The following is a 56,110-nucleotide window of genomic DNA, read 5'->3' on the forward strand; positions in this document are numbered from 1 at the left end:
CCGCAACAGCCGGCGGGTCAGCCAACTCATCCTGTCGCTCGATGCCGGGGTGAGCGCGCGACATCTGTCGTTCCTCGAATCCGGGCGGGCGATGCCAAGCCGGGACATGGTGATGAACCTGGCCGAAGCCCTTGCCTTGCCGCTGTCCGCCCGCAATCATCTCTTGAATGCCGCCGGCTTTGCCTCGGCCTATCCGGCATCGCCCTTGAGTTCGGAGGCGATCGCGCCATTCCGGGCGATCCTGAAAACGATGATGGACAATCACGCGCCCTTCCCGGCGCTGCTCTGTGATCGGCACTGGAACGTGCTGGAAGCCAGCCCATCCGCTGCCGCCATGCTGAGCCCGTTTCTGGAAGGCTGGTCCGGGCCGCCCAATGTGTTCCGCCTCACCGCCTGCCACCCCAAGGCCCCGGAATTCATCGCCAATCTGCCCGAGGTGCTGCACGAAAGCCTGGAGCGGCTGGCGCTGGAGCAAGGCCTGGCCGGGGATGATCCGGTGCTGGCCGATCTGATCGCCGTCACCCGCGCAGCCGCAGCCCGGCATCCCTATCGGCCGGCGTCCCGCACCCGCTCGCCGGTGCTGCCCGTCAGTTATCGCGGGATCGGCGGGTTGATGAGCTTTCTGTCTGTCGTGGCCCAGTGCGGGACGAGCGAGGACGTGACAGTGCGCGATCTGCGGCTGGAACTGCTGTTTCCGGCGGATGATGCAACGCGGGCGGCCTTTCACCCCTAGCCCGTCACGCCGGCGAAAGCCCGGTTGACGAGATGCGGATCACGCACTTGCCCTCGATGCGCCCTTCTCCCATCGCCGCAAACGCCGAACGGACGTCGGAAAGCGGCACCTCAAGTCCGATATGCGGCTTCATGTGCACGGCCCGCGCATCAATCTCGCGCATGTGGCGCACCCCGGCGGCCGGGTCTTGCCGGCCCTGTTCGCCCGCCCGCACGCCGATCAGGGCGATTTCCTTCAGCAACAGGCGGTTCAAAGGCACGCTCTCCCCGCGTCCGCCAACAAAGCCGATGATGGCATAACGCCCGCCGCGCCTGAGGCACTTCACCAGTGGCATCACCAGCGGCCCGGCAATCGGATCGAACACCAGATCAATATCCCGCACCGGTATCTGCGGGTGCTCGCGATCGATCAGATATGTCTCGTGCGCGCCGGCTTCGCGCGCCAGCTGCAGCCGGGCTTCCGACGATGCCACCGCCACCACCTGCGCACCCATGTGCGCGGCCAGTTGCACCGCCGCCCGGCCCATGCCGCCGCCAGCGCCCGTCACCAGCACGCGTTCCCCGGCTTGCAGCCGCCCGCGCTCCACCAGCCCGACCCAGGCGGTGAGCGCACCCACGGTGAAGGCGGCGGCTTCGGCCATCGTCAGGCCCTGGGGCACCGGCCGCAGGCCCCGCGCCGGCACGGTGATGCGCTGTGCCATCAGGCCGTTGCGGGCGCCCAGCATCACCGCCTGGCCCAGCATGGCTTCCGCGCCCGGCCCGGCCGCAATCACGGTGCCGGTGCCTTCGGTGCCGGGGATGAAGGGCAGCTCCGGTTTGAACTGATAGCCGCCTTGCAGCATCAGATAATCGGGAAAGTTCAGGCTGGCATGGCTCACCGCCACCAGCACCTCACCTGGTCCCGGTGCGGGCGGTTCGGGCCATTCCTCATGAAGCGCCAGGCCCGACAGATCGGGGGACAGGGTGGAGCAAACGGCAGCACGCATGGGTCAGGCCCCGGTCCTCAAGCAATGAACTGCGGCGGGCGTCGTTCCATGAAGGCGGCAGCGCCCTCGGCGAAATCGGCGCCCGAAAACGCGGCGGCAAAGACGGCCAGGGTTTCGCCATCATCGGCGCTCTGCCCGTCCAGCACACGACGCACGAAATCCTTGGCCGCCCTGGTGCTGTGGCGGGAGGCGGCAACGATCGCATCCTTGATGCAGGAAGGCCCGCCGGCCAGCAGCTCGACGAGGCCGATCCGATAGGCCTCATCGGCATCGATCAGCGCCGCTGAAAACAGCAATCGCTTGGCCTGACCTGGCCCGATCAGATCCACCAGCAGCTTCACATCGTGCAGGGGATAGACAATGCCCAGCTTGCCCGGCGTGATGCCAAAGCGGGCCGAATGGGTCGCGATCCTGATGTCGCACGCCAGCGCGAGGCCACAGCCGCCGCCGACGGCATCGCCCTCCACCCAGGCGATGGTGGGCAGCGCAAAGCGGGTCAATTCATGCTGCGCGCGGTTGATGGCTGCCTGGTTCGCCGCCAGCCAGTCGCGATCATGGCTGTTGGCCAACAGCTCGGCAATATCGGCACCGGCGCAGAACGCGCCGCCCGGCTGCGCCGCCTGCACCACCAGCAGGCGCAGTTCCGGCCGTTGCGCGGCTTGCGCCAACAGGCCTGGCACCATTTCCCACATCGCCAGCGTGAGGGCGTTGCGCTTGTCGGCCCGGTCGATCAGCAGCCGGGTGATCGGTCCGTCATGTTCCAATCGCAACGTCATGCCCTGTCCCCTCCCAGCTCCGGCACCGGTCCGGGTGCCCATGCCTGCCCGGCAAAGCGGATCGCCGGGGCGATATGGTGGCCCCTGATCAGGCCACGTTCTGCCACGTTCGGCTGGGCCAGCGCTTCGACAAAGTCCAGCACCGGCGCGTAGGCGACGTCAAGTTCGGACATGAAGCCATCCCACGCATCGCGGCTGCGGGTACGGAATGTCTCGCGCAAAAAGGCGATCAGCGGCGCCTGGGCCGGGCCGGCATCGGCCTCGGCCAGCGCGATGAGATCGGGCCGACCCAGCGCGGTGAGCAGGCTGCGGGCGAACTTGATCTCGCGTCCGCCCAGCACGACGTGGCGGCCATCGGCCGTTTCATACACATTATAGAAGGCCGCGCCGCCCAGCGATCGCTGGTTGCTGGAATTCGGGCTTGGTCCGCCCGCCAGCGCACTGCCGGCGATGTGCGCAGTCCAGGGCAACAGACTGTCGAACATGGCGATATCGAGATAGTCGCCCTGCCCGGTCTGTTCGCGACCGATCAGCGCCATCAGGATGCCGGCCAGCCCGGTCAGCCCGGCGGCGACATCGGCCGCCGGCACACCGGGCACGGCGGGCGTGCCATCCGGGCCATCATTCACGCACAACACGCCGGCCAGCGCCTGTACCGCCATGTCGTGCGCCGGATGATGGGCCAGCGTGCCCTGCTGGCCAAAGGCCGAGATGGAACAATAGACGATGCGCGGGTTGAGCGCGCGCACGGCTTCCCAGTCAAACCCCAGGCGAGCCATCACGCCGGGGCGAAAGCCTTCGATGAACACATCGCTGCGCTGGATCAGTTCAGTCAGCGCCGCCTTGCCGGCTTCGCTTTTCAGATCGAGCACCACGCTGGTCTTGCCGCGATTGAGATTGGCAAACCAGATGCTGTGGCCATCGGCAAAGGGGCCCTGGCTGCGCGCCGGATCGCCGGCCGCAGGCTCCACCTTGATCACCTCGGCACCCTGATCGGCCATCATCAGGCTGAGCATCGGACCAGGCAGGAACTGGCTGAGATCAACCACCCTGATGCCCGACAACTTGCCCATGTCCGCCGCCTCCGCTCCAACCTCGCCCGCACCAAGTCAGCCGGCCGACAGCAAGTCAACGCTGCCAATAGTGCGGAGGGGGTGGCGGGCCGCAGCCAGCGGCAGCGATCCGCAGGCGATTGCGCGCGCCGCACGCTTTTCACGTTTTCATCACGAAATTACGACGCCCAGTGAGCGCGCGCACCATAGGTTTGATCAGGCAAGGGGTTGATGGCGAGTCGGCCCCAGCCTGCCTTGAAAATGGCGCGTGCCCGCGTCCTTTCGAGGCAGAAGATGCAGCGAATGGCAGCGAGGTGGCGACCCTCACCTGTGCCGCCTTCCTGCATCAGGCATGCAGCCGGTTCCGGCGTGTGCAGCGCAATTTGCCGGCCAATACCGCGGCGGTTGCTGGCGGTTGGCGGGGAAAGCAAGATGCGCCGCGCAATTCCATTGCCGGGCCGGGCTGAAGCCGGACCAGTCGGGGCCTCAGTTCCGCCAGCCCGAATTGACCCTTCGGGCCGCCGAACTGGGGCCTCGCCCTCCAAAGCGCACTGGGCGCGCATGGGCATCACACGATCAGATTGGTCAGGCCGGACCGCCGCGCCGCTGTCGCCCTGTCGGGTGGCTGGGGCGCCAGGATTCGAACCTGGGAATGCCGGTACCAAAAACCGGTGCCTTACCGCTTGGCGACGCCCCAACAGCCGGCCGTGGCCAGCAAGGGCTGCCGGTTAGGCAATCCGCGTGCGTTTGCCAAGCCCCAAGTTGATTTGACAGGCGCAGCCGCGCGCACCAGCATCATGGCCATGAACAACGCGATCCGCCTGTCCGAAAAATGGTTTGTCCGCGCGCTGTGGCTGATCGCGCTGGCCTTTGCCTTCTTCCTGATCGGCCTTGGCAATGCCGTGGTGGGCGATCTGCCGCAGGTGGAAGCCGATATCAGCATCGAACAGTTCATGGACAAGCCGGCGGGCGATGTGCAGCAGCAACAGGATCAGGCCAGGGCAAGGCGACTTGAAGCCGAATCCGCCCTGGACCAGGCCGAACTGAAGCGCACGGGCGCCCAGAAAGAATATGAGGCAGCGCGCGCCACCTTCGACAATTGGGTAGCCACCCGCCAGGCCACCGGCCGGGCCGATCAGGATGCCGAGCTGAAGAGCCGCACGGCGGCGCTTGATGCCTTGAAGGCCACGGAAACCGCCGCCACCCGCGCCAGCGAAGCCGAGCGCCAGAAGCTGCTCGACGCACAACAGGCCGAACAGCGCGCGGAAGCCGCCATGATCCCGTTCCGCGACGCCGCCCAGGCCCGGTTCGATGCCGCAATCGAGGCATCGGAACTCAGGGTGTTCCTCTATCGCCTCGCCCTCACCCTGCCGCTGCTGGCCATTGCCGGCTGGCTGTTTGCCAGGGCGCGCAAGGGGCGCTGGTGGCCATTCGTGTGGGGCTTCATCTTCTTTGCCCTGTTCGCCTTCTTCGTGGAACTGGTGCCCTATCTGCCCAGCTATGGCGGCTATGTGCGCTATTCGGTGGGCATCATCATCACGATGATCGTAGGGCGCTGGGCCATCATCGAGCTGGGCAAATATCTGGAACGGCAGAAACTGGCCGAAGCCCAGCCCGAAACCATGCGCCGGCAGGATCTGGCCTATGATCAGGCGCTGGCGCGATTGGCCAAGGGCGTCTGCCCCGGCTGCGAGCGACCGGTGGACCTGAAGAACCCTGACATTGATTTCTGCCCACACTGCGGGATCGGGCTGTTCGAACGCTGCGGCAATTGCAGTGCGCGCAAGGGCACATTCTCACCCTTCTGCCACAAGTGCGGCGCAAAGGCGGAGCCGGCCTAAGCCCGGGCCAGCAGCCGTTTCGCCTGTTCGACGTGGAGGATTTCGACCATCTGGCCATCCAGCGTCGCCACACCGCGGCCGGTGGCCAGCGCGGCTTCATAGGCGGCGATCATGGCACGGGCATGGGCGATCTCGTCGGCGGACGGTGAAAACACCGCGTTGCACGGATCGACCTGGCTGGGGTGAATCAGCGTCTTGCCATCAAAGCCCAGCAGCTTGCCCTGTTCGGCTTCGGCCCTGAATGCGGCCTCGTTGCGAAATTCGGTGCAGACCCCATCGAAACAGGCAATGCCGGCGGCGCGGGCGGCGATGACGATGGCTGAAAGGCTGTAGAGGAGCGGCGTGCGGCCCGGATCGCTGCCGCACTGCAGCGCCTTGGCCAGATCCGCCATGCCGGCAACCAGCCCGGCAATGCCCGTCGTGGCGGCGATGGCGGGCGCATTGATCACGCCGGCCGGCGTCTCGATCATCGCCAGCACCGGCCGGCCGCCGGACTGCGCCACCACCTGGGCGGCCTCGGCCGGCGTATCCACCTTGGGCACCACGATGCCGGCAAAGCCTTCAGCCTGCCCGGCGGCGATGTCGTCCGCATGCCAGGGCGTGCCGATCCCGTTGACGCGCAGGAACAGCGTGCGTGTGCCCCATCCGCCTTCCTGCGCCGCGGCCACGGCCGCAGCGCGGGCATCGGCCTTGGCCTCAGGCTGCACCGCATCCTCCAGATCAAGGATGACAGCATCACAGGCCAGGGTACGCGCCTTGGCAACGGCGCTGGCGCGGTTGGCGGGCAGATAAAGCGGTGAGCGCAGGCGGGTCATGTCCATGCCGGCAACGCTGCCAGCCCGGCGGCGGCGTTGCAACTCAATCGTCGGCCCAACCCGAGAGCTGCCCGCGCAGCTTGGTCAGCGCCGCCTTCTTGATCTGGCAGATGCGCGCCGCGCCGACACCGAGCACCTGGCCGATTTCCTCCAGGTTCAGTTCCTCGACGAAATAGAGTTGCAGTACCTGCGCTTCGCGTTCGGGCAGCGTGGCAATCGCCTGCGCGATGGCCGTGCGGCGGCGATCCTGTTCCAGGCAGTCGTGAGCATCAGGATCGCCACTGGCAAACCATTCGCTGTGATCGGAATAGACATCGTCGAGGCTTTCCGTTTGCGCGGCATGGGTCTGGGCGTTGGCGGCGCGATATTCGGCCAGGGGCAGCGCCAGCGCGGCGGCCATTTCCTCGTCGGTGGCGGTGCGGCCCAGCTGGCCTTCAAGGCGGCTGCGCACCTGCCCCCATTCGCGCTTGCGGCGCATGGCGGAGCGCACCAGCGTGGCCCCCTTGCGCAACTGATCGATCATCGCGCCGCGCACCCGCACGCTGGCATAGGTGGCAAAGGCGGCGTGGCCGCGATCTTCAAAGCTTCTCGCAGCCTCGATCAGCGCGACCATGCCAATCTGCACAAGATCTTCCACATCAATGGCAGACGAGACCCGCGCATGCACATGCCAGGCGATACGGCGCACCAGTTGCAGATGACTGGAAATCAGCCGTTCGGGATCAACCTGCGCCAGGCGCGCCGGGGCATAAAGGGCAGGATCAAGGCCAAGGCGGGCGTCCATCAGGCGTCTCCAGTTGGGGCGCGTTGAGGCTGGGCTGCGCCGATCACGGCCAGCACCTCCACGTCGCGGTCATCGGGAATGTCGGGGAAAGCGAGCACGGGCACGCCCGGCAGCCGGGCGCGCAGCAACTGCCACAGCGGGCGGCGCACCTGCGGCACGGTGACGATGGCAAAACGCCGGCCTTCGTTCATGGGCGCGCGGGTGGCCACGGCCACCGCTTCGGCGACGCGGGTGACCAGCGCCGGATCGAACGGATGCGCAGCGCCGGGATTGGCGCGCACCGCCTGCACCAGCAAGGTTTCGAGGCCCGGATCGAGCGCCACGGCCGCCAGCGCCGCCTTCACGCCGGCCAATTCCTGCACCATTGCCGCGCCCAGGGCGGGGCGGATCAGTTCGACCAGTTCGGCCGGCTCCTGCGATTTGGGCGCCATCTGCACCAGCGCATTGGCGATGGAGCGCAGATCGCGGATCGAAATCCCTTCCTCCAGCAACCGCTGCAGCACCTGTGTCACCACTGCAACGCTGAGCAATTTCGGCGTGAGCGCGCCCGCCAGGGCCGGTGTCGCTTCGGCCAGCGTATCCAGCAGCGCCTGCACCTCGTCCTGGCCAAGCAGGCGATGCGCGTGCGCCATCAGCAGCTGATTGAGGTGCGTGCCGACCACGGCGGCGGGATCGACGACCGTATAGCCTGCTGCTTCCGCCAGATCAGTTTCAGCCGGATCGATCCAGCGCGCCGGGATACCAAAGGCCGGATCAAGCGTTTCGCGGCCGGGAATGGGTGTGGAAATCGGGCCGGCCTCGATGGCCAGCACATCATCGGGCCAGGCATCATCTTCGCCGACCACGACGCCGGCCAGGGTGATGCGATAACGGAACGGCGGCAGCGCCAGATCATCGCGCACCCGCACCTGCGGCAGCACGAAGCCCAGATTCTTCGACAATTGCCGGCGCACGGCGGTGATGCGGGCCATCAGCGGGCTCCCACGCGCATCATCGACCATCGGCACCAGGCCAAAGCCGATCTCGATACTGGCCGGCGCACTATCGGCCACATCGGCCCAATCGATCCGGGCATCGTCGGCGGCGGCTTCGGCGGCAGCCGTTTCGGCCGGGGTTTCGATGACGGGCTTCTTCTTCAGGGCCAGCCACAGGGCAAAGCCTGCTGCCGGCGCGATGATCAACAGCGGCATGCCGGGCAGCAGGCCCAGCAGCGAGAGGATGATGCCCACCGGCAGCCACGGCGCTGTCTGCCCCAATTGCAGGCCGACCTGGCCGGCAAGATCGGTTTCCTTGCCAACGCGTGTCACCACCATGGCGGCCGCGATCGACAACAGCAGCGCCGGCACCTGCGCGACCAGGCCATCCCCCACCGCCAGCAGCAGATAGGTGGTGGCGGCATCCGCCAGCGTGAGATCGTGGGAGACGGTGCCGAGGATCAGGCCGCCGATGATGTTGATGGCCAGGATCAGCACGCCGGCCACGGCATCGCCCTTCACGAACTTGGACGAACCATCCATGGCGCCGTGAAAATCGGCTTCGGTGGTGACTTCCAGCCGGCGGGCGCGGGCTTCGTCCGCCGTGATCTGGCCGGCGTTCAGATCGGCATCGATGGCCATCTGCTTGCCGGGCAACGCATCCAGGGTGAAGCGCGCCGCGACTTCGGAAACGCGGCCGGCGCCCTTGGTGATCACCACCAGGTTGATGATCATCAGCACGGCAAAGACGAACAGGCCGACAACATAATCGCCGCCAACGAGGAAGGTGCCGAACGCCTCGATCACATGGCCGGCCGCCGCCGTGCCTTCATGGCCATGCACCAGCACGACGCGGGTGGAGGCGACGTTTAGCGCCAGCCGCAGCAGCGTCGCGTAGAGCAGCACGGTTGGAAAGGCGGAGAAATCCAGCGGCTGGCGGATGTTGATGGCGACCATCAGCACGATCAGCGCGACAGCGATATTGGTGACGAAAAACAGATCCAGCAGGAAGGTGGGCAGCGGCACCACCATCAGCGCGACCAGAATCAGGATCGCTGCCGGCATCAGCGTGGTGCGCGCGCTCCATGTGCGGGGATCGAGCGCCAATGCGTTCATGCCATTGCCGCCAGAACGAGATAGGCCATGCGGGCGCGGACCGCCGTCAGCGCCGGATCGGGCCCCGGCAAGGCGTTGCCGCCGGTCGGCAGACTGTTGCCGGCGGTAACCAGCAGGGCGCCGCCCATGTGCCGGTTGATGCGGCTGGCGACGAGATCATGCACTTCGGCCAGACTGCGGGCGCTGCCGTCCTTGTGATAGAAGGTCGAGCGATTGGCTGCTGCTGCGGCCGGCAACAGGCTGGCAGCGGCCATGCCGGGGGCCGCTGCCATCGTCTTCAGAAACTTGATGGCGCCGCCGGCCCCGAAAAAGGCCGCCAGATACAGGTCTGCCGATCCAGCCGCGCGGCCCAGGGCGCCCTCGAGGCGGGCGGCATTGTCGCGCGTGAACTCGCCGGCCATGGTGGCGGCGGCTTCGGCATTGTGGCGCAGCGACAGGATGGTCTGCCTGACCGCACCGCTGGCGCCGTGCTTCAGTGCATCGGCGGCCCAGCCCAGGCCGTGCTTTTCGCCATGGCGGGCAACAGTGGCGAGCCAGGTCGCATCGGTGAACTGGAACAGGCCGGTGGCCGACGAAGTGGCGGCGCGGGCGTTCGGATTGAGGCCGGATTCAGCGCGGGCGTTGGCCAGCAGATAGGTGAAATCAACCCCGGTGCGGTTGGCCGCGCTGCGCACCGCATCGAGCACATCGGGCGGGCCGGCAGGGCGATGGAAGGATATGGCCTGGGTCATGCCCACAATCCAAGCAAGGCGCGTGCCAGCATGGCCCCGCCATTTGCGCCAATCCGGATGCTTCCCCCCATCCCCCCCTCCCTCGCCATGGTTCAGGCCCAGCGACCGTTGCTGCCGTAGGTGACCGGATCGGGCCGGGGGATGACCGGGCCGGGGCGCAGCGCAGCAAGGCGCTTTTCAACGCTGATCATCTTGGCCCGGCTTTTCAGGATTGCTTCGCTGTTCAGATCGCGGGCCTGTTCCAGCTGCGGGCGCGGCGGCGGCGCACCGCCGGCAATGGCGGCCGACAGCTCTGCCAGCGCCCTGGCCTTGGCTTCGCTGGCCGCCAGGATGGCATCGGCATCTTCGGCATCCAGCGCGGCCAGCTCGCTCTGGATCGCGGCAACCAGGGCCTGGGCCAGATCGTCGGCTGCACTCATGGCCGGATGCGATCCAGTTTCAGCATGGCATCGGCGATCCGCAGCGGATCAACCGTGTAGCGCCCGGCCTGGATCTGGGCCTTCAGCTCCGCCACGCGCGCGGCGTTGACTGGCGGCGCCTTGGCCAGATCGGCCACCACGGAAGAGCTGCCGGGACGAAACGCCGTAGGCTCGTTGGGGGCAGCGGCGCGGCGCAGGCTGCGCGATGGGTCGGCTGCCGTGGTCTCGGTCGCTGGCTGGCGCTGGCCAATCGGGCCGCGGATCGGGCCGCCACCACCTGAAATACCGTCAATCATCATCTGGTCCTTTCCGTCCCTGCAAAGGGCGCAACGCACTTAACGGCCGTTCACCATGGGGCTTTAATCGCCATGCTCACCGTGTGTTTCAGCGCGCGAGCACGACCTTGCCGCCCTCCTCGATGCGGCCGGTGAAGCGCCGGCCGGCCGGGCCCTTCAGCGCCACGCGGTTGCCATCGGCGTCGCGTTCGGCTTCGGCCTCGATGCTCACTGCCCAGCCCTGGCCGCCGGCTTCGACCAGCACCCGCTCGCCGCGCCGGATCGCGGGACGCGCGCGGGCCTGCGGCTGAAAACCCGGGGTAAATGGCTGATCGATGGGCACATAGAGCGTCCACGCCGGGCTGGCGCAGTCGGCGCGCACCACATCGGCGCGCGCCCAGCTCAACGCCGGCGCCAGACAGGCCGGCACGACCAGGCGCGGATCGACCCGTGCGTTGGCGCCGCCGGCAAAGCGCTGCACCTGGGCTTTCAGGGCCGCGACATCGTGCAGGCCCGGAGCCAAGGCTTGCGCTGGCACCGGTCGCGCCGCGATGAGGGCGCCCAGGCCAGCGATGGCCAGGATGATGTGGCGAACAGCGGATGATTTAAGCCTGGCGCGCATGGGCCGTTGTTTCCTGTGCTGGATGGCATGTTCCCCGCGCAGTCCCCCGAGCGGTGCACCATCCGTCCAGCAAGAAGCGCGCCAACCGCCGACCCCCTCTTGCGGTGCGCCTTTCGCCGGCCTGGGGCCGGCAAGCCCTTGCCGCTCCCCCCGGCAAGCCCTTGCCGCCCCAGGCCGCCCCAATTCCAGCCCCCAATCCCGTCTTTCCGTGGTGAACCGCGCTTTGGCACGCTTGTTGCTGAGCCATGGGCATGACGATGCTTGATAGCGCCCTTGGTCTCTCTGCCGACGCCCTCAAACTCAGGGCGCAGCGGCTGGACGTGATTGCCGGCAACATCGCCAATGCCAGCACCCCCGGCTACAAGGCGCGTGATCTGGATGCGGATGGTGCGCTCGCCCGGCTGCAGGCGGCGCGCAGTGGTGGCTTTGGGGCGCTGATGTCCGAACAATTGGGCAGTGATCTGCAATATCGTAGCGCATTGGTGCCCAGCATGGACGGCAACACGGTGGAAATGGCCACCGAACAGGCCGCCTTTGCCGAAAACGCCGTGAAGTACCGCGCCTCGCTCGGCTTTCTCACCAGTCGCATCCAGACCATCATGATGGCGCTGAAGGGGGGTGAGTGATGAAGCCCATAAACGCCTCGGGCCTGAGCACTTTTGACATCTCTGGCCGTGCCATGGCCGCTCAGCTGGTGCGGATGAACGCGATTGCCTCCAACCTGGCCAATGCCGGCACCATCGCCGGCAGCGAACAGGGCGCCTATCGCGCGCTCAAACCCGTGTTCAGCGCCACTTTTGATGGCCCGGCCGCGACGGTGGATGTCGCCCGCATGGCCCGCACCGGCAGCCCCGAAAGGAAGCTCGACCCAAATCATCCGCTGGCAGACGCCACGGGCCATGTGTGGGCCGCTGCGGTCGATCCCAACCAGGAGATGGTGGAAATGGTCGAGACCGCGCGCGCCTATGCCAACAATGTCGAAGTGATGAGCACGGCCCGCGGCCTGATGCTCGAAACCCTGAGGATCGGCAAATGAACAGCGTTGATTCCACCGCAACTGTAGCCGGCGTCCCCGCCGCACAGCCGCCCACCGCCAGGGTGCCGAAATCGACGCTGGATCAAGGCGATTTCCTGCGCCTGCTCACGGCCCAGTTGCAGAACCAGGATCCGACCAAGCCGGTCGATAATTTCCAATATGTCCAGCAGATGGCGATGTTTGCCCAGATCGAGGGCGGCAGTGAAACCAACGCCAAGCTGGATGCCGTGGTCGACCGGCTCGACCAGCTGATTGCCCGCATTTCCCCGCCCGAAGCAGCAAACTGAAGGGACCCGTCGCATGGCTTTCTACACCGCATTTTCCGGCCTCACCGGCGCGCAGACCGAGATGGCGACCATCGCCAACAATATCGCCAACGTCAGCACCAGCGGCTTCAAGCGCAGCCGCGTGGCCTTTGGCGACATCATCTCCACCTCGGCGCTGCAGAACCCCAACCGCATCGTCGGTTCCGGCACCACGGTGCGCGCCATCACCCAGCAGTTCCAGCAAGGGCCGACCGAAACCAGCACCAGCGCGCTGGACATGGCGCTGGCCGGGCCGGGCTTTTTCGTGGTCAAATCCGGCGCTGGCGGCGTGCAGACGCACTTCACACGCGCCGGCAGTTTCGGTGTGACCCCCGATCGCTTTGTGGTCGACAATCAGGGCCGCACCCTGCAATTATTTCCGACCACGCCCGATGGCGCGCTGCAATCGACCACCCTGTCGAGCACGGTGCCGGCCCGCCTGCCGCTCAACAGCGGCGCGCCGCAGGCCACCACCGAAATCCGCATCACCGCCAATCTGCCCGCCGATGCCGCGATCATCGCCAACCGGCCGATCTACACGCCGCAGAACCCCTATGTGTTTGATCGCAACGATCCGGCCACCTTCAACAACAGCACATCGGAAACCGTGTTCGACAGCCTGGGCAATCCGCTGGCCGCCACCATCTATTATGTGAAGGACAGCGTGCCCAGCCTTGGCGATCCGTTCCACCGCTGGACCGCACGCGTTTTTGTCGGCAACCAGGAACTGAGTGTCGCTGGCAACCCGGCCCTGCCGATGGAGTTCGATGTCAACGGCAATCTCACCAATCCCACCACGCCGTTTGCTTTTGATGCCTTCACCCCTGATACCGGCGCTGGCGCCATGGCCATCGCCATCGATCACGGCAGCGCCACCGTGCAGCAGGCCGGCCCGTTCAGCGTCGCCCTGATCGAACAGGATGGCGTGGCATCCGGCCAGCTGGAAAGCGTTTCTGTCGAACCCGATGGCCTGGTTCGCGCCAGCTTCTCGAATGGCGAAGTGCAGGTGCTGGGCAAGGTGGCGCTGGCCAATTTCTCCAACCCGCAAGGCCTGAAGCAGACCGGCGATGCCAGCTGGGTGGTCACCCCGCAATCGGGCGAGCCGCTGATGGGTGAAGGCGGCCGCAACGGCATCGGCACCATCCTTTCCGGCAATATCGAACGATCAAACGTCGATCTCACCACCGAACTGGTCAATCTGATCGCCGCCCAGCGCAATTTCCAGGCCAGCGCCAAGGCGGTCGAGACCGACAACCAGTTGCTGCAAACCATCATCAACCTGCGGAACTGAGGCGGGCCGAACGATGGACCGGCTGATCTACACCGCATTGACCGGAATGAACGCCCGCGGGCGCGAGTCGGTGGTGACCGCCAACAACCTGGCCAATGCCAGCGTGCCGGGCTTCCGCCGCGATATCGTCGCGCAGGAAGGCCGCTATCTCGATGCCGTGCGCATGGCCGACGGCGCGTGGGAAGCCCGCGCGCAGGTGGGTTCGCCCAGTCTCGCCACGCCAGCGGTGCCGGGCAAGGTGCAGGCCACCGGGCGCGGATTGGATGTGGCGCTGTCGGCCCGGGCCTGGCTGGCGGTGCAGGGTCCGGTGATCGGCGGCGAGGTGAAGGAAGGTTATACGCGGCGCGGTGATCTGTCGGTCTCGGCCACCGGCCTGCTCACCAACGGTGATGGCCGGGTATTACTGGGAGCGAACAATGCGCCCATCTCCGTGCCGCCGGGCGCGGCGCTCACCATCGCCTTTGATGGCCGGATAAGCGCCCTGTTGCCCGATGGGCCAACCGAGGTGGGGCAGCTGAAAATGGTGGACGGCAGCGGGCTCACCGGGCGTGACAAGGCCGGCGATGGCCTCTTCCTGCCGGAAGAACCCCTGACCCGCGATCCATCCGCGCGCCTGGAAAGCGGCGCGCTGGAAAGCGCCAACGTCACCGCCACCGAGGCGCTGGTGGAACTGGTGGAAGAACAGCGCGGCTTTGAAGTGAATGCCCGGCTGATCCGGCTGGCGCAGGACATGGACGAACAGGGCGCACGGTTGATGAGACTTGATGGCTGAGGAGGGAAAGCATGACGACCGCCTTGCAGATTGCCCGTTCGGGGCTGGATGCGCTCGACCAGCGCATGAAGACGATTTCGAACAACCTCGCCAACGTTTCCACCACCGGCTTCAAGAAGGACCGGGCCAGCTTTGCCAGCCTGATGTACCAGGATGATCGCAACCCCGGCGCGGCGAGCGGGGCCGACACGCAATATGCCACCGGGCTGGGCACCGGCACCGGCGTGCGCGTGGTGGGCACCGAACGCATGCACAGCCAGGGCACGCTGCAGACCACCGACAATGCGCTGGATCTGGCCATCGATGGTGCCGGTTTCTTTGCCGTGCAGCTGGCCGATGGCACGGTTGGCTATACCCGCGATGGCGGCTTCAAGCTTTCGGCCAATGGCGAAATGGTCACCGCGTCTGGCCTGCGGCTGGCGCAGCCGCTGACCATCCCCGATGGCGCCAGCCAGATCACCATTTCGCCCGATGGCATCGTCACCGCCGCCGTGGCCGGCCAGGCCGCGCCGGTGGAAGTGGGGCAGTTGCAGCTCACCCGCTTCCTCAACCCCGCCGGGCTGATGCCAGTGGGAGACAATCTCTATCGCGAAACCGCCGGTTCGGGGCCGCCCACGCTGGGCGTCGCAGGGCAGGCCGGGATGGGCAATATCCGCCAGGGCATGCTGGAAGGATCGAACGTGTCCACCGTGCAGGAACTGGTCGACATGATCGAGACGCAGCGCGCCTATGAGATCAACGCCAAGGTGATCAACGCGGCCGACGAGATGAGCCGCTATGTGGTGCAGAATGTCTGAGCGGCAATCGGCGCAGCTTTCGCTGGCCTGCTGGCTGCTGGCATCGGCCATCCTGTTCGTTCTGGCGCAGCCGGCGTTTGCGGCCAAGAAGCTGCGGCCGATCCCGCCGGCCGTGGTGGCGGCGCCGGTGCTGCTTGCCATCCCCACCGGCAGCCTGTTCAACGCCCAATATTTCAGCGGCCTCGTCACCGATCGGCGGGCGCGGCGGGTGGGCGATCTCATCACCATCCGCCTGGTGGAACGCACCCGCGCCAGCAAATCCGCCAGTGCTGAATCCGGCCGCGAGAGCGACAATGCGCTGCGGTTTCCGCCGGCCATTCCGTTCGCCGACACGCTGAATCGCGCCACCCAGGGCGGCGCGACGCAAAGCTTCAGCGGCAGCGGCTCCGCCGAGCAGAACAACGAATTGTTTGGCGAGATCACCGTTACCGTCGCCGAAGTGCTGCCCGGCGGCGTGCTGCGCATTGCCGGCGAAAAGCGGCTGATGCTCAATCGCGGCGAAGAGCATCTGAAATTGACGGGCCTCGTGCGCATCGATGATCTGGGCTTCGACAATGTCGTGCCCTCCACCCGCGTTGCCGATGCCCGCATCCGCTTTGGCGGCACTGGTCAGGTGGCCGACAACAGCCGCCAGGGCTGGCTGGCGCGCTTCTTTGCCAGGATTTCCCCACTGTGATCCGCTGGCTTGCCCTTCTGTTGCTGATGCTCGCCAACGCACCGGCCAGCGCCGAGCGGGTGAAGGACATCGCGCGCTTTTCCGGCGTGCGTGCCAACGCGCTGACGGGTTATGGCATTGTGGTGGGCCTGACCGGCACGGGTGACCAGAATCTGGAATTCACCATCCAGTCGCTGAAATCCGCCACCGCCCGGCTGGGCGTGCTGCTGCCGCCGGGCGTCAACCCGCAGTTGCGCAACGCCGCAGCGGTGATCGTGACGGCGGAACTGGCGCCCTTTGCCAAGCCCGGCCAGCGTCTGGACGTGACGGTGGCGGCGCTGGGCCAGGCGAAATCCCTGCGTGGCGGCACGCTGCTGCTGACAGCGCTGCAAGGGCCGGACGGCGAGATTTACGCACTGGCGCAAGGGTCGCTGGCGGTCGGCGGTTTCGGTGCGGAAGGCCGCGACGGCAGCCGAATCGTGGTCGGCACACCCGCCACCGGCCGCGTGCCGGGCGGCGGCATCATCGAACGCGCCGTCGCCTCACCGTTCACGGGCAGCGGGCCGTTGTTCCTTGATCTCAACGAACCCGATTTCTCCGCCGCCAAATCGGTGGCCGATGCCATCAACCGCAATTTTGGCGGCGAAGCGGCCCGCGCCGAAGACGGTATCCGCATCGCCATCAACGCGCCTGATGCGCCGGCCAGCCGCATCGCGCTCGCCGCCCGCGTGGAGGCGCTGGACGTCACCCTGCAGCCGCCCGCCGCCAAGGTGATCGTCAACGCCCGAACCGGCACAGTGGTGATATCGGGCGAAGTCCGCATCCTCCCCGCTGCCGTCGCCCACGGGAACCTGACGGTGCGGGTGACCGAGAACCAGCAGGCCAGCCAGCCCGGCCCGTTCGGCCGCGGCCAGACGGTGGTCACCCAGCAATCCACCGTGGAAGCCGGCGAAGCGCAGACCCGCATGAACCTGTTCGCGCCGGGGGCAAAGCTGGGCGAGATCATCGATGCGGTGAACGCGCTGGGCGCCGCGCCGGGCGATCTTGTCGCCATCCTCGAAGCCCTCAAGGCTGCGGGCGCGCTCAGAGCCGAACTGGTGGTGATCTGATGGAGATCAAGCCTGTCACGATGCCCATCACGCGCCAGCCTGATGAAGTGAAGGCCGCCAAAAAGGCCGGCCAGGATTTCGAAGCCCTGCTCGTCACCCGGCTGTTGAAGACGGCGCGCGCCGCCAAGCTGGGCGATGACATGCTGGGCAACAATGATCAGATCCGCGACATGGTGGATGACCAGCGCGGCCGCGCCATCGCTGCCGCTGCGCCGCTCGGCCTGGCGCAATTGCTGGCGAAGGAGGCAGGCAAATGATGGACCTGCTCTCGCTCGGCCGCTCCGGCGTGCTGGCGTTCCAGAATGCGCTCAACGCCACCGGCGACAATGTGGCGAATGCCGATACGCCCGGATTTGTCCGCCGCCGCATCGTGCTCGCCACGCAGCCGGCCGGCAGCGGCGGACCCTTCCAGCGCGCCACCCTGAGCGGCGCCGGCGTGCGCACGGCCGCGTTGGTGCGCGATGTTGATCCGCTCAAGGCCAATGCCGCCCGCATCGCCAGCGGCGATCAGGCCCGGTTCGGCGCTCGCCTCGATTGGCTGCAGCGGCTGGAGTCGCTGGCCGCCACCGCCGATGTGGTCGGCCGGGTCGGCGGTTTCTTCGATGCCGCGACAAGGCTGGCCGCCGCCCCCACCCAGCCCGCAGCACGCACCGTGTTTCTGGATGCGGCCGAAGATGCCGCTGCGGCGTTCGCGGGCCATGGCCGCGACCTCGAACAGCTCGAAGCCGATGTCCGCGCCGAAGCCGGCCTGTCGGCACGGCGGGTGAACGATCTGGCCGCCGCCCTGGTGCGCGTGAATGATCAGCTGCGGCGCGGCGACCGGGGCGATATTGCCGCAGCCGGCCTGCTCGACAATCGCGACCGGTTGCTCGCCGATCTGGCGGATGAAGTGCGGATCAGCGTAAGCGAAGGCGAACGCGGCGTGGTGGAGGTCAAGCTCGGCTTTGGCCCATCAGCGGTGCTGCTGGTGCCGAGGGCCGGCAATTCGAGCCGCATCGGCATCGCGCCCGATGGCCAATCCGTGCTGCTCGATCCCGATCATGCGCCCGTGCCGCTGCGGCTGCCGGCGTCGGGGCGACTGGCGGGCCTGCTGGAAGCCAGTGGCCAGATCATCCGCGCCCGCGCCGCGCTGGATGGCAGCGCCGGCAGTTTTGCCACGATGGTCAACAACTGGCACCAGCAAGGTATTGATGCGCTGGGCCAGCCCGGTCAGGCGATCTTTGCCACCACCGCCACCCGCACCAGCGTGGGCAAGGCCAATGCCGGCCAGGCGCCGTTGGATGTGGTGCTGGCCGATGGTGCAACCCCCTTTGCGGGCGGCTATCGGCTGATTGCCGAAGCCGGCGGTTTCACCCTGGCCCGCACCGACAACAGCGCCAGCATCACCGGCCCCTCGCCCTTGTTGCTGGATGGGTTGACCGTCACCATCGGCAATGGCTGGGTGAGTGGTGACCAATGGACGGTGGCGCCGCTGACCGGCGCGCAGGGGCTGAGCCTGCGTCCCTTGCAGCCGGCCGAGGTGGCCGCGGCCGCGCGTTGGCAGATCGATGGCCTGCCCAGCAATGGCGCCCGCAGCCTGCCCGAGATTTTCGACGATGCCACTGCGCTCGCCCTGCCTGGTGGCGACACCACGCCGCCGCCGTGGCGCATCACGGTGATTGCCGGCGGGTTGGCCGAGATCCGCGATCCCACCGGGGTCAATCTGCTGGCCACCGTGCCCGCCGATGGCAGTTTGATCGAAGGGCCGGGCGTGCGATTCCGCATTCCGGCCGATGCGGCAGAGGGCGATCTGTTCCGCATCGCCCCCACTCCGGCAGGCGCGCAGGACAATCGCAACCTGCTCGAACTCGGCCGCCTACGCGCCCAACCCGGCCCCAACGGCACGATCGAGGCGGTGCTGGATGCCGATCTGGCAGGCATCGGCGCCGGCGTTTCCGATACAAGGCGGCTGGAAACGGCCGCCGCCAGCCTGAAGGAGGATGCCGCGCGCGCCAATGATGCGGTATCGGCCGTCGATCTGGAAAAGGAAGCGGCTGAACTCACCCGCCTGCAGGCCGCCTATCGCGCCAATGCCCAGGTGATCGGCGTGGCGCGTGACCTGTTCGATCAGATTCTCGGGCTCGCCCGATGATCCCGCCGCTTTCCGCCCGGGCCGGCCATGATGCCGCCGTCCGCCGCCTGAAGGGGCTTTCGGAGCAATTGGCGCAGGTGCAGGAACAGATCAGCACGGGCAAGAAACTGCAGAAGCCCGGCGATGATGCCATCGCCTTTGCCCGCACCGCCACGCTGCGCCGCGCCGACGGCCAGGCCGAAGTGCAGCGCAAGGCGATGGATGCGGCCAGTGCCCGGCTTTCGGCCAGTGAAGTGGCCTTGGCCAGCATTGCCGATCTGGCGGCGCGCGCCAAGGAACTGGCACTGGCGGGCCGCAACGGTGCGCTCAATGCCGGCGATCGCCGCGTGCTGGCGCTGGAAGTGCGGGAGTTGGCCGCCGCCGCCCGCGGGCTGGCCGAAGCGCGCGGCGCCGATGGCGAGGCGCTGTTTGCCGGGGTTGGCACCCCGCCGGCCTATGCCGATGATCCCGAAGGCCTCGCGACCTGGGCCGGGCTGGGCGCAGCGCCGGAAGTGGCCACCATTGGCCGCCGCATCGCCGCCGGCATCACCGGGCCGGAAGCCTTTGGCGTGACCGAACCGCTGCCGCCGGTCGACCCGCTGGCGCCGCCGCCGGATCCGAACGTGCCGCCGCCGCCCCGCCAGCGCAATTTCTTCGACAGTCTGGCCCATCTGGCTGACAGCCTGGAGGAGCCACGCCCGCTGTTCTTCGATGCCGCGATAGACGAAGCGCTGGCAGCCATCGACGATCATGTGGGTGGCTTGGCCGCCGCACAGGCGCTGCTCGGCGCGCGGGCGGCGCGGCTGGAGGCCGAAAGCGACCGGCTCGATCGCAGCCAGCTCGAACTGAAATCCAGCCTGTCGAAGCTGGAAGACACCGACATGACCGAGGCGATTGCCCGGCTCGACCGCTTGTCGGTGGTGCTGGAAGCGGCGCAGGCGAGCTTTGCCCGCGTGTCACGCCTCAGCCTGTGGGACGATATCCGCTAGGCGCTCTGGCACAGAGAGATACTCGCTCATGCCGAGCTTGTCGAGGCACGCACCACAGCCGGCGGATGCCTCGACAAGCTCGGCATGAGCGGATTTGAGATTGGTTCCAGTGGGGCAGTCATCATTAAGTCCGTTCTGAACGGGCCGTAATCCGGGGGAACCCTTCACCCTGCGGAGCCGGCCCCTGCATGCTGTCCATCATCGGCCTTGTCGTGCTCATCGTCATGGTGTTTGGCGGTTTTGCCATCACCGGCGGCAGCCTGGGGCCGGTTCTGCACGCCCTTCCCCACGAATTCCTGATCATCGGCGGCGCCGCTGCCGGCGCCACGCTTGTGGCGACCGATATCAAGGGAATCAAGGAGATGGGCGGCGGTCTTGGCAAGGTGGTGAAAGGTCCCAAATACAAGAAGGCCGATTATGGCGCGGCGATCTTCCTCACCGCGCGACTGATGCGCCTGTTCCGCACCGAAGGGCCGACGGCCGTCGAACCGCATATCGAAGACCCGAAATCCTCCAGCATCTTCGCCGAATATCCGCAGTTCGCCGCCGATCATTTCTTCATCGATCTGGTGACGGATTCGATCCGGCTGCTGGTGGTGTCCACCGGCACATTGTCCCCCAACGCGGTCGATGAAGTGATCGAAACCCATATCGACACCCACCACCACGCCGCCCTGAAGCCCGTCGAGCGATTGCAGACCATGTCGGACGCGCTGCCAGCGCTGGGCATTGTCGCGGCCGTGCTGGGCGTCATCAAGACGATGGGCAGCATCGATCAGCCGCCGGCCATCCTGGGCGCCATGGTCGGGTCCGCGCTGGTCGGCACCTTCCTTGGCGTTCTGCTCAGCTATGGCATTGTTGGCCCGCTGTCGGCGCGGCTGAAGGCTGTGATCGATGAAGACAGTGAAATCTACATGGTGGTGCGGCGGGTGATCATCGCCACCTTGAAGGGCCAGCCGCAGCCGCTGGTGATCGAAGCGGCGCGCACGTCGATCAGCCCCACCCATCAGCCCAGCTTCAGCGAGATTTTTGACGGCATGCGGACAGCAAAGTGAGGAGCCGTCCGTGAAGCCTGAACTGAACATTGAACCGGAAGTCATTATCAAGAAAGCAAAAGGGCACGGCCACGCCCACCATGGCGGCGCGTGGAAAATTGCCTATGCCGATTTCGTCACTGCCATGATGGCCTTCTTCATGCTGCTCTGGATCCTGGGCGCCACCAACGAACAGCAGCGCAAGGGCATCGCGGATTATTTCACCCCCACGGTGATCCAGATGCAGAACAGCGGCGGTTCCAACGGGCTGTTTGGCGGCCGTTCCGTGACCGCACCCGATGGCGCGTCCATCCGCCCCGAAACCACCGGCAGGCGGCCGGTGACGGCCGCAGGCAGCGACAGCGCCGCAACCAGGCCCGGCGTGGGCGAAGGCAGCAATGCAGCATCAGGTCAGCAGGGCCAGGCCAGCGGCAACAGCGGCAAGCTGGCGCGGCCCGGTGACGCGGAAGCCGCCGCCAGGGCTGCCGCCGAAGCGCGGGCCCGCGACGACGCCGCGCTCGACAAGGCCGCTCAGCGCATCATGGCCAAGCTGGAGGCCGATCCGACGCTGAAAGGCCTGAAGGGCCAGGTGCGTTTCGTGAAGACGCGCGACGGGTTGCGCATCGATCTGGTGGAGCGCGCCGATTTCTCCATGTTCGGGCTTGGCACGGCGGCCCCCACCAGCGATGCCGGCGAACTGGTGCAGACCGTGGCCCACGCCATCGAGGACATGCCCAACAATCTCACCGTGCGCGGCCACACCGATGCGCTGGGCTTCTCCAGGCCGGGCGGCACCAGCAACTGGAGCCTTTCCACCGCCCGCGCCGATGCCACGCGCCGCCTGCTGATGGGTGCCGGCATCCCAGGCAGCCGCTTCCGCCGCATCGAAGGCGTGGCCGATACCGATCCTTACGTGAAGGACAAGCCCAACGATCCGCGCAATCGCCGGATCAGCGTGACCCTGCTCTATCAGGATCCGGCCTGATCACTCCGGCGCCAGCGGACGCCCTTCGAAACGGGCGATGGCGTGCTTCACCACCTTGTCCAGCGCCTGTGTGGAGAAGAAGCCGCCGGGGATCAGGCAATGATCGATCAGCACCCGGCGCCAGGCGGCAAATGTCTCGGCATCAGGCGGCGTGGGCCGTTGCCAGAAGGCATCAAGCCCGTCCTGGAAGGTGATATCGGGCATGTCGTAAATGGCTTCGCCCAGCACGATCACTGGTCCGCCCATGGCCAGACCAAGGGTGCCTGTGGTGCTGTTGATCGTTACCATGCCGCGTGCCCGGGCGCTGATCGCCTCGATGTCGCCGCCCACCAGATAATCGATGCGGTCTGCCGCGTTGAAACGCGCGGCAATGTCGGCCGTTACCTGCTGCCAGTCGCTCACGCCGTTATCGAGCGGATGTTCCTTCACCAGCAGCCGCACGCCGGCCGGGGCATGGGCGGCAAAGGACTCGATCACGGTCTTCAGCGCATCGGCAATGCCCACGAACGGCGAATGGATGCGGATTTGGGCATCGCTGTCCAATTGTAGCGGAAACAGGAAATAGGGTGCGCCAGATGCTTCAAGCCGGGCCAAAAGCTGCGCGCCAGCCGCCTCCCGGCGCTGCTTGCGCCACAATTTGCGCGCCCAGCCCATGCCTTCCACCAGCGGGTGCCAGGGGCGGTGGTTGTTCCAATGCGGATAATGCCAGCGGGTCAGCACATCGGCGACATTGTAGATCACCCCTTCCAGCGCGCGGCGGGGAAAGGAAGATTGCACCCGTCCATGCGGCGGCACCGGCGGCAACTGGGCGGCACGGCGGCGATAATAGTCCGGATCGCGCGGCAGGCTGCTGTGGCCGTTCACGCCGCCTTCTTCCATCGTCACCCAATCGGGGCGGACATAGCCTTCTTCAAAGACATGCACCCGCACACCCAGTTCGCGGCAGATGGCGCGGGCCACGACATGATAATCGCGGCAATCGCCAAACAGCATCACATCGGTCACGTCATGCTGGCGGATCAGGCCGCGAAAGGCCGCCGGCCAGTCTGCCTGGCTGCCGCGATAATCGATGCCGCCGGGCAGCCGCCAATAGGCGCGGTCACCCCCATTGAAATTGACCTTGTGCACCCGGTAGCCGGCGCGGATCAGGCCCTGGCCCAGCCGGCGGAACAAGGGCCCCATCAGCCCCTGCAGCAACAGCACGCTGCGATGGGCCGGCGACGGTGCAGATGCATGCTGCAAAACAGGGATTGCGCCAGTCGCGGGACTGGTCATCTCAGGCCTCACGGGCGGCTCCAACTCTGGCTCTCGCGCTGCCTTTAGGGTGGGTTGCTGGCATTTGTCGACAGGCTGGCTGCGAATTGCGGCGACACTGGGGCCAACGCCTCGAACATGCTGGCATTGCGAAGCCTGGCCGGACTCGCCAGCGTGAAAATCTGCCTGCCCACGGCAAGCCGTCGCACAGGCATAATGACAGGCCGGCAATCCCCGGCTATTCAGCCTGCCAAAATCGGTGGTACCTCGCCATTCGATCCCGAAAGAATCGATGGGTCGCACCTTCCTGATCATTCTGCTGCTGCTGATTGCGAGCGTGTTGGCCGATGCATTCGTGCGGCCGAGGCGGCCGCGCAGCCTGGCGGGATATTGGCTGCATCTGTGGACGATGCTGGCCGCAGCCGGGCTTGTGCAATTGCTGTTCGGCAATGCGCTGGTGGCCGGGCTGGTGGCACTGGGCGTGATGATCCTGCTGGTGGTCGTTTCCAACGCCAAGAACGCCATGCTGGGTGAGCCGTTGCTGTTTTCGGATCTGCAGCTGCTGGTCGCCGTGTTCCGTCATCCGCAATTCTATCTTTCCGCCTTGCGGCCCTGGCAGTTGGTGGCGCTGATCGCTGGCGCCATGGCGCTGATCGGGCTGCTGGCCTGGCAATTTGTGTTCGACATCACGGCGCGCCTTGCTGGATTGGGCCAGCTGCTGCTGGCGCTGCTGATCATTCGGGGGAGTGTGGTGGCCCCGCCATGGAACCGGCTGGCCATGGAACCTGATGCCATTACCGACATGGCGCGCCATGGCCTGATCGGCTCAATCCTGCTTTATTGGTGGCGGTGGTGGCACACCGAAGATCCACCGGCCTGCACCGCCGAAGTGATGAAGCCCAGCACCAGTCTGGTGGTGGTGGTGCAATGCGAGAGCTTTGCCGATCCGGCCGATCTTTTCGGTGATCCAGCCCTGGCATTGCCTGGGCTGGCCGCGGCGCGCCGCAAGGCCTGGGCCCAGGGGCGCCTGCTGGTATCCGGCTTTGGCGCCTATACCCAGCGTGCCGAATATGGCGTGCTGTTCGGCCGTGACGAGGATGTGCTCGGGTTTCGCCGCTACGATCCCTATCTCACCGCCCTGGGAGAAAGCAGCCACGCCTTGCCGGCCCGCCTTGCCCGCGCCGGCTGGCGCAGCCTGTTCGTTCACCCGCACGACCTTGGCTTCTATGGCCGCAACCAGATCATGCCGGCCGCGGGTTTCAGCGAGATGCTGGGACCAGAAGCCTTTTGCCTGCCCGGGCGCGGCGAGCATCGCTATGTCTCCGATGCGGCCATTGCCGATATGATGATGGCCCGTGCCCGCGCCAGCGACGCCCCCGTGCTGATCCATGCCGTGACCATCGAAAATCACGGCCCATGGCCAGCCGACAGCGGCGCCAGCCACGGCAAGCGATCAAGCGCCTATCTGCACCTGGTTGGGAAAGGGGATGCCATGCTGACCCGCCTGATCGATGAAATATCGGCGCTGAAGCGGCCGGCAATCCTGTTGTTCTATGGCGATCATCGCCCCAGCATTGCCGGCCTGGTCGATCCGGGCGGCGATCGCGATACACCCTATGTGCTGCTGCGCTTTGGCCCCGATGGGGCGGTGTTGGAAGGCAATGGCACGCCGCAGGACCTGACCCCGGCGCAGCTGCACCATCTGCTGGTGGACAGCATCACGGCTTGAGCCGGCGCAACAGCGCATCCCGAACGAAACTGGGCAGCACCCGATCCAGCAGCCGCAGCAACGCAAAACGGCGCGGGATGATGGCATGGCCGGCCCCGGCATCGAACGCCGCCAGGATACGGCGGGCAGCGTCCTCCAGCGGCAGCAGCAAGGCTTTCGGCACCGGCCGGCCGCCGCCAGCCCAATCGACGAAACCCGGGGATACCAGCGTGATGGTCACGCCATGGGGCGCCACCGCCAGTCGCAGCGCCTCGCCAAAGCGCGCCAGCCCGGCCTTGCTGGCGGCATAGGCCGGCGCGTGCGGCAAGGCATGGAAGGCCGCTGCCGAACCCACCAGCAGGATCCGGCCCTGCCCGCGCCCGGCCATGCGCGACGCCAACGCCGCCGCCAAGGATGCCGGGCCCGCGAAATTGACGACCGCGAGGCGCGCAACCTGTTCGGCCGGTTCGACAATCTGTCCCGGTGGCACCGCGTCGCCCTGCCCCGCAACCAGCAGCGCCCAATCGATCGGCGCTGCATTGTCTTCGGCCGCCACGGCGTCCGCCGCAGTTGCGGGATCGGCCAGATCGATCTGGCGCAGTTCCACGGCGGCCCCGGCGGCCTGGCATTCGGCCGCGATGGCCGCCAGCCGTGCCGCATCCCGGCCCCACAGCAGCAATTGGGTTCCCGGCGCCGCCAGCTGCCGCGCCAGCGCGCCGCCGATGGCTCCCGACGCGCCGGTGATCAGGACACGGCGAAGGAATGGCACCGTTTCGGACGTTATATCGCCGTGGGGGGCTGGAACCGACGCATCGGGCGAACTGCTCATGGCCTGTTCATAGAACACCCCGCAAGACCTGATAAGCCAAGGAATCGGGGGCAAGATGTTGCGACGCAGCAATCACGAAATGTTCACGAATTACCAAAATGTGACAAGCACTTGGCGGAGTGTCGTAACTATTGGGCGTTGCGTCGCTTGCACCTTGACACCGGCCGCGACCTCCTGTTGAGACCGTCGGTGATGGTGCCCTCCCATTCTCGAATCAAGCTGTTTGAAAATCGCTGGCTGGAAAAGCTGACAGTGATTTCAATCCCCGGCTTTCTGGCCCTGTGGTCAGTGGCGTTGCCTGTCATCGGCTGGCGGGCATGGCTGGCAACGGCCGGCGCCCAAGGTGCGCCCGATATGCTGGCAGCCGGCACGGCCTGTCTTGCCGGCGTGGTGTTGTGGACGCTGACCGAATATGCCCTGCACCGCTTCCTGTTCCATTGGGATCCGGCCTCGGCGATGATGGAACAATTCGTGTTCGTCATGCACGGCAACCACCATGACATGCCCAATGATCCGCTGCGCAACCTGATGCCGCCAATCGTCAGCCTGCCGGTGGCAGCTGTGATCTGGGCCGTCGTGGTGGGGCTGGCTGGCCCTGTCGGCAATTGGCTGTTTCTGGGCTGGATCAGCGGCTATGTCGCTTATGATCTGGTGCATTATGCCTGCCACCAATGGCCGATGAAGGGCCGGATGGCGCGGCTGCTGAAAACCCATCACATGCGTCACCATCATCTTGATGAAGAAGGCAATTATGCCATCACCGGCATGATGTGGGATCGGCTGTTCGGCACCCGCATCGCCCGCGAACGCCGCGCCTAATCCAGCAATTGCCTCAGGCTCACCAGCACCCTTGCTTCAGGCGCGGCGGCACGCGCACCGGCCAGGCCATAGCCCCAAGCGACCAGCGCCAACGGCAGCCCGGCAGCCCTTGCCGTGGCGGCGTCCACGGCCGAATCCCCCACATACAGCGTCGAAGCCGGATCAGCGCCGAGCGCTGCCAGCGCCAACCGCGCGCCATCGGGGGCGGGCTTGCGCGGCAAATCGCTGCGGGCGCCGACAATGGCTCCGAAATACCGGGCCAGATCAAGATCGGTCAGGATCTTCTCGCACAGATGTTGCGGCTTGTTGGAACAGATGCCCAGGCCGATATCCGCGCTGGCCAGGGCCGCCAGTGCCTCGGCAACGCCCGGGAAGGCCAGATCCGGCGGAGTCGCAACCACGGCATGGCGGACGCGGAATTCGGCAATCTCGATCCCGGGATCGCGGCAGTGCGGTCCCATCACTGCGGCGATCATCGCTTCGCCGCCGATCGCATCCATGGCACGTGCCAGCGCTGGATCGGCATGAAACGCGACGCCGCGCGCCGCCAACATGGTATCGATGATGGCGCAGGTGATCCGGACGCTGTCGACCAATGTGCCATCAAGATCAAACAGGATGTGGCGAAGGATCGGGCCGGGCTGGCGCGTTGCAGTCATGGCGACCTGCCTTCCCGGCATTGTCGCCGCTGTCAAGAATTGACCGGCGACGGCTGCAGCAGTAACAGGCCCACACGACAGGGGTCATTCATCAGGACAATATCATGCTGAGACTGACCAGGGAACGCCATCAGGCCATCGGCCGGCAAGTCATTGCGCTTGAAGCAGAAGCCCTGTTTCAGCTGGGCGAAATGATCAACGGCAGCTTTGCCGACGCCGTCGACGAGATTCTGGCCTGCAAGCAACGGATCGTTGTGTCCGGCATGGGCAAATCCGGGCACATTGCGCGCAAGATCGCCGCCACGCTGGCCGCCACCGGTACCCCGGCGCATTTCGTCCACGCCGCCGAAGCCGCGCATGGCGATGCCGGCATGGTGATGCCCGGCGACGTGTTGCTGGTGTTTTCCAACAGCGGCGATACCGTTGAATTGCAACCACTTTACGCCCATGCCGGGCGGCTTGGCGTGCGCGTGATCGGCGTGTGTCGCAACCGCGATTCGCTGCTGATGCGCCGCGCCGATATTGGCCTTCTGCTGCCGCAGGTTCCCGAAGCCTGCACCGCCAGCATGGCACCCACCACATCCAGTACCATGATGCTGGCACTGGGCGATGCGCTGGCCGTTTCGGCCATGCACGCCCGCGGCATTTCCGAAGACGAGATCCGCGCCCTGCACCCCGGCGGCGACATTGGCCGGCGCCGCAGCATGGTGGTTGATGTGATGCACAGCGGCGATCGCCTGCCGCTGGTGGCCATCGACACGCCAATGCCGCAGGTGCTGATCACCATGACCGAAAAGCGCCTGGGCATGGCCGGCGTGGTGAATGCCGATGGCGATCTGGTCGGCGTGATCACCGATGGCGATCTGCGCCGGCAGATGACCAATGTCGCCACCGGGGCGGTGAGCGCGGTAATGACGCCGGCGCCCAAGATCATCGAGCAGTCCGCCTCGGTGGATGATGCCCTGGAAATGATGCGCGCGCACCGTATCACCGTATTGTTTGTGGTGCCCGACGCCAATTCGCGTCGGCCGATTGGCGCCGTCCAGATCTACGACATCGCCGCCACCCCGCCCTGGGGTCGTTGACACGATGCACCGCGCGCCGATGAACGTGGCCATCGTCGTTCCGGCGCGTCTGGCTTCCACCCGTTTTCCGGCCAAGCCCCTCGCACCGCTGCATGGCCCCGATGGAACGGCGCGACCAGCCATCGCCTATACTTGGGCTGCGGCACAGGCGGCAGCGGCTGCCCTGCCCGGCCAAGTGCAATGCGTGATCGCCACCGACGACGCCAGCATTGCCGAAGCCTGCACGTCTCTGGGCATGACCGTGGCGATGACGCCGGAAAGCTGCCTGAACGGCACGGAGCGTTGCGCCGCCGCACTCAATGGCCTCAGCGAGGTGCCGGATATTGTCGTCAACCTGCAAGGCGATGCGCCGCTGACCCCGGCCAGCATGGTGGCGGCCGTCGTGGAATTGCTCGCGGCCCGGCCCGATCTGGCGATGGCAACCGCCGTGGTGGCCGCGTCCCCGACGGTGCTCAGCCATTTGCAAACGGATGCGGCCGCTGGCCGAGTGGGCGGCACCACCGCGGTATGCACCCGCGATGGCCGCGCGCTCTACTTCTCCAAGTCCATCATTCCGCACGTCGCGCCGGGCAGCACGCCGGCGCAACCGGTGCTGTTGCACGTCGGCCTTTATGCCTATCGCCCCGCCGCGCTAGTGGCCTATGTTGCCGCCGGGCCCGCACCGCTGGAACTGCAGGAAGGGCTGGAACAATTGCGCTTTCTGGATGCCGGATTGCCGGTGGGCGTCGCCCGATGTGCCGCGCCGGCCTGGGAGATGATCGAACTCAACAACCCGACCGATGTGCCGCTGATCGAAGCCGAGCTGGCACGCCGGGCGCTCGCCGAAAGCCGCTGATGCTGCCCAATTTCACCCGTGCCCCCGGAGCGTCGCCGTTCCTGATCGCCGGCCCCTGCGTCATCGAAAGCGAAACGCTGTGCCTGGCCATCGCCACGCGCCTGAAAGCCATGGGCGAGGAACTGGGCCTGCCCGTGATCTTCAAGGCCAGTTTCGACAAGGCCAATCGCACCTCGGTGAACGGCTTTCGCGGCCATGGGCTGGAAGAAGGCCTGCGCGTGCTGGAAAAGGTGCGGCAGGAAACCGGGCTGCCGGTGCTGACCGATGTGCACTTGCCGGATCAGGTGAAGGCCGTGGCCGAAGTGGTTGACATGTTGCAGACACCGGCATTTCTTGCTCGCCAGACCGATCTGATCGGCGCCGCTGCTGCCAGCGGCCGGCCAGTCAATATCAAGAAGGCGCAGTTCATGGCGCCGGGCGACATGGCTGCCGTGCTGGGCAAGGCCCGAGCCGCCGCTGGCACCGAAGGCGGCACCATCCTGCTGTGCGAACGCGGATCGAGCTTTGGCTACAATAATCTGGTGGTGGACATGCGCAGCCTCGTCATCATGCGCGAAATGGGCTGCCCGGTGGTGTTCGACGCCACCCACAGCGTGCAATTGCCCGGTGGCGGCGGCGATCGCTCGCTGGGCCAACGCCAGTTCGTCGCCCCATTGGCCCGCGCTGCGGTTGCTGTTGGGGTCGACGGCCTGTTCATGGAAACCCACCCCGATCCCGACCAGGCGCTGTCGGACGGTCCCAACATGGTACCACTGGATCAGCTTCCCGGCCTGATGCGCCAACTCATCGCCATTGCCGCCCTGGGCTGATGGCCCCGCTGCTGGCCATTCCGCCCTTTCCCGGTGCCCGCCCGCCGGCCTTTGCCGTGCCCGGCGGCGCGGGAAATGATGATCCCGAAGAACTGCTGGCCGCCCTGGCGCGGCATCGGGTTGGCGGCTGCTATTGGGGCCGGCAAGTGGCGAGCCCAGCCGTGCTGGATGCCGCCAACTGGCCCGCCGATGCCGATCCCTGGACACTGCTCGACAATGCGAGCGAAGTACGGCTGCCCGCAGACGATCCGCGCGCCCTGCTGGCAATGGCGGCCGGCAAGTTGTACGACGGCGATGCGACCTCCCTGCTGAAGGCGCATCTGACCGGCTGGCAATGGCGCGATCCGTTCAACGGAAACATCATCTCTCCGCTGCAAGCAATTGAATTATGTGGTTTCTGGCGGCTATTGATTGATGGCAACCGGCACATATCGGCGGCATTGGGCTTTGCCTACTGGAAGCGCCCTACCGTTTCCCCCCTGATGTGGAACGGCCAGAAAACCCCATTCAGACGCGGCGTGCCGGCACTTGCCACCGGCGATGGCGTCGCCATCTGGCGCTCCCGGCTCTCGGCAGCGCAAGCAAAGGCCCTTGCCGACTGGCCTGTTCTGGAGGTGGAAGATGGGTTCATCCGTTCCGCAGGTCTGGGGGCAGATTGCGTGCCGCCACTCTCCATCATCGTTGATCGCTTGGGCGCGCACTTTGATCCGAGCCAGCCGAGCGAACTGGAAAATCTGCTTCAGAACAATGATTTCCCGGATAATCTTCTAGCGCGTGCGCAAGCGCTGCGAACCGCAATTGTCGCGGCCGGCCTGTCCAAATATGAAAAGGGAGAGGCCAGTCCGCTGCCTCGCCCCGGCGGCACGCGCCGGCACATTCTGGTGCCCGGCCAGGTTGAGGATGATCGCGCCGTCACCAGCGGCGGCGCCTTGTCGTCGAATCTGGAACTGCTGCGCCGCGCCCGCACCGAAACCGGTCCGAACGCCTATGTGATCTACAAGCCGCATCCCGACGTGCTTGCCGGTCACCGCAAGGGCCTGATTGCGGCAGCCGACATGGCTGCGCTGGCTGACCGGGTGGAAACGGCGGCACCCATGGCGGACCTCATCGCCATGGTGGACGAGCTGCACGTCAACAGTTCGCTGGCCGGGTTCGAAGCGCTGCTCCGCGGCAAGCCGGTCACTGTCCACGGCGTGCCCTTCTACGCCGGCTGGGGCCTTACCACCGACCGCGGCCCGGTCCCCGCCCGCCGTACCGCCCGGCGCAGCCTGGATGAGCTGGTCGCCGCCGCCTATCTGCTCTACCCGCGCTATCTCGATCCCGAAACCGGCTTGCCCTGCCCGGCAGAGGTGCTGGTGCAGCGCCTGACCGCCGCACCGCCCGCACTGGATGCCGCCGCCAGCGCCGTTGTCGCCGTGCGCCGCGCCACCGGCCGCGTGCGCCGCCTGCTGGGGCGCTGATGGCCCGGCGCCCGCTCCCCTGGCCATCGGGCCGCGCCCTGCGTGCCGTGCTGGCGCTGGCCGCGCGGGTGGCGCCACTGGCCACGCTGGCGGCGCTGGCCACGCTGCTCAGCGGCAAGCGGGTGCGGGCCTGGAACGCGCTGTGCCGCCTGGCCGCGCGCCACCCGGCGGATTACCGGCGCTGGGTGGCCCATACGGCACCGCTGCGCGAGGCCCACTGGATCGGCGGAGCAGCGGCCTTGCCGGGCCTGACCATCGCCGCCTTGCCCAGCGACGATGTGCGCCTGCACGATCTGCTGGCCAGCACGGAAGCCGATGGCAGGCAATGGCTGGTGCCGCTGTGGCCGGGGGACCGGACCAGTGCGGCGCTGCCCTCCGCGCTCGGCGCCGCGCTGTCGCGCTGGCCGGATGCGCGCATCATCTTTTGGGACGAGGATGTGAAAACACCCGCCGGCCGCGCCGAGCCGTGGCTGAAGCCGGCGTGGGATCCACTGCTGCACATGGCCCGCGATTGCCTGGGCGGGGCCAGCGCCATCCATGTCGAAACCGCCTGCGCCGCGCTGGCGACACTGCCCGAACTGCCGGCCACCGCCGCCGGCCTGGCCCGGCTGCAACTGGCCATGCTGGGCCAAGGTGCCGTGCCGGCCCATGTGCCGCTGATCCTCACCCACCGGGCCAGCGCGATGGCGCCGCTGCCGCATTGGCCGGCGCTGGTGGAAGCGCATTGGCCCGGCTGGCAGATCGTGCCGCGCGGCGACAATCTGCCGTTCCTGCGCGTGCTGCCGCCGGTGCCGGCGGTATGGCCGGCGGTGTCGATCATCATCCCCACCCGCGATCGCGCCGATCTGATGCGCACCTGCCTGTCGGGCCTCGCCCGCCTGTCCTATCCTGGCCGGGTGGAGATCATCGTCGTCGACAACGGCAGCCGCGATGCCGAGGCACTGGCCCTGCTGGATGCCGAGGCCGCCGCCGGCCGCATCCGGCTGCTGCGCGATGAGGGGCCGTTCAATTTTTCCCGCCTCAACAACCGGGCCGCCGCCAGCGCCAGCGGTGATTATCTGTGCCTGTTCAACAATGATGTGGAGGCGCTGGACGGAGACTGGCTGGCGCTGATGGTGCGCCATGCGCTGTGCCCCGGGGTGGGCGCGGTTGGGGCGCAGCTGCTCTATCCCGATGGCAGCATCCAGCATGCCGGCGTTACCGTCGGCCTTGGCGATGCTGCCGGCCATGTCCAGCGCGGCATCGATCCGGCCAGCCGCGATCATGCCGCCTGGCACGCCGTCACCCGCCAGGTCTCGGTGGTGACCGCCGCTTGCCTGCTGGTGGCGCGCCAGCACTATGCGGCCGTCGGCGGGCTGGACGAGGCGGGCTTTGCGGTCGCCTTCAACGATGTCGATTTCTGCCTGAAGCTGCAGGCGTCGGGCCTGGCCAATGTCTATTGCGCCGAAAGCCGGCTGATCCACGCCGAATCCCGCACCCGCCCGCGCGACCACCGGCCCGATCAGGTGGAGCGCTTCAATCGCGAACGGGCGTTGCTGCAACAACGCTGGCGCACCGCCGGCCGCTGCGATCCGCATCACAACCCGTTGTTTTCCGCCACGGCAGAAGCCTGCCTGCTGTCGATGGCATGACGGCCCGCCCGCATCTTGCCGATGTCACGCTGGTGGCCGTCACCAGCGTTGCCCTTGATGCCACGCTGGCATCCCTGCGCCACAGTATGGGCCAGGCCCGCTTTGGCACGGCGCTGCTGCTGTCGGACCGCGCGCCCGATGGCCTTGCCGGCAGCGGCATCACCTGGCGGGCGATCCCGCGTCTGGCCAGCCGCGCCGATTATTCGCGTTTTGTCATGGGCAGCCTGGCCGGGTATATCGAGACCAGCCACGCCTTGCTGGTGCAATGGGATGGCTTCGTGCGCGATGGCCGGGCGTGGCGCGACGAATTTCTGGATTATGATTATATCGGCGCGCCCTGGCCACAATATCGGGGCGACATGGCGGTGGGCAACGGCGGTTTTTCCTTGCGATCGCGCCGGCTGCTGCAAGCAACGGCGCAATTTCCGCCCAGTGACGTACCGGAAGACGTTGCCATTTGTCGCACGCACCGGCCTTTTCTTGAACAGGCGCACGGCATCCGCTTTGCAAACATGGACGTGGCGCGCGCCTTCTCTTATGAACGCGGCGATTCCAATGGGCTGGAGTTTGGCGTTCATGGCGTGTTCAACATGCTGGCCGAACTGGGCTCGACACGCCTGGCAACATGGCTGGCAGATCTGGAGCCCGGAGTGATTGGCGAACGCGAGAGCACGGAATTGCTGGTGAAGGCCGTGCGGACGGGTGACTTGCCGCTGGCCCGGCTGGCGCTGCGTCACCATCGCGCTCATCCCCGCCATGCCCGCCGCCTGTTGCGCGGCCTCGGTTGGCTGCTGCGTGGCCATGATGGCCGACCTGTCGTGCACTTGGAGGGTGATAGGCATGTCGGGTGAACTGGAACGCTTTGATCCGGCCGAACAGCGCGGCCGCATCGCCTATGAACATCTGCACCGTTACGCCCTGTGCGCCCAGCATGTCGCTGGAAAGCGCGTGCTCGATCTGGCCTGCGGCACCGGTTATGGCACCGCCATCCTGGGCGCCCAAGGTGCGCAGGTGACGGGGGTGGACATCAGCGCTGCCGCCATCCGACTTGCCCGCAAGCGCCATGGCAGTGACAATGTCACATTCGTGATCGCCGATTGTTTCGATCTGCCGTTTGCCGCCGCCAGCTTCGATGTCGTCGTCGCCAACGAGATGATCGAGCATGTTGCGGATCATGACGCCCTGATCACCGAGGCAAGGCGGGTGCTGGTGCCGGGAGGGCTGCTGCTGGTCTCCACACCCAATAAGCCGGTATACAACCGCTTCAAAGCGCCCAATGCATTCCACATTTCGGAAATGGACCAGCACGAATTCATGGACATGCTGGGCCGGCATTTCCGCCATGTCCGGCTGACCGGCACGCGCATGGCGCTGCTTTCGGTCGGCTACCCGCTGGACGCGAGCCCGCATGACAATCTGGGAGCCGCACGCATCTTCAACGGCAGCGTGACGCCGGCTGGCCAGCCCGAGCTTCTGTCCGGCGAATTCGGCCTGGCTGACCCGGAGTATCTGCTTGCCGCCTGTTCGGATCAGTTGCTGGAAGCGCTTCCGGTTGAATCCAGCCTCTATCTCAACAGCAATGATGATCTGTGGATGGAGCATGAGCGGATCATGGCCTGGGCCTCGCAGCTCCACGAGGAGGACGAGCTGCTGCGGGCCGATGTGATGCGGCTGCATGACGAACTGGCGCGGGAACGTGCGCTGCTGAATGATCTGCGCGCTGAACATCAGCGGCTGGATCAACAGGCCGCCGATCTGCGGCAGGGCAATGATGCGCTGGCTCAGGCGCTGGAACGCGAGCGTGCCGGGGGTGACCGTGAGGCTGACAGCCGGCGGAGCATGTTGGCGCGACTGTTGGGGCAGGCCGGCGGCAGCCCTGTTGCAGCTGACGACACCGATATCATCGCCGGTTTGTTCGCGCTGAACGAGCAACTGCTCACTGCTCGCCTGCGAGGCGAAATGGCCGAGGAGAAGGCTGCGCGTGAAGCGGCAGCACAGGCCGAAGCCAAAACCGCTGCCGCGCAGGCCGAAGCTCGCAGTGCCGAACTTGCAGCGCGTCTATCCGCGCTGGAGCGTGATCTGGCAGCAGGCAGCGCTGCCCTGGCCCGCACACAGGCCGAGTTGTCCGATCTGATGACCAGCAGCGCCGCTACGGCCGCCGAGCGCGAGCAACTGTCGATGGAGTTGACAAGGGCGCAGCAGCAACTGGCCAGCAGCGAGCAGGTCAATGCGCAAACACTCGCGGCGCTGGCGCGCATGCAGGGTGACACTGATCGGTTGACGCAAGAACTGGCAACCAGTGCACAAGCGCTGTCTGAACGGGACGCTGAACTGGGCAATAAGCAGGCCGAGCTGGCCGGTACTCGCGCCGCGTTCGAAGCCACGCGGGCAGAGTTTGACGGCATCCGCACCGAGCTGGCCAGTTCCAGGGCCGAGTTGAACAGCAACAAGGCGGATCTGGCAAACGCCCGTGCCGAACTGGCCAGCGCCCGCGCCGAACTTCATCGCCTGCACAAGGCGGCCGCTGCCCAGGCGCCGTCGCCCGAGGTCACCCGGCGAAAGGAACGACTGGCCACGGTCCACCAGCAAGTGACCGCGGCATTGGCCAGTGCGCCGGCGCGGGTGGCCGGGCGCATCGGCCCGCCACCACCACCGCCGCCACGCCGCTGGCAACAGCAGTTGCTGGGCCGGCCGGCGCCGCTGCCCACCCGTATCTTCGATGCCGACTGGGTGAAGCGCCAGCGCCCCGGCCTTGGCCGGGTCACCCTGGCGAGCTATCTGGCCGATCCGGCGCTGCATGCGGTTGATCCGCACCCGCTGTTTGCCGCCAGCGCCTATCTGGCGGCCAATCCCGATGTCGCGGCCGAAGCCATGGCGCCGCTGGCGCATTATGTGCGGCATGGCTGGCGCGAAGGGCGCAATCCGCACCCGTTGTTCCCCAACGACTGGTATCTGGCGCAGAATCCTGACGTGGCGGCCGATGGCGGCATCAACCCGCTCGATCACTATCTGCAGCACGGCTGGCGCGAGGGGCGCTGGCCCAACCCGCTGTTTGATCCGCGCGCCTATCTGGATCGCTATCCCGATGTCGCGGCCGCCGGCGTTGATCCGTTCACCCACTTCATCGCCCATGGCCAACACGAGGGACGCGAGCCGCAGTTCCGCGGCTGGGATCCCGAATGGCCCGGCGTGCTGGGCGGCCAGGCAACCAGTGTCGGCCTGCTGAACCACCTGTTGACCACGCCGCCACCGGCACCGCCTGCCGCTGCCGCCAACGCCGCCGCACCCGAAACTGCGGCGTGGCCGCCCAGGCCGGTGGATGATTACTGGCCACCACAGGGCCTGCGCGATTTCCTGCTGGATGGCCATGGCGAGCCCGTGCTGAACCGCTGCTGGTATCTATTGTCGCTGATGCAGCGCTGGCAGGACAGGCAGGCCGAATTTGCCGCGTCCGATGATTGCCGCACCCTGCTGGAACGGCTGCGCCTGCGCGCCGCACTGCGCACCCTGCCCGCCGGCCGCACCCCGGATGCCAGCATCATCATCCCGGTCTACAACAATGTGCTCGATACGCTGATCTGCCTCGCCAGCCTGCTGGAGCTGGATGAAGCGCATGATTTCGAGGTGATCGTGGCCGATGATGGCTCCAGTGATGCCACGGCGGCGCTGGTGGGGGCCATTGGCGGCTGCGTGCGCCACCTGCGCCAGCCGCGGAATCTGGGCTTCCTGGGCAATTGCAATGCGGCAGCGGTGCAGGCGGTTGGCCAGCATATCATCCTGCTCAACAACGACACGCTGGTGTTTCCCGGCTGGCTCGACGGCCTGCTGGCCCCGTTCGCCGCGTTTGAACGGGTGGGCCTGGTCGGTTCCAAGCTGATCAACTGGGATGGCACGCTGCAGGAAGCCGGTGGTATCTTCTGGCGCGACGGTTCAGCGTGGAATTTCGGCCGCAACCAGGATGCGCGCGCGCCGGAGTATAATTATCTGAAGGACGTCGACTATGTGTCGGGCGCGTCCATCGCCGTGCCGGCCAGCGTGTGGCGCGAGATGGGCGGCTTCGATCCGGCCTATACGCCGGCCTATTGCGAAGACAGCGACCTGGCCTTCCGCCTGCGCGAGGCCGGCTGGCGAACGCTCTACAGCCCGGCATCGGAAGTGATGCACCACGAAGGCCGCAGCCATGGCCGCGATGTCGGGTCGGGCATCAAGGCCTATCAGGTGGCCAACAGTCAGCGCCTGTTCGACCGCTGGCGCCACGTGTTGGAGCGCGATCATTATCCCAATGCCCAGAACGTGCTGCGCGCCCGCGATCGCAGTTTCAGCAAGCGCCACGTGCTGGTGGTGGATCATTATGTGCCGCAGTGGGATCGCGATGCCGGATCGCGCAGCATGCACGAATTCATGCGCGTGCTGCTGGAGGCCGGTCATGCCGTGACCTTCTGGCCCGACAATCTGTGGCGCGACCCGGATTACACACCCAAGTTGCAGGCACTGGGCGTGGAGGTGATCCACGGCGTGCGTTTCCGTGACGGCTTTGATGGCTTCATGGCTGAACGCGCCGACCTGTACGACATGGTGCTGCTCAGCCGGCCGCATGTGGCGGTGCACTATGTCGATGCCGTTCGTCGCCACAGCCGGGCGCGCATCGTCTATTATGGCCACGACGTGCATTTCCGCCGCATGATGGCGCAGCGCACGCTGGAAGGCCGCCCGGCCGAGGATGCCGAGGTGGCCGCCATGCGCGCGCAGGAGCTTGGCATCGCCGGGCGCAGCGATCTGGTGCTCTACCCCAGCCAGGAGGAAGCCACGGTGATGGCCGGGCTGCTGGATGGCAGGACCGATGTGCGCGCCATTGCCGCCTATCGTTTCACGGCCAGCGAACTGGCCGGCGCGCGCACGGCGCTGCAGCAGCGCGGGCCAGCACAGGGGCCGATCCGCCTGCTGTTCGTCGGCGGCTTTGCCCACCCGCCCAATGCGGATGCCATCACCTGGTTCTGCCGCGAGGTGCTGCCCCTCGCGCAAGCCGGCGGGCGCGCACTGGCGCTGACCATTGTGGGTTCAAAGGCCGGAGCTGAGATCAAGGCGCTGGAACGCCCCGGCGTGACGGTGCGCGGCTTTGTGTCGGACGCGGAACTGCTGCGCCTCTATGCCGAAACCGACATGGTGATCGCACCACTGCGCTATGGCGCCGGGGTGAAGGGCAAGGTGATCGAGGCGATGGCGCGCGGCGTGCCAGTGGTGACCACCGATGTGGGCGCGCAAGGCATCGACGGTGCCGAACATCTGCTGTTCATCGCCAACACGGCCGAGGCGCTGGCCGCTGCCGTGATCGCCGCCACCGATCACGAGGCCGCCCGCCAGCGGGCACGGGCCGCCCTTGATTTCATCGATCAGCATTATTCGACCAGCGCGATGCTGGGCGTTCTTGAAGCCGGCCTTGCCCCCGCCTGACGCCGGCCCTGCACAGTGAGGATGACGTGACGCCATTTCTTGCCACCAACGTGCGCTCCCGCGCGCCGCTCCGGCTGGGTCTGGGCGGTGGCGGCACTGATCTGGCCTCCTACAGTGATGTGCATGGCGGCGTGGTCCTCAATGCCACCATCGACCGCTATGCCTATGCCCATCTCACGCTGGAAAGCGGCGGCGACATCCTCTTCAAGGCCGACGATCTGGAAACCGAGGAGCGGCTGCCGCTGGGGCTGGATTTCGATATTCACGACGGCCTGGTGCTGCACCGCGCCGTCTATCGCCACATGATGGTGACCTACAACGACGGCCGGGCGCTACCGATGACGATCACCACCACGATCGACGTGCCGGCCGGATCGGGGCTGGGCGCCTCATCGGCGCTGACGGTGGCGCTGATCGAGGCCTTTGCCCACGCCATGCAGTTGCCGCTGGGCCCCTACGACATCGCCCGGCTGGCCTTTGACATCGAGCGGCGGCAACTGGGCATGGCTGGCGGCAAGCAGGATCAATATGCAGCAGCGTTCGGCGGCTTCAATTTCATCGAGTTCCTGGCTGGCGGCAGCGGCGTGATCGTCAACCCGCTGCGCCTGCGCCGCGATGTGCTCAACGAGTTCGAATCGGCGCTGGTGATCTGTTTTTCCGGCCAATCGCGGCAATCAGCCGACATCATCCGCCAGCAGGTGGAGGGCATCGACCAGCTCGACGCCGCCAAGCTGGCCGCGATGCACCGAATCAAGGATCATGCCCACGCCATGAAGTCCTGCATTCTTTCCGGCGATATCAAGGGTATGGCCGAAATCCTGCGCCAATCCTGGCTGTCGAAGAAGCAGACGGCATCGGCCATCAGCACCAGCACCGTTGATGAACTGCTCGATATCGCGATGGCGTCGGGGGCTTGGGCCGGCAAGGTTTCGGGTGCTGGCGGCGGCGGCTTCATCATGCTGCTGGCCGATCCGGAACGGCGCCTGGGCCTGATCCGCGCGCTGAATGCCAATGGCGGCCAGGCCAGCGCCGTGAAGCTGACGTTTGATGGCGCCGAAGCCTGGACAGTGCCATGACCGGGGCGGATATCCGCCAGTGCGTGATCCTGCTCGGCGGGCTGGGCACGCGGCTGGGCGCCCTCACCCGCGCCATGCCCAAGCCGCTGCTGGACGTGGCCGGCAAGCCTTTCGTCGATGTACTGGTGGGCGAAGCGCTGCGGCGCGGTTTCACCGATCTGCTGCTGCTGGCCGGTCATGCGTCCGATGTGGTGCAGGATTATGCGCAAGGCCTGCGCGCCCGGCTGCCAGCGGGTGCCCGCGTGACGGTTTCGGTGGAACCGGAACCGATGGGCACTGGCGGCGGTGTGCGCTTTGCCAGCGATCACCTGGCCGATCGCTTCCTGTTGCTGAATGGCGATACCTGGTTCGATTTCCACTGGCTGGATCTGCTGCAGGCCGCCACGCACGGCCCGGCGCTGGCGGCGCGGCCGGTGCCGGCGGCAGACCGGTTTGAAACCCTGGAAATCGCCAGCGACGGGCGCGTGACCCGCATCGTGCCGCGCGGCGAAGCGAAGGGCGAAGTGCTGATCAACGGCGGCGCCTATGTGCTGGACAAGGCCGACATCCTTACCTTCCCCGCGAAATTCTCCATCGAATCCGACCTGCTGCCGCAACTGGTGCAGCAGGGCCGGCTACGCGCCGTGGCCCGCACCGGCTATTTCATCGATATCGGCGTGCCCGACAGCTATGCCGAAGCGCAAACCGCCATCCCGCGCCAGCGCACCCGCCCGGCGCTGTTCCTCGATCGCGATGGCGTGCTCAACCACGATGATCATTATGTCGGCTCGCCGGATCGGCTGCGCTGGATGGAGGGCGCCGCCGATGCGGTGCGGCTGGCCAACCAGCTGGGCATCTATGTGTTTGTCGTCACCAACCAGGCTGGCGTCGCCAAGGGCCATTATGGCGAAGCCGATGTGCAGGCGTTGCATCAGTGGATGGCGGCGCAGCTGCGCCAGGCGGGCGCGGCCATCGATGATTGGCGCTATTGCCCGTTTCACCCGAATGCCACAAATCCGGCCTATGCCAGCGTTCATCCTTGGCGCAAGCCCGCGCCGGGGATGCTGAATGATCTGATGGCGCACTGGCCCGTAAACCGTGAACACAGCCTGCTGGTGGGCGATCAACCCACCGATCTGGCTGCCGCCGCAGCGGCGGGCATTGCCGCCGTACCGTTCGCTGGTGGCAATCTGCACCATTTCCTTGCCCCCCACCTTGCCGCAATGACAGGATAGATCAAAGCAGGTGCCCCCCATGCCTGATTCCGTTTCCCCCGCCACCCTCCTGCCAGAGGCCAGTCGCGCCCAGCGCTGGCTGTGCGATGTCGCCGCGCCCTTGTGGGCGTTTCGTGGCCGCACCGCCTCGGGCCTGTTTCCCGAACGCATGACGCTGGATGGCGTGCCCGATCCGGCCTATTTCCGCGTGTTCGTGCAGGCCCGCCATGTCTACAGCTTTGCCACCATCGGCCGGCTGGGCTGGGACGGGCCGTGGCAGCAGCTGATCGGCGAAACCATTCGCGCGCTGGTGGCCGGCGCGCGCCGCACCGATGGCTTCTACGTCCACCGGCTGGATGTGGAGGCGAGGCCACTCGATACCCGCGCCGATCTCTATGATCAGGCCTTCGTGCTGCTGGCCCTGGCCACGGCGGGCGAAGCGCTGGCGGAACCACACTGGTTTGATGTCGCCGAAGAACTGCTCGACACGATCGAGGCCAACTGGTCTCACCCCGCCGGCGGCTTTACCGAGGGCGAGAAGGACGATCCGCGCATCCGCCGGCAGAATCCGCACATGCACCTGTTCGAAGCCTCGCTGGCCCTGGCCGAAGCCAGCGGCCGCCCGCGCTTCCTGGCCTTTGCCGCGATGATCGCCGATCTGGCCGCCACGCGCTTCATCGATCCGGCCACCGGCGCCCTGCTGGAATATTTCACCGACGATCTGGCCCCTGCCCCCGGCATCGAAGGCCGCATCGTGGAGCCGGGCCATTGTTTCGAGTGGGCATGGCTGTTCGAGCGCCTGGGCGCCAGCGGCCGAGCGGGCGCCTTTGCCGTGTCTGATCGGCTCACCGCCTTCGCCCGCGCCCACGGCATTTGCGCCACCCGCAACGTTTGCATCAACGAAGTGCTGACCGACGGCAGCCTGCACGATGGCAAGGCCCGGCTGTGGCCGCAGACCGAGCGCATCAAGGCCGCCGCCATCCGCCACCGCCGGCTCGGCACCGCCGCCGAAGCCAAAGAGGCCGCCCGCGCGCTCGCCGGCCTGGAGCAATATTACGCCGTGCCGACGCCGGGCCTGTGGCGCGACAAGTTGAATCCCGATGGCAGCTGGATTCCCGAACTGGCCCCGGCGAGCTCGCTCTATCATATCGCGTGTGCGTATGCGGAATTGAATTCCGACCAAAATTGAAGATATCGAAAAGGAATATTCCGATGGCGAGCGATATCGACAACAAGGACAGCGCCTACAATGCGCGCGTACAACAACAGATCGATCAATTTATTGATCAGCCAATTCATGACCTTCCAGAGATTTTTCACATTTGGTCGCACAATTATATTCGACCAGGAATAGCCGATGTTTTTGGGGTCGAATCAATCAACGATGTGTACAAGGGCGCCGTCCGCGAAGCCAGCAAGCAATTTGGAGACGGCTGCCGCATTCTCAGCGTCGGATGTGGCGACGGTAATGTCGAAATTCAGTTGGCGCTATCCTTGATCGAAGCCGGATTTACTCGGTTTCGTATCGAGGCGGTCGACCTGTCGCCGGTCCTTATCGAACGCTTCCGCGAGCAGCTTCATGCAAATAAGCTTGAGGGATATATCCTCCCGCAAATTGCCGATCTGAACAAGAGAACACCATCCGAAAAATATAATGTAATTATGGCTAATCATTCACTTCATCATATTGTTGAATTGGAAGGTATTTTTGATTTCATTTTCGAATCTTTAACTGATGATGGAATTTTTGCGACCTGCGATATGATCGGGCGAAATGGGCACATGCGCTGGCCGGAAAGTGAGGCAGTCCTGCAAACCATTTGGCCACTTCTTTCAGATCGGCAGCGCTTTCACCATCAATTGCTACGTCACGACCGAGAGCGGTTCGTGGATCATGATTGTTCAACTGAAGGCTTTGAAGGAATCCGGGCTCAAGACATTCTCTATCTGATTCTCAATCGCTTCTTTCCGTACAAATTTTTCGGATATGGCGGCTTCATGGACGTTTTGACAGACCGTGGTTATGGCCCCGGCTTTGACCAAAACAACCAATGGGATGTTGAATTCATCGGAGCCATGTCAAAATTGAATGAGATGATGCTCGATTCCGGAATGCTAAAACCGACGACGATGATTGCTTATTTTACGAAGCAGGAGCGCGCGCCTGTCCATTTTCGGAACAGGACGGCAAGATCTTCCGTTCGAATACCTTTCGAGAAGCCAGATTGGATTTTTGAATAATCCCTATACTCATCTGAACCGTCACGGGAACACCCCCGTCCCCACCAGTTCGGTGCCGGCCAATACATTGCCGAGCGAACCCCACTCAGCACCGGTCCAATAGATTGCAGCGCCGTTCTCGTTGCGCAGCAGCACGTCGTCGCGGCCATCACCGCTCAGATCATGAAGGCCGGCGATCGACCACCCCGCTGTGATCGTGGCGAAGGTCTGGAAGCCGTCGCCACCACGACCGACATCCCAGAAAACCGTGTCGCGATTGCTGTTCATCAGCACGAAATCGTCGGCAAAGCCGCCGATCACATCGCCAAAGCCTGCGATCTGCCAACCCGACGACAATGTAAGCAAATGCCGCCAGCCACCTTCGGTGAAGGCGATGACCTGGCCGCTCGTGTCATTCTGGATGATAATGTCATCCTTGCCGATACCATTGATGTTGGCCACGCCCTTCACCGTCCAGCCCGGCGTCAGCGTGAACAGATGCTGCGCGCTGCCGGCAGCAGCATCGAGCACACGCAAGGTTCGGTCTGGCCCTTGTAGCAGGATATCGGCGGCCCCATTGCCGCGCAGATCGCCAAGACCAACAACATTGAAGCCGGGGCTCGACGGCAGCACCGCAAAGCCATTGCCACCCTGCGCCACATCCCAGCGGATCAGCCCGCCATCGGGCTGGCGGAACAGCATATCGGTGCGGCCATCGCCGGTGAAATCGGCCGAGGCTATCACCTGGCTGTTGCCGCCGACCCGCAGGAAATAGCTGAAGCCATTGGAACCCTGCGCCGGATCCCATGCGATGAGATCGCGCGAGCCGGGCAGGAACAGCACCAGCTCCTCGGCAATCAGGTCCATCAGGCCGTCGGCGAACTCCACCTGCTCGATGCCGGTCAGCGTATCCGTGCCGTCGCCCTGCGCGCGCAGATCGCGCACGGTCACGATGTCGCCGCTGCGCGTCACCTCGTAATCGCGGCGGCCGCCCGAGAAGACCGCGGTATCGCTGCCGATGCCGCCATCCAGCCGGTCGGAACCGCCACCGCCCACCAGCGTGTCGTTGCCCGCGCTGCCGAACAGATCATCGCCACCAAAGCCACCTTCGATCCGATCATTGCCGGCGCCGCCGAACAGCCGATCGTTGCCGGCATAGCCAAAGATGGTGCCGCCGGCGGTGCCCATGCGGCCATCATAGACATCGTCACCATAATAAAGCTGCACCGGGCCAAGGATGGTGCCGTTGTTGATCACGGTGACCGAAAGTCGATCATCGGCCTGCTGGCGTTGATCGAACACGGTTTCGAAGAAATCACGGTTGGGAAAGCCATAACGGCCGATCGTGGCGGTCGATTCCAGGATGAGGGTACCGCGCGATGAAACGGTGACGGCGGCATTGGGCAGTTGCGATTGGGCCAGGGTGAGCTGGCCGGCGGAATCGCCGGTGATTTCCAGCAGATCGCGGGCATTGATCAGCCGTACGAAGGAGGTGGCCGAAGTGTAGGTGCCGGTATCGAGCCGTTCGAAATTGCTGAAGCGGCCAAGATCGACGGTTTGCTCCGTTACGGCATCGATGCGCAGGGAGTCGATGCCGGCACCGCCATCCACGTCGCCAACGATGGTGGGCAAAGGCGCGTTGCCAAAGGCGCTCCACCAGAATTCATCGTCGCCACCCCCCAGCAGGGCCGAGCCGAGCAGACGTGTCTGGCCGAAGCTTGACGAGGTGATTTCCAGCGATTCCGTGCGGTCCGATCCGGTGACGTTTCGCAACGTCGATCCCGAAGCAAGCCGCAGGCGACTGCCGTCCAACGCGACATCCGTTTCCGGGTTGCGGGATTCGATCAGGCCCACCGTGCCCGGGAAGCCATTCAAGAGTGTCGAAACGATGGATATCTGCTGAAACCCGGAAAAGCCGGACAGGTTGCCGTTGGCATCGATCAGCTCCAGTCGCTCGAAATTGATGGCCAGCGACGCGGAATAATTGCCGTTCAGTTCATCCGGCGTGCCCTGGATGGTCAGCGTGTCAAAACCGTCGCCGCCGTTGGCATTGATATTGTGGGATTGGCCGGGCTTGCTGATCAGCCGGTAGGCATCATCGCCGGTCCCCAGGTTCACCTGCAGATCGAACTGCGTGCTCTGGTCCGGGCTTTGCACGAACAGGTCATTGCCGCCCTGCAACGCCACGTTGCCGACGATCAGGCCCGCATTGCGGACCTCGTCGGCTTCGGCAGAGCCACGGATGGCAAAGGGCGGCGGAAAACTGTCAAAGCCGCGGATGATGCCGCCACTTTCGTTGATGATCACGCCGCCCGCTTCCAGGCTGATGGCGGGCTGATCGGCGCTGGTGGAGATGATGCGGCCGCGTTCGGTGTTGATCAGCCGAACGCCCGTGGCCGTGATGCGGTAGGCGGGGGCACCTTCCACGCGCTGATCGACAGAAACCGATTGGCCAATGGTGGAAAGCGTGATCGTCATGGGCAATTCACTCAGTAAATCCAATTGGTCGAACGTAGCGACTATGCAGTACGCTCAACTGGGCATCAAGCGGCCATGACCTGGTTGTGATGAGCAAGTGCACTTTCAATATCAGGGAAATGGTGCAGCACACCTTTTTCCAGCACGCAGGCGCGTTGAGCGTGCAGCCGCAGATAGTGGCTATCGTGCGATACGATGATCAAGGCGCGATCGGCGCGCTTCACGAACAATTCCTCTTGGCAACGTTGCTGGAAGCGGGAGTCTCCAACCGCAACCACTTCGTCGATCAGGTAGCAATCGAAGTCGATCATCATGGACAGGGCGAACGCCAGCCTTGCCCGCATGCCGGACGAATAGACCTTCACCGGTTCGCGCAGGTAGCGCCCAAGCTGAGAGAAATCCTCGACGAAATCGATGACATCTTCGAACGCGACATCATAGACCCGGCAGATGAAGCGGATATTGTCCACGCCAGTCAGAGCGCCCTGAAAGGCGCCGGTGAACGCCAGTGGCCACGAAATTCGCATGGTCCGTTCAATCTTGCCCGACGAGGGCTGCTCAATGCCGCTGATCAGGCGGATCAGAGTCGACTTGCCGGCGCCATTGCCGCCAACGATGCAGACATGATCGCCGCGCTGGACCGTCAGGTTGATGCCCTTGAGCACCTCGACCTGCCCGCCGCGCACGGGATAGAATTTGTGGACGTCGGTCAGCCGGATCATTCGAGCACATACTCACGGCTGACCTTGCGCTCCAGAGCGAGGGCCATGATGCTGAGACCAAGATTGACGGCCACAAGATAGCCAATATCATACCGTGCATCAAAGACGCTGCCAAAGAACGCGTCCCGGATCATTTCCGTGCAATTGACCATCGGGATCAGCAGTGCCGCCGACTGGAAATCGGGCGGCAACGCTTCGACCAGAAATGCGGCACCGGCCAGCGGGAAAAGCAGATAAGCTGCAGGATGCCAAAGCTTTTCGACCGTTTCGGATTTCTCTGACAACGCCCCGAGAAAAATCGCGAAGGCAGCACCAAACCATGCTGTCAAAAACCACCCAAGGACCAGTAGCAGCAGGTTCTCCGGGGGTTCAATCAGTTCAAGACCGACGAATGCCATACCAAGAATAGCGAAAGACGTGGTGGCGCCCATGGCCTCGAGCACAATGCGCGCGATGTAGATATCCATGATGCGTACGTTGCGGTGATACATCAACGCCGAATTGGGCGCGATGGCGCCGATGCACCGATTGGGCATGTTTCGCCACAACAGAACGGTTGAATAGCCCGTAAGCGCAAACGCGGCGATGGGCAGGTCCGACAACTGGTGCAGCCCGGCGATGGTCCACAAGGTGGTGATGCCAAGCGTGAACAGCATGGGTTCAACGAACAACCACAGGAAACCGATGTTGTGCCGGCCATAGCGGGTGAGCACTTCACGCAGCAACAGCGCGCGCAGAACGCCCAGCTGGATTCGGGCGGAACGTGCCAGCGAGGCGTTGGCAGCAGACACGCAGCTAGTCCTTGTGTTCGCGAATGCCGGCGAGCAGCATTGACAGCACGCCCCACGCGACCAACCCCGCGATCAGTGTGGACAGGATGCCCCGGATGCGAAGGGGTTCCATCGCATCATCAGGCCGGCTCGGCAGGGCGACGCGTTCGACATAGGCGCGCTGGCGCCTTGCCTCGTTGCGGGCGTCTTGCAGGGTGGCCAGCGCCGCCGCCAGTTGGCGATCGGCAAATTCGCGTTCCACCTGCAGGCGTTGATATTGGGCGGCCGTGGCCGACAGTGAACCACTGCTGCCCGCCACTTCGCCCATCTGTTCGCCAATGGCGCGCTGCAGGCCGGCGATGCGCACCTTCAGCAGCGGGATCTGCGGATTTTCGCCAGCAACGGCCGACAGTTGCAGCAATTGCATGCGCGCGCCGATCAGTTCGTCCTGCAGCTTGGAAATCATCTGCAGCTGCACGCTGGCCTGGCGTTCCGGATCAATCACCCCGGCGCGATTGCGGAACGCTGCGAGGGCCAGCGCTGCCGTGCGCGCCCGGCCCTGCGCTTCCATCACTTCACGTTCGGCATAGCGCACCAGATCGCCGCGGCTGCGATCATTGAGCTGGTTCACCAGGGCTTCGGCGCGTTCGAGCAGGCGCCGGTTCATCACCTGCGCGTCCTGCGGCGTGAAGGCCCGCACCATCATGGTGGCGATGCCGGTCTCGCTGTCGAAATCGACCGCGACCTTGTCTTCGTAATAGAGGAACAGTTCCTCGAACGACCCATCGAAGCCGAACGGATCGAAGCGGTTGAGGATGAAGATGCCATCGTTGCCCCACGCCCGGCGGGCCAGGCCATCGGTATCGAGCGCCCGCAGCGCATCACGCGAACTGATATAGCCCTGCGCCGCGCGCATTTCATCGCTGCCGTTGGAAAACCCGGCGGTTTCCAGCAACATGCCCACGCCCGAAACCGCAGGTTTCTTGGGGCTGCGCACCACGAAACGGCTTTCGGAAATATAGACGTCCGACGCCAGGACGCCGAAATAGAGGACCGCCAGCCCGGTGGGCGCCACCACGCACAGCCAGAACAGCAGCCCCACCCCGGAGAGCCAGCGTTTCAGGCCGCCAACGGGCCCGGGGCCGCCATAGGGCGCCACGTCTGCCGAACCCGGGTCGATCTTGGGCTGAGAATTCATCGTTTCCGTCACGTCACAACAGGGGGCACCCCCGACCGCGGCCGGAGAATTGCCCTTGCGGATAGCGGATAATGGCCTTGCCGCCTAGATGGGCGCTGGCGCCGCACCAGCGCGCCAAGGCCGACGGGCCAATGAATATTGTTTCGGCATGGTGCAAACAAGATCATGGCGATTTCATTCTCCTCCACTGGCAAACCAGCCCGCCTTGACTTGCGGTTCCGGCGCGATGTCTGCTGGTCATCATCATGTCTGTCGCCGATTGCCTGCACAGGGTCTTGAACCAGAACGGAGCCGTTCGTCGCATTTCCGCAACATCTTGTGGAAGCCGGTTGGGTGCGGACGGTTTCACCAATGCAGCGGACCGGCCCTGCTTTGACATTGGCCGGGCCTGATGCCATGCCGATGCCGGTTTTCAGCCCCCGGAACCCATAGTCTGCACGAGCGCTTCGTTCATGATCCTTTCTCGCCTGCCTTCCCGTCCGCTCATCGCTGCCCGGCTTGCGCTGCTGGCGGCATCCGGCATAGCGCTGGCCGCCTGCCAGCCCTTTGGCCCCGGCCGCCAGGTCGTGCTGAACGGGGGCAGCGTGCCCGCCGCCGCCAATGAGGCCGCAGCCCAGATCAAGGTCGTGCAGGTGCGCGGAGACATGGCGGCGCAGTTCAAGCCGCCGCCGCCGTGGCCGGCCTTTGCCGATGTGCTGGGTGGCGCCAAGCCGGTGGGCACCGTGGTTGGCACCGGCGACGCGCTGGAGGTGACGATCTGGGAAGCCCCGCCGGCCACCCTGTTTGGCGGCGCCATCGATACCCGCATCGGCACCGCGATCAGCACGGCGCGGCCCACCGCCCTGCCCGAACTGCTGGTCGGCCCCGAAGGCAGCATCAGCGTGCCCTTTGCCGGGCAGGTGCCGGCCAGTGGTCGCACCCTGCGCGAGATCGAGGCCGATATCGTGCGTCGTCTGCGCGGCCGGGCCAATGCACCGCAAGCCATTGTGCGACTTGTGCGCAACACCACCGCCACGGTGACGGTGGTGGGCGAAGTTCCCAATTCAGCCCGGCTGCCGATCAGCCCGCGCGGGGAACGCCTGCTCGATGCGCTGGCCCAGGTGGGCGGGGTGAAACCACCGGTGAACCTGACCACAATCCAGGTGACACGCGACGGCCGCACCTATCGCATGGCGCTGGCCGACATCATCACCCAGGCCAACAACAATATCGTGCTGGCCAAGGATGACGTGATCACTGCGCTGTTCCAGCCCTACAGCTTCACCGTGCTGGGCGCGGCGACCAAGAATGATGAAATCCGCTTTGAAGCCATGGGCATCACCCTGTCGCAGGCGCTGGGCCGCTTTGGTGGCCTGCAGGATGGCCGGGCCAATCCGCGCGGTGTCTTCCTGTTCCGTTGGGAGGAACCTGCGACGCCGGGCGGCCCGCGGGTGCCGGTCATCTACAGCTTCGATCTGAAGGACCCGGCAGTCTATTTCCTGACCCAGCAGTTCCGCATGGCGGACAAGGATGTGATCTACATCACCAATTCCCCAATCGCGGAATTGCAGCGCTTTGTGAGCATCGTCTCGCAGACCCTGCTGCCGATTGCCACTGTTACCACCGTCATTCAGCAGAACTGAGCCCAACGTTCGTGGCTGACAACGCCGCACCACTGTTGCTGGACGCCTCGCGCATGGTGTGGCGGCGCTGGGCTGGCGTGCGTCCAACCGGGATCGATCGGCTGTGCCTGGCCTGGCATGATCATTATGCGGCCCGCGCCCAGGTCGTGCTGGTGCACCGGCGTGGCCGCCACATCCTGCCGATGGCCGCATCACAGGCACTGTTCAGGCTGCTGGACGATGAGGGCCCGCGCGATCGGTTCCGCCGGCGGTTTGTGGCGTGGGCGGCGCGCAACCTGATCCACCTGCTGCGGCCGCAGTCGGGGCTTGGGCGGTTGTGGTTGAATGTCGGCCACACCGGGCTCAACCTGCCTCATCTCGCCGAATGGGTGCGCGCCGCCGATATCCGCCCGGTGTTGATGCTGCACGATATCATCCCGATCACCCACCCCCAATATTGCCGCGACGGCGAGAGGGCGCGGCACGAGGTGCGGGTGAAGACGCTGCTCAGGATCGCGCATGCCATACTCGGCAACAGCCAGGATACGCTGGACCGGTTGAACGCCTATGCGGCCAGTATCGACATGGCGGTACCGCGTGTCCTGCCGGTATGGCCGGGCACGCCGCGGCTGGCCATGCCGGCGGGCGCGCGGCCGGCGCCGAGCAATGATTTCATCATCCTGGGCACCATCGAGGGCCGCAAGAACCACATGTTGCTGCTGAATGTGTGGGAACGGCTGGTGGCGCAGTACGGTGAAGCCGCGCCGCGGCTGGTGATCATCGGGCGGCGCGGCTGGGCCTGTGATGATGTGCTGGCACGGCTGGATGCCGGGGGCTTTGGCAGCCGCGTGGTGGAAACCGGCGCGCTGTCAGACGATGATATCGCGCAGGCGCTGGCCGGCGCTCGTGCCCTGCTCTTCCCCAGTTTTGCCGAAGGCTATGGCCTGCCGCTGGTGGAGGCGCTGGATGCCGGCGTGCCGGTGATCGCCAGCAATCTGGATGTGTTCCGCGAGATCGGCCAGGGCGTGCCCGATCTGTTGCCGCCCGACGACGTGGAGGGCTGGGCCGCCGCGATCATGGCCTATGCCGCCCCCGACAGCCCGGCCCGCGCCGCCCAGATGGCCCGGCTGGCGCAGTTCCGCGCGCCGGATTGGCCGAGCCATTTCAAGGCGGTGGATGCGTTTCTGGAAACGCTTTGACCCAAAGTCTCAGCGTTGCGTCGACGGCACCGGCTCCACGCCGGTGATGCGGCCGTGGACAAGGTCGCTGTAATCCTGCGCCAGTTGCAGCGTCGCCGCGCCGACCTGGAAATTCCACGGGCCGATTTCGGCCAGCGGCGTCACTTCGGCGGCTGAACCGGTGAGGAAGGCTTCCTGGAAATTGGCCAATTCTTCCGGCCAGATCGCGCGTTCCACCACCTTGATGCCGCGGCGTTGGGCGAGCGCAATGATGGAACGGCGGGTGATGCCATCGAGGAAGCAATCGGGGGTGGGCGTGTGCAGTTCGCCGTTCTGGAAGAAGAAGATGTTGGCGCCCGTCGCTTCAGCCACCTGGCCGCGCCAATCCAGCATCATCGCATCATTGTAGCCGGCATTTTCCGCGGCATGCTTGGAGAGGGTGCAGATCATGTAGAGGCCGGCGGCCTTGGCGCGCACTGGCGCGGTATAAGGCGCGGGCCGCCGCCACGGTGCGATGTTGAGGCGCAGGCCCTTTTTCAGCGCTTCCGGGCCAAAATAGGCGCCCCACTCCCAGGTGGCGACGGCGAGATGCGCCTTGGTCTTCTGGGCCGAAACACCCATCTGCTCGCTGCCGCGCCAGGCAACGGGGCGCACATAGGCGTTGGTGAGACCGTTGGCCGCCAGCGTCTGCCGGCAGGCTTCGTCGATCTCGTCCACGCTCCACGGCAGCGGGAAGCCCATGATGTTGGCCGAATCGATCAGCCGCTGCGAGTGCAACGACAGCGCATAGATATGGCCGCCATAGGCCCGCGCGCCTTCAAACACAGAGCTGGCATAGTGCAGGCCGTGGGTGAGGATATGGACATTGGCCTCCCGCCAGGGTTTCAGTTCACCGTCGATCCAGATGAAGCCGTTGCGATCGTCGAAGGTGGCGTCTGTCATGGTCAGCCTCTGGCAGCGTGAAACGATGAGGGGGCGCCTTGCCCTTCGCCAGCAACAAACGAACAGCGTTGCCGCCTCCGTCTTGCCGGGAATTGCGCGTCCCGCTTGTGCTGACATAGGCTTTATGGCAGATAAGTCAACATGACTGTCCTTAATTCCGCTGCGCCGGCGCATGTTTCCCCGTTGAAGGTCACACCGGCCTCGCCGCTGTTCCTGCGTGAGGACGAGATAAGGCGCGGCATCGAACTCCTCTATTTCGGTTACACGGCGATGATCCGCGGCGCCGATGCCATTCTGGAGGCGCAGGGCCTGGGCCGTGCCCATCACCGCGCGCTGTATTTCGTGGCGCGGCGGCCAGGCCTGTCGGTGGGGGAACTGATCGGCCTGCTGGGCATCACCAAACAGTCGCTGGGCCGGGTGCTGAATGATCTTTCGGGCCGCGCCCTTGTCGAACAGAAGGTCGGCACCAGCGACCGCCGCCAGCGCCTGCTGTTCCTGACCCCATCGGGCGCGGCGCTGGAAGCCCGGCTGTTCACCGAACTGGAACGATCGATGGCCCGTGCCTATGGCGAAGCAGGGCAGCAGGCGGTCACCGGTTTCTGGGCCGTGCTGATGGGCCTGGTGCCGCCCGATGGCCGCGCCCAGGTCGAAGCGCTGCAGGGTCAGGGCTGAGGCAAGCCCTTCAGATAATCAAACAGCGCCCGGCGTTCGGCAGCGGTCATGTGGGAGAGCCGCTTGGCGCCGACACCGCCCATCAACCGCAATTTGCGGCCATCGAGCGGCACGCCGGTGGTGGTGAGCCGTTCGAACGCCAGCCAATCATAAATCTGGATGACATCGGCCAGCGCCGGCGTCTGCCCGCCATTGCCACCCAGCCCGTGATTGTGGCATTCGGCGCAGGCCTGCCGGGTGAAATAGGGGCCCCATTGCGGCGTGCCGGGGGCCGGCGCGACGGTGGGGCCGGCATCGGTGGCGCGCACCAGCACGACATTGGGGATCAACTCGCCGGTGGCGGCGGCCCACGCCTTGAACAGCCGGTGCTTCAGCGTGACCGGTTGGGCATCCCTGGCCGCCGGCAGCGTGCGCAGATGGGCGTAGATGGCGGCAATCTCGTTATCGGCCATGGCGGCGAACATTTCCGATGGCATCGCCCAACTGATGCTGGTGCCATCGGGGCGCAGGCCCTTGCGCACGGCGCGGGCGAAATCCTCGGGCCTCCACGCCCGCGCCCGGCGGCGCAGGTTGGGCGCGACGATGCCATAGAAATCCGCGCCGGTGAGCGCCGCGCCATGGCAGCCGCTGCAGCCATAGACGCGGGCCAGCCGTGCCCCCAGCACGGCATCGCCGGAGCCGCCGGCCAGCGTTTCCGGCAAGGCGCCATGATCCTTGTCGAGGCTCTGCTGGCCCGCCCAGACCAGCGCACCGGCAGCGCCGGCCGCCACCAGCAGCGCCGCGCCAAACAGCCCGAGACCGGCCTTCATCAGATTGTGCATGGCGGCTCCCCCCGAAACCCAAGCCTAGGTCAGCCGCGCGCCGCTGTCAGCCCAGTTCCTTCGAGCGGGCGGCGGCAGCGGCCACCACCTGTTCCATGAGCGGCGTGAGCGCCGGCATCAGCACCGAAAGGCCCGCCGCCGTGGTGCCGCCCGGCGAGGTGACGCGTTCGCGAAGGACATTGGCCGGCGTGGCACCATCCTGTGCCGCCAGCGCCGCCGCCCCAATCAGCGTCTGGCGGGCAAGACGCATGGCCATGGCGGGTTCGAGGCCTGCGGCTTCGCCAGCCGCAGCCAGCGCCTCGATAAAGTGGAACACATAGGCCGGGCCGGAACCGGAAACGGCGGTGACGGCATCAAACTGGGCTTCATCGGAAAGCCAGATCGTCTGCCCCACCGGCTGGAACAGGGCTTCGGCGGCACCCTGCACGATATCACCATCGCGGGTGAAAAGAGCGGTGGCCCCCTGCCCTACGGCGGCCGGGGTGTTGGGCATGGCGCGCACGATGCCGGAACCGGGGAACAGCCGGGCCAGATCCTCCGTGCGCACACCGGCCATCACGGAAATGACGAGCGTGAGCGGCCCCAGCCGGCCGGCCAGCGGCAGCACCGCCTGCGCCCAAGCCTGCGGTTTCACAGCGAGCACGACGATATCGGGTTTGCCTTCTGCCGGTGGTCGAGCGGAAGCTTCAACGCCCGGCGGCAGATTGCGTGCCGCCGGATCGATCACGGCAACCGGCCCCAGCCCTTCGGCCAGCCAACGCCTGAGCAGCGCACCGCCCATGTTGCCACAGCCGATCAACCAGATCGGCGCTCCGCTTGCCATCATAGCCCCCAAATAGCCGGTGTCAGGCTTCGCCGGCTGTCTCGATCAGCGCGGCGGCCAGTGCTTCAACCGGGCTTTGGCCAGCCAGCAACACCAGCTGGAACACCGGATAATAGCGTTCAAATTCTTCCACTGCGGCATCGGTGAGGATTTCGGCCTGGGCCGGCGACAGATCGCCGCCGTCCTCGGCGTCGTCATCAGCCAGCAGCGTGGCATGCCGGAACAGGATCATGCCATCGGCCGACCAGAGTTCGAAATGGCCCATCCACAATTGTTCGTTGATCAGGCCGATGCTTTCATACACCGCCAGCCGGCGATCGTCGGGCACCATCAGATCGGCCTGGGCAATGATCTGCAGCACCCGGTCTTCGCTGCGCCACAGGGCACGCAGCTGATAGGTGCACCAGCCGCCCTTCACCGTGGTGATGATTTCCTCATCACCCACACGTTCGGAGGCCCAGCCATTGGCATCGAACAATTGTTCGAGCAGGTCGATCGGGGCGGGTTCGCCCGTGCCATAATCAATTTCGGAAAAGCTCATTTCGCCTCTCCCTTACCGGCGCAGACACAGGCTGGGCAAGCCCTGCCGATTCGGCAAGAGCAAGCCTTACAAAATATTGTGGATATCAGGCTTCGGCCCCACCAGATTTGCGGCTCTTCTTCGGCGCCGACTCGGCAGGCGCGATTTGCGCCTTCAATGCGGCTAGTTCGGCCTTCAGATTTTCCACTTCGGTGCGGGCGGCAACCGCCATGGCCTTTACCGCTTCAAATTCGTCGCGGCTGATCTCACCAGCGCCCACGAAATCCTTCATGCGCTCGCGCGCCACGCCGGAAAACTCGCGCGTGGCGCCGGCCAGCGTGCCCATGGCGGCCGTGGCAACCTTGGACAGGTCTTCAAAGATCTTGTTGTCGTTCTGCATGGTTCAAATTCCCATCTGCATGGCATCGGCCATGGGGTTGAGCATCATGATCGAGATGTTGAGGGCGGCGGCAAAGCACAGCCACGCACAATAAGGCAGCATCAGCCAGCCGGCGAGCCGGTTGACCCGCCAGAAGCTCCAGGTGGTCGCAATCGCCACTAGCAGCATCACCGCAATGATGCCCAGCGCCGCCGAAATCATGTGCAGCCGGAAAAATACCGGCGACCAGGTCAGATTGATGGCAAAGCCGACGGCAAACAGCCCAAGCGCCAGGCGCTTGCCCTGGACCTGCCCAGCGCCTGCCAGCTTGGTGCCCCAGACCATGGCAAAGGCAATGCCGATCAACGTGTAGAGGATCGCCCAGGCAATGCCGAACAGCGGCCCCGGCGGCTGGAACACCGGCAGGCTGAGCGACTGGTACCAGGCGTTGGTTTCGGTCGACCCGGCGATCCGCGCCACCAGCCCGCCGAGCAGCAGGATAGCCGGCACCGCCACGATGGCAGCACGCGCGAAGCTGCCGGTGGAAAACCAGGGTTCGCCAAGGGACTCTGGGGTGTCGATGGAATCGGCAGCGGTCATCCACCCCGGTGTAGCCGGTTGCCCGCCCGCGCGCTACACGTGAGGCATGGTGGATGATGACGCAGCGCCGATGAGCGATCGCTGCTGGCTGTGCGGGCGGGCGCTGGGCACGCAGGTGGAGTGGCACCACCCTGTCCCCAAGGCCAAGGGCGGCCGTGATCGCCGCCAAGT

55 protein-coding genes and 1 tRNA gene (2 of these 56 running past the window's edge) are annotated in these 56,110 nt (G+C 65.7%); 32 read left to right on the forward strand and 24 right to left on the reverse strand.

Features of this window, described 5'->3' with window-relative positions:
* A protein-coding gene (locus D619_RS0113985; RefSeq protein WP_017669227.1) for a helix-turn-helix transcriptional regulator crosses the window boundary here: on the forward strand, nt 1-733 show its 3' portion. 59 nt of this gene lie to the left of the window's left edge; only the last 733 of its 792 coding nucleotides appear in the window; the start codon falls outside the window, past its left edge; the stop codon is at nt 731-733.
* 4 nt (nt 734-737) lie between these two features.
* On the opposite strand, the gene D619_RS0113990 is transcribed toward D619_RS0113985, so the two are convergent.
* The 4 genes from D619_RS0113990 to D619_RS0114010 all read right to left on the reverse strand — a co-directional run bounded on the left by D619_RS0113990 (nt 738) and on the right by D619_RS0114010 (nt 4,243).
* Complete coding sequence (locus D619_RS0113990; protein WP_017669228.1) at nt 738-1,718, reverse strand: NADPH:quinone oxidoreductase family protein; 981 nt, start codon at nt 1,716-1,718, stop codon at nt 738-740.
* A 17-nt stretch (nt 1,719-1,735) separates the two neighbouring features.
* Nucleotides 1,736-2,494, reverse strand: coding sequence for an enoyl-CoA hydratase-related protein (locus D619_RS0113995; protein WP_017669229.1), 759 nt, complete (start codon nt 2,492-2,494; stop codon nt 1,736-1,738).
* On the reverse strand, nt 2,491-3,567 hold the full coding sequence (locus D619_RS0114000; protein WP_017669230.1) for a CoA transferase: 1,077 nt from the start codon (nt 3,565-3,567) through the stop codon (nt 2,491-2,493). Before D619_RS0114000 ends, D619_RS0113995 begins: the two co-directional genes overlap by 4 nt.
* 601 nt (nt 3,568-4,168) lie before the next feature.
* Nucleotides 4,169-4,243, reverse strand: a tRNA-Gln gene (locus D619_RS0114010).
* A gap of 70 nt (nt 4,244-4,313) precedes the next feature.
* On the opposite strand from D619_RS0114010, the gene D619_RS16810 reads away from it, so the two are divergent.
* Entirely contained in the window at nt 4,314-5,387 is a 1,074-nt protein-coding gene (locus D619_RS16810; protein ID WP_017669232.1) for a zinc ribbon domain-containing protein, read from the forward strand.
* Here the strand turns inward: D619_RS16810 and D619_RS0114020 are convergent.
* The 7 genes from D619_RS0114020 to D619_RS17470 all read right to left on the reverse strand — a co-directional run bounded on the left by D619_RS0114020 (nt 5,384) and on the right by D619_RS17470 (nt 11,123).
* Nucleotides 5,384-6,208 carry a CoA ester lyase gene (locus tag D619_RS0114020; RefSeq protein ID WP_020480501.1) on the reverse strand — a complete coding sequence of 275 codons (825 nt, stop codon included), beginning with the start codon at nt 6,206-6,208 and terminating at the stop codon, nt 5,384-5,386. The genes D619_RS16810 and D619_RS0114020 overlap by 4 nt on opposite strands.
* A gap of 37 nt (nt 6,209-6,245) precedes the next feature.
* Nucleotides 6,246-6,986, reverse strand: coding sequence for a FliA/WhiG family RNA polymerase sigma factor (locus D619_RS0114025; protein ID WP_017669234.1), 741 nt, complete (start codon nt 6,984-6,986; stop codon nt 6,246-6,248).
* Nucleotides 6,986-9,076, reverse strand: a complete 2,091-nt coding sequence (gene flhA, locus D619_RS0114030) for a flagellar biosynthesis protein FlhA (protein WP_017669235.1) — start codon at nt 9,074-9,076, stop codon at nt 6,986-6,988. The genes D619_RS0114025 and flhA overlap by 1 nt, the downstream gene beginning before the upstream one ends.
* Nucleotides 9,073-9,807 (reverse strand): transglycosylase SLT domain-containing protein, encoded by a 735-nt coding sequence (locus D619_RS0114035; protein WP_017669236.1) that lies wholly within the window; start codon nt 9,805-9,807, stop codon nt 9,073-9,075. Before D619_RS0114035 ends, flhA begins: the two co-directional genes overlap by 4 nt.
* 92 nt (nt 9,808-9,899) lie before the next feature.
* Nucleotides 9,900-10,226, reverse strand: a complete 327-nt coding sequence (locus tag D619_RS0114040) for a hypothetical protein (protein WP_017669237.1) — start codon at nt 10,224-10,226, stop codon at nt 9,900-9,902.
* Entirely contained in the window at nt 10,223-10,525 is a 303-nt protein-coding gene (gene flgM, locus D619_RS16815) for a flagellar biosynthesis anti-sigma factor FlgM (protein ID WP_017669238.1), read from the reverse strand. Before flgM ends, D619_RS0114040 begins: the two co-directional genes overlap by 4 nt.
* Before the next feature lie 85 nt (nt 10,526-10,610).
* Nucleotides 10,611-11,123: a hypothetical protein gene (locus D619_RS17470; RefSeq protein WP_017669239.1), complete on the reverse strand. Its 513-nt coding sequence runs from the start codon at nt 11,121-11,123 to the stop codon at nt 10,611-10,613.
* A 251-nt stretch (nt 11,124-11,374) separates the two neighbouring features.
* On the opposite strand from D619_RS17470, the gene flgB reads away from it, so the two are divergent.
* The 13 genes from flgB (at nt 11,375) to D619_RS0114115 (ending at nt 22,206) form a co-directional block, all read left to right on the forward strand.
* Nucleotides 11,375-11,749, forward strand: a complete 375-nt coding sequence (gene flgB / locus D619_RS0114055) for a flagellar basal body rod protein FlgB (protein WP_026091068.1) — start codon at nt 11,375-11,377, stop codon at nt 11,747-11,749.
* Entirely contained in the window at nt 11,749-12,159 is a 411-nt protein-coding gene (gene flgC / locus D619_RS0114060; protein WP_017669241.1) for a flagellar basal body rod protein FlgC, read from the forward strand. The genes flgB and flgC overlap by 1 nt, the downstream gene beginning before the upstream one ends.
* On the forward strand, nt 12,156-12,446 hold the full coding sequence (locus tag D619_RS16825; protein WP_017669242.1) for a flagellar hook capping FlgD N-terminal domain-containing protein: 291 nt from the start codon (nt 12,156-12,158) through the stop codon (nt 12,444-12,446). Before flgC ends, D619_RS16825 begins: the two co-directional genes overlap by 4 nt.
* A 13-nt stretch (nt 12,447-12,459) precedes the next feature.
* Complete coding sequence (locus D619_RS0114070) at nt 12,460-13,755, forward strand: flagellar hook protein FlgE (RefSeq protein WP_017669243.1); 1,296 nt, start codon at nt 12,460-12,462, stop codon at nt 13,753-13,755.
* A gap of 13 nt (nt 13,756-13,768) precedes the next feature.
* Nucleotides 13,769-14,527: a flagellar hook-basal body complex protein gene (locus D619_RS0114075; RefSeq protein WP_026091070.1), complete on the forward strand. Its 759-nt coding sequence runs from the start codon at nt 13,769-13,771 to the stop codon at nt 14,525-14,527.
* An 11-nt stretch (nt 14,528-14,538) separates the two neighbouring features.
* The gene (gene flgG, locus D619_RS0114080; RefSeq protein ID WP_017669245.1) at nt 14,539-15,324 is read left to right on the forward strand and encodes a flagellar basal-body rod protein FlgG; all 786 of its coding nucleotides are present in this window, start codon (nt 14,539-14,541) and stop codon (nt 15,322-15,324) included.
* On the forward strand, nt 15,317-16,000 hold the full coding sequence (locus D619_RS0114085) for a flagellar basal body L-ring protein FlgH (protein ID WP_017669246.1): 684 nt from the start codon (nt 15,317-15,319) through the stop codon (nt 15,998-16,000). Before flgG ends, D619_RS0114085 begins: the two co-directional genes overlap by 8 nt.
* Nucleotides 16,001-16,026: 26 nt before the next feature.
* A complete protein-coding gene (locus D619_RS0114090; RefSeq protein WP_051033516.1) occupies nt 16,027-17,088 on the forward strand; it encodes a flagellar basal body P-ring protein FlgI in 1,062 nt (353 codons plus the stop codon).
* Nucleotides 17,088-17,345: a rod-binding protein gene (locus D619_RS16830; protein WP_017669248.1), complete on the forward strand. Its 258-nt coding sequence runs from the start codon at nt 17,088-17,090 to the stop codon at nt 17,343-17,345. Before D619_RS0114090 ends, D619_RS16830 begins: the two co-directional genes overlap by 1 nt.
* Nucleotides 17,342-19,219 (forward strand): flagellar basal body protein, encoded by a 1,878-nt coding sequence (locus tag D619_RS0114100; RefSeq protein ID WP_017669249.1) that lies wholly within the window; start codon nt 17,342-17,344, stop codon nt 19,217-19,219. The genes D619_RS16830 and D619_RS0114100 overlap by 4 nt, the downstream gene beginning before the upstream one ends.
* Nucleotides 19,216-20,187, forward strand: a complete 972-nt coding sequence (locus D619_RS0114105) for a flagellin (RefSeq protein WP_017669250.1) — start codon at nt 19,216-19,218, stop codon at nt 20,185-20,187. The genes D619_RS0114100 and D619_RS0114105 overlap by 4 nt, the downstream gene beginning before the upstream one ends.
* Nucleotides 20,188-20,375: 188 nt before the next feature.
* Nucleotides 20,376-21,242, forward strand: a complete 867-nt coding sequence (gene motA, locus D619_RS0114110; RefSeq protein ID WP_017669251.1) for a flagellar motor stator protein MotA — start codon at nt 20,376-20,378, stop codon at nt 21,240-21,242.
* A 10-nt stretch (nt 21,243-21,252) separates the two neighbouring features.
* The gene (locus D619_RS0114115; RefSeq protein ID WP_017669252.1) at nt 21,253-22,206 is read left to right on the forward strand and encodes a flagellar motor protein MotB; all 954 of its coding nucleotides are present in this window, start codon (nt 21,253-21,255) and stop codon (nt 22,204-22,206) included.
* On the opposite strand, the gene D619_RS0114120 is transcribed toward D619_RS0114115, so the two are convergent.
* A complete protein-coding gene (locus D619_RS0114120; RefSeq protein ID WP_017669253.1) occupies nt 22,207-23,409 on the reverse strand; it encodes a capsular biosynthesis protein in 1,203 nt (400 codons plus the stop codon).
* Between the two features lie 343 nt (nt 23,410-23,752).
* Here D619_RS0114120 and D619_RS0114130 point away from each other — a divergent pair, with 343 nt between their 5' ends.
* Nucleotides 23,753-25,189: an LTA synthase family protein gene (locus tag D619_RS0114130; protein WP_017669255.1), complete on the forward strand. Its 1,437-nt coding sequence runs from the start codon at nt 23,753-23,755 to the stop codon at nt 25,187-25,189.
* Here D619_RS0114130 and D619_RS0114135 read toward each other — a convergent pair.
* Complete coding sequence (locus D619_RS0114135) at nt 25,179-25,997, reverse strand: SDR family NAD(P)-dependent oxidoreductase (RefSeq protein ID WP_152417472.1); 819 nt, start codon at nt 25,995-25,997, stop codon at nt 25,179-25,181. The genes D619_RS0114130 and D619_RS0114135 overlap by 11 nt on opposite strands.
* Before the next feature lie 192 nt (nt 25,998-26,189).
* On the opposite strand from D619_RS0114135, the gene D619_RS0114140 reads away from it, so the two are divergent.
* The gene (locus tag D619_RS0114140; RefSeq protein WP_017669257.1) at nt 26,190-26,816 is read left to right on the forward strand and encodes a sterol desaturase family protein; all 627 of its coding nucleotides are present in this window, start codon (nt 26,190-26,192) and stop codon (nt 26,814-26,816) included.
* On the opposite strand, the gene D619_RS16835 is transcribed toward D619_RS0114140, so the two are convergent.
* Nucleotides 26,813-27,475 (reverse strand): HAD family hydrolase, encoded by a 663-nt coding sequence (locus tag D619_RS16835; RefSeq protein WP_017669258.1) that lies wholly within the window; start codon nt 27,473-27,475, stop codon nt 26,813-26,815. The genes D619_RS0114140 and D619_RS16835 overlap by 4 nt on opposite strands.
* Before the next feature lie 104 nt (nt 27,476-27,579).
* Here D619_RS16835 and D619_RS0114150 point away from each other — a divergent pair, with 104 nt between their 5' ends.
* The 11 genes from D619_RS0114150 to D619_RS0114200 are packed head-to-tail and all read left to right on the forward strand — an operon-like array spanning nt 27,580 to nt 43,256.
* On the forward strand, nt 27,580-28,560 hold the full coding sequence (locus tag D619_RS0114150) for a KpsF/GutQ family sugar-phosphate isomerase (protein ID WP_017669259.1): 981 nt from the start codon (nt 27,580-27,582) through the stop codon (nt 28,558-28,560).
* A 19-nt stretch (nt 28,561-28,579) separates the two neighbouring features.
* On the forward strand, nt 28,580-29,395 hold the full coding sequence (gene kdsB / locus D619_RS0114155) for a 3-deoxy-manno-octulosonate cytidylyltransferase (protein WP_026091073.1): 816 nt from the start codon (nt 28,580-28,582) through the stop codon (nt 29,393-29,395).
* Nucleotides 29,395-30,204: a 3-deoxy-8-phosphooctulonate synthase gene (gene kdsA / locus D619_RS0114160; RefSeq protein WP_017669261.1), complete on the forward strand. Its 810-nt coding sequence runs from the start codon at nt 29,395-29,397 to the stop codon at nt 30,202-30,204. Before kdsB ends, kdsA begins: the two co-directional genes overlap by 1 nt.
* Nucleotides 30,204-31,664, forward strand: a complete 1,461-nt coding sequence (locus D619_RS0114165; RefSeq protein WP_017669262.1) for a beta-3-deoxy-D-manno-oct-2-ulosonic acid transferase — start codon at nt 30,204-30,206, stop codon at nt 31,662-31,664. Before kdsA ends, D619_RS0114165 begins: the two co-directional genes overlap by 1 nt.
* Nucleotides 31,664-33,295 carry a glycosyltransferase family 2 protein gene (locus tag D619_RS0114170; protein ID WP_017669263.1) on the forward strand — a complete coding sequence of 544 codons (1,632 nt, stop codon included), beginning with the start codon at nt 31,664-31,666 and terminating at the stop codon, nt 33,293-33,295. Before D619_RS0114165 ends, D619_RS0114170 begins: the two co-directional genes overlap by 1 nt.
* The gene (locus D619_RS16840) at nt 33,292-34,146 is read left to right on the forward strand and encodes a DUF5672 family protein (protein ID WP_017669264.1); all 855 of its coding nucleotides are present in this window, start codon (nt 33,292-33,294) and stop codon (nt 34,144-34,146) included. Before D619_RS0114170 ends, D619_RS16840 begins: the two co-directional genes overlap by 4 nt.
* Nucleotides 34,136-38,746, forward strand: a complete 4,611-nt coding sequence (locus tag D619_RS17475) for a methyltransferase domain-containing protein (protein ID WP_017669265.1) — start codon at nt 34,136-34,138, stop codon at nt 38,744-38,746. Before D619_RS16840 ends, D619_RS17475 begins: the two co-directional genes overlap by 11 nt.
* Nucleotides 38,747-38,772: 26 nt before the next feature.
* A complete protein-coding gene (locus D619_RS0114185; protein ID WP_017669266.1) occupies nt 38,773-39,822 on the forward strand; it encodes a hypothetical protein in 1,050 nt (349 codons plus the stop codon).
* Nucleotides 39,819-41,036, forward strand: a complete 1,218-nt coding sequence (locus D619_RS0114190; protein WP_017669267.1) for an HAD-IIIA family hydrolase — start codon at nt 39,819-39,821, stop codon at nt 41,034-41,036. The genes D619_RS0114185 and D619_RS0114190 overlap by 4 nt, the downstream gene beginning before the upstream one ends.
* A gap of 19 nt (nt 41,037-41,055) precedes the next feature.
* On the forward strand, nt 41,056-42,204 hold the full coding sequence (locus tag D619_RS0114195; RefSeq protein WP_017669268.1) for an AGE family epimerase/isomerase: 1,149 nt from the start codon (nt 41,056-41,058) through the stop codon (nt 42,202-42,204).
* Between the two features lie 23 nt (nt 42,205-42,227).
* On the forward strand, nt 42,228-43,256 hold the full coding sequence (locus D619_RS0114200) for a class I SAM-dependent methyltransferase (protein WP_017669269.1): 1,029 nt from the start codon (nt 42,228-42,230) through the stop codon (nt 43,254-43,256).
* Nucleotides 43,257-43,277: 21 nt separating this feature from the next.
* On the opposite strand, the gene D619_RS18455 is transcribed toward D619_RS0114200, so the two are convergent.
* The 4 genes from D619_RS18455 to D619_RS0114220 all read right to left on the reverse strand — a co-directional run bounded on the left by D619_RS18455 (nt 43,278) and on the right by D619_RS0114220 (nt 48,403).
* Complete coding sequence (locus D619_RS18455) at nt 43,278-45,713, reverse strand: hypothetical protein (protein ID WP_017669270.1); 2,436 nt, start codon at nt 45,711-45,713, stop codon at nt 43,278-43,280.
* 65 nt (nt 45,714-45,778) lie between these two features.
* Nucleotides 45,779-46,435, reverse strand: a complete 657-nt coding sequence (locus D619_RS0114210; RefSeq protein WP_017669271.1) for an ABC transporter ATP-binding protein — start codon at nt 46,433-46,435, stop codon at nt 45,779-45,781.
* A complete protein-coding gene (locus D619_RS0114215) occupies nt 46,432-47,226 on the reverse strand; it encodes an ABC transporter permease (RefSeq protein ID WP_017669272.1) in 795 nt (264 codons plus the stop codon). The genes D619_RS0114210 and D619_RS0114215 overlap by 4 nt, the downstream gene beginning before the upstream one ends.
* Nucleotides 47,227-47,230: 4 nt before the next feature.
* Entirely contained in the window at nt 47,231-48,403 is a 1,173-nt protein-coding gene (locus tag D619_RS0114220; RefSeq protein ID WP_243442651.1) for a hypothetical protein, read from the reverse strand.
* A 452-nt stretch (nt 48,404-48,855) separates the two neighbouring features.
* On the opposite strand from D619_RS0114220, the gene D619_RS0114225 reads away from it, so the two are divergent.
* Both D619_RS0114225 and D619_RS0114230 read left to right on the forward strand, forming a co-directional pair.
* Nucleotides 48,856-50,025: a polysaccharide biosynthesis/export family protein gene (locus tag D619_RS0114225; protein ID WP_017669274.1), complete on the forward strand. Its 1,170-nt coding sequence runs from the start codon at nt 48,856-48,858 to the stop codon at nt 50,023-50,025.
* Nucleotides 50,026-50,036: 11 nt separating this feature from the next.
* Nucleotides 50,037-51,203: a glycosyltransferase family 1 protein gene (locus tag D619_RS0114230; RefSeq protein ID WP_017669275.1), complete on the forward strand. Its 1,167-nt coding sequence runs from the start codon at nt 50,037-50,039 to the stop codon at nt 51,201-51,203.
* A gap of 9 nt (nt 51,204-51,212) precedes the next feature.
* On the opposite strand, the gene D619_RS0114235 is transcribed toward D619_RS0114230, so the two are convergent.
* A complete protein-coding gene (locus D619_RS0114235) occupies nt 51,213-52,124 on the reverse strand; it encodes a branched-chain amino acid aminotransferase (protein WP_017669276.1) in 912 nt (303 codons plus the stop codon).
* 141 nt (nt 52,125-52,265) lie between these two features.
* Here D619_RS0114235 and D619_RS0114240 point away from each other — a divergent pair, with 141 nt between their 5' ends.
* Nucleotides 52,266-52,796 carry a MarR family transcriptional regulator gene (locus D619_RS0114240; RefSeq protein ID WP_033373663.1) on the forward strand — a complete coding sequence of 177 codons (531 nt, stop codon included), beginning with the start codon at nt 52,266-52,268 and terminating at the stop codon, nt 52,794-52,796.
* Here D619_RS0114240 and D619_RS0114245 read toward each other — a convergent pair.
* From D619_RS0114245 to D619_RS16850, 5 genes are all read right to left on the reverse strand, one after another.
* Nucleotides 52,787-53,617 carry a cytochrome c gene (locus D619_RS0114245; RefSeq protein WP_017669278.1) on the reverse strand — a complete coding sequence of 277 codons (831 nt, stop codon included), beginning with the start codon at nt 53,615-53,617 and terminating at the stop codon, nt 52,787-52,789. The two genes, D619_RS0114240 and D619_RS0114245, sit on opposite strands and share 10 nt — an antisense overlap.
* 46 nt (nt 53,618-53,663) lie before the next feature.
* Nucleotides 53,664-54,443 carry a pyrroline-5-carboxylate reductase gene (gene proC / locus D619_RS0114250; protein ID WP_017669279.1) on the reverse strand — a complete coding sequence of 260 codons (780 nt, stop codon included), beginning with the start codon at nt 54,441-54,443 and terminating at the stop codon, nt 53,664-53,666.
* A gap of 19 nt (nt 54,444-54,462) precedes the next feature.
* Nucleotides 54,463-54,981 carry a YbjN domain-containing protein gene (locus tag D619_RS0114255; protein WP_017669280.1) on the reverse strand — a complete coding sequence of 173 codons (519 nt, stop codon included), beginning with the start codon at nt 54,979-54,981 and terminating at the stop codon, nt 54,463-54,465.
* 85 nt (nt 54,982-55,066) lie between these two features.
* A complete protein-coding gene (locus D619_RS0114260; RefSeq protein ID WP_017669281.1) occupies nt 55,067-55,360 on the reverse strand; it encodes an accessory factor UbiK family protein in 294 nt (97 codons plus the stop codon).
* A gap of 3 nt (nt 55,361-55,363) precedes the next feature.
* Complete coding sequence (locus D619_RS16850) at nt 55,364-55,939, reverse strand: TspO/MBR family protein (RefSeq protein WP_017669282.1); 576 nt, start codon at nt 55,937-55,939, stop codon at nt 55,364-55,366.
* 46 nt (nt 55,940-55,985) lie between these two features.
* Here D619_RS16850 and D619_RS0114270 point away from each other — a divergent pair, with 46 nt between their 5' ends.
* Nucleotides 55,986-56,110, forward strand: the beginning of a protein-coding gene (locus D619_RS0114270) for a hypothetical protein (RefSeq protein WP_017669283.1). It continues 184 nt past the right edge of the window; the window shows 125 of its 309 coding nt (coding positions 1-125); its start codon is at nt 55,986-55,988; its stop codon lies beyond the right edge, outside the window.

This window comes from Sandarakinorhabdus sp. AAP62, from assembly GCF_000331225.1.
Taxonomy (GTDB): Bacteria; Pseudomonadota; Alphaproteobacteria; order Sphingomonadales; family Sphingomonadaceae; genus Sandarakinorhabdus.

What these genes read in the sequence shown, in the direction of transcription:
- flgM (WP_017669238.1), bottom strand. Translation starts at nt 10,525, where the DNA reads ATGATGATTGACGGTATTTCAGGTGGTGGCGGCCCGATCCGCGGCCCG.
- D619_RS0114210 (WP_017669271.1), bottom strand. Translation starts at nt 46,435, where the DNA reads ATGATCCGGCTGACCGACGTCCACAAATTCTATCCCGTGCGCGGCGGG.
- D619_RS0114140 (WP_017669257.1), top strand. Translation starts at nt 26,190, where the DNA reads ATGGTGCCCTCCCATTCTCGAATCAAGCTGTTTGAAAATCGCTGGCTG.
- D619_RS18455 (WP_017669270.1), bottom strand. Translation starts at nt 45,713, where the DNA reads ATGACGATCACGCTTTCCACCATTGGCCAATCGGTTTCTGTCGATCAG.
- D619_RS0114245 (WP_017669278.1), bottom strand. Translation starts at nt 53,617, where the DNA reads ATGCACAATCTGATGAAGGCCGGTCTCGGGCTGTTTGGCGCGGCGCTG.
- D619_RS0114035 (WP_017669236.1), bottom strand. Translation starts at nt 9,807, where the DNA reads ATGACCCAGGCCATATCCTTCCATCGCCCTGCCGGCCCGCCCGATGTG.
- D619_RS16850 (WP_017669282.1), bottom strand. Translation starts at nt 55,939, where the DNA reads ATGACCGCTGCCGATTCCATCGACACCCCAGAGTCCCTTGGCGAACCC.
- D619_RS16825 (WP_017669242.1), top strand. Translation starts at nt 12,156, where the DNA reads ATGAACAGCGTTGATTCCACCGCAACTGTAGCCGGCGTCCCCGCCGCA.
- D619_RS16835 (WP_017669258.1), bottom strand. Translation starts at nt 27,475, where the DNA reads ATGACTGCAACGCGCCAGCCCGGCCCGATCCTTCGCCACATCCTGTTT.
- D619_RS0114225 (WP_017669274.1), top strand. Translation starts at nt 48,856, where the DNA reads ATGATCCTTTCTCGCCTGCCTTCCCGTCCGCTCATCGCTGCCCGGCTT.
- D619_RS0113990 (WP_017669228.1), bottom strand. Translation starts at nt 1,718, where the DNA reads ATGCGTGCTGCCGTTTGCTCCACCCTGTCCCCCGATCTGTCGGGCCTG.
- D619_RS0114220 (WP_243442651.1), bottom strand. Translation starts at nt 48,403, where the DNA reads ATGAATTCTCAGCCCAAGATCGACCCGGGTTCGGCAGACGTGGCGCCC.
- flgC (WP_017669241.1), top strand. Translation starts at nt 11,749, where the DNA reads ATGAAGCCCATAAACGCCTCGGGCCTGAGCACTTTTGACATCTCTGGC.
- D619_RS0114070 (WP_017669243.1), top strand. Translation starts at nt 12,460, where the DNA reads ATGGCTTTCTACACCGCATTTTCCGGCCTCACCGGCGCGCAGACCGAG.
- D619_RS0114135 (WP_152417472.1), bottom strand. Translation starts at nt 25,997, where the DNA reads ATGAGCAGTTCGCCCGATGCGTCGGTTCCAGCCCCCCACGGCGATATA.
- D619_RS0114150 (WP_017669259.1), top strand. Translation starts at nt 27,580, where the DNA reads ATGCTGAGACTGACCAGGGAACGCCATCAGGCCATCGGCCGGCAAGTC.
- D619_RS0114040 (WP_017669237.1), bottom strand. Translation starts at nt 10,226, where the DNA reads ATGAGTGCAGCCGACGATCTGGCCCAGGCCCTGGTTGCCGCGATCCAG.
- kdsB (WP_026091073.1), top strand. Translation starts at nt 28,580, where the DNA reads ATGAACGTGGCCATCGTCGTTCCGGCGCGTCTGGCTTCCACCCGTTTT.
- D619_RS0114170 (WP_017669263.1), top strand. Translation starts at nt 31,664, where the DNA reads ATGGCCCGGCGCCCGCTCCCCTGGCCATCGGGCCGCGCCCTGCGTGCC.
- D619_RS0114105 (WP_017669250.1), top strand. Translation starts at nt 19,216, where the DNA reads ATGATCCCGCCGCTTTCCGCCCGGGCCGGCCATGATGCCGCCGTCCGC.
- D619_RS17470 (WP_017669239.1), bottom strand. Translation starts at nt 11,123, where the DNA reads ATGCGCGCCAGGCTTAAATCATCCGCTGTTCGCCACATCATCCTGGCC.
- D619_RS0114200 (WP_017669269.1), top strand. Translation starts at nt 42,228, where the DNA reads ATGGCGAGCGATATCGACAACAAGGACAGCGCCTACAATGCGCGCGTA.
- D619_RS0114020 (WP_020480501.1), bottom strand. Translation starts at nt 6,208, where the DNA reads ATGGACATGACCCGCCTGCGCTCACCGCTTTATCTGCCCGCCAACCGC.
- D619_RS0114000 (WP_017669230.1), bottom strand. Translation starts at nt 3,567, where the DNA reads ATGGGCAAGTTGTCGGGCATCAGGGTGGTTGATCTCAGCCAGTTCCTG.
- D619_RS0114130 (WP_017669255.1), top strand. Translation starts at nt 23,753, where the DNA reads ATGGGTCGCACCTTCCTGATCATTCTGCTGCTGCTGATTGCGAGCGTG.
- D619_RS0114165 (WP_017669262.1), top strand. Translation starts at nt 30,204, where the DNA reads ATGGCCCCGCTGCTGGCCATTCCGCCCTTTCCCGGTGCCCGCCCGCCG.
- flgB (WP_026091068.1), top strand. Translation starts at nt 11,375, where the DNA reads ATGACGATGCTTGATAGCGCCCTTGGTCTCTCTGCCGACGCCCTCAAA.
- D619_RS0114260 (WP_017669281.1), bottom strand. Translation starts at nt 55,360, where the DNA reads ATGCAGAACGACAACAAGATCTTTGAAGACCTGTCCAAGGTTGCCACG.
- D619_RS0114085 (WP_017669246.1), top strand. Translation starts at nt 15,317, where the DNA reads ATGTCTGAGCGGCAATCGGCGCAGCTTTCGCTGGCCTGCTGGCTGCTG.
- D619_RS16830 (WP_017669248.1), top strand. Translation starts at nt 17,088, where the DNA reads ATGGAGATCAAGCCTGTCACGATGCCCATCACGCGCCAGCCTGATGAA.
- D619_RS0114190 (WP_017669267.1), top strand. Translation starts at nt 39,819, where the DNA reads ATGACCGGGGCGGATATCCGCCAGTGCGTGATCCTGCTCGGCGGGCTG.
- D619_RS0114240 (WP_033373663.1), top strand. Translation starts at nt 52,266, where the DNA reads ATGACTGTCCTTAATTCCGCTGCGCCGGCGCATGTTTCCCCGTTGAAG.
- D619_RS0114195 (WP_017669268.1), top strand. Translation starts at nt 41,056, where the DNA reads ATGCCTGATTCCGTTTCCCCCGCCACCCTCCTGCCAGAGGCCAGTCGC.
- D619_RS16840 (WP_017669264.1), top strand. Translation starts at nt 33,292, where the DNA reads ATGACGGCCCGCCCGCATCTTGCCGATGTCACGCTGGTGGCCGTCACC.
- D619_RS0114090 (WP_051033516.1), top strand. Translation starts at nt 16,027, where the DNA reads ATGCTCGCCAACGCACCGGCCAGCGCCGAGCGGGTGAAGGACATCGCG.
- flgG (WP_017669245.1), top strand. Translation starts at nt 14,539, where the DNA reads ATGACGACCGCCTTGCAGATTGCCCGTTCGGGGCTGGATGCGCTCGAC.
- D619_RS0114100 (WP_017669249.1), top strand. Translation starts at nt 17,342, where the DNA reads ATGATGGACCTGCTCTCGCTCGGCCGCTCCGGCGTGCTGGCGTTCCAG.
- D619_RS0114075 (WP_026091070.1), top strand. Translation starts at nt 13,769, where the DNA reads ATGGACCGGCTGATCTACACCGCATTGACCGGAATGAACGCCCGCGGG.
- D619_RS0114235 (WP_017669276.1), bottom strand. Translation starts at nt 52,124, where the DNA reads ATGACAGACGCCACCTTCGACGATCGCAACGGCTTCATCTGGATCGAC.
- D619_RS0114255 (WP_017669280.1), bottom strand. Translation starts at nt 54,981, where the DNA reads ATGAGCTTTTCCGAAATTGATTATGGCACGGGCGAACCCGCCCCGATC.
- D619_RS0114025 (WP_017669234.1), bottom strand. Translation starts at nt 6,986, where the DNA reads ATGGACGCCCGCCTTGGCCTTGATCCTGCCCTTTATGCCCCGGCGCGC.
- D619_RS0113995 (WP_017669229.1), bottom strand. Translation starts at nt 2,494, where the DNA reads ATGACGTTGCGATTGGAACATGACGGACCGATCACCCGGCTGCTGATC.
- D619_RS17475 (WP_017669265.1), top strand. Translation starts at nt 34,136, where the DNA reads ATGTCGGGTGAACTGGAACGCTTTGATCCGGCCGAACAGCGCGGCCGC.
- kdsA (WP_017669261.1), top strand. Translation starts at nt 29,395, where the DNA reads ATGCTGCCCAATTTCACCCGTGCCCCCGGAGCGTCGCCGTTCCTGATC.
- flhA (WP_017669235.1), bottom strand. Translation starts at nt 9,076, where the DNA reads ATGAACGCATTGGCGCTCGATCCCCGCACATGGAGCGCGCGCACCACG.
- proC (WP_017669279.1), bottom strand. Translation starts at nt 54,443, where the DNA reads ATGATGGCAAGCGGAGCGCCGATCTGGTTGATCGGCTGTGGCAACATG.
- motA (WP_017669251.1), top strand. Translation starts at nt 20,376, where the DNA reads ATGCTGTCCATCATCGGCCTTGTCGTGCTCATCGTCATGGTGTTTGGC.